Below are 54944 nucleotides of genomic sequence, written 5' to 3' on the forward strand. Positions count from 1 at the left end.
CCGCATCGTCGGCCACGCGAGAGCTAAACGCTCTTGGCAGGCAGCCAACACGAAAAACCCCGCTCATCGAGCGGGGTTTTTTATTGCCTGACACTCAGCTGACCGATTGCAATGGCCTGGCGATGCCTTGCTCCTGAACGCCTGGTCCATTCATTGCTCCTTCTCGGCTTTCCTCGCGGCACTGGATTGCCACACGATCCTGTGCGATATGTGTTCGTTCTTTCCGTTTGCTGTAGCCAACGCCGGAGCAGGGTTCTGCTGCGCCCCCGCACCGCCCCCTTCGGCACTTCTCCCTATTTATCATCTCCGTTCGTTGCGGTTATTCCCTTTGTTGATAATCACTATCGCCGGAAACGGGAGTGACAAGCCCCGCAGGATCCATAGACTGTTTCTTTCATGCACAAGGAGTTGTCTATGTTGGGGATCCACGATCTGGCGTTGTTTGTTGTATCTGGCTTGTTGTTGAACATGATGCCGGGACCGGACTCCCTGCTCATCATGCTGCGCAGTGGCTCGCAAGGCTGGCGGGCGGGCTCGGTGGCGGCGCTGGGCATAGGAGCGGGCACCATGGTGCATGTGCTGGCGGCGGCCCTGGGGCTGTCTGCACTGCTGAGCGCCTCGGCCGAGCTGTTCGTCATCATCAAGCTGATGGGGGCACTCTATCTGGTCTATCTGGGGATTTCCCTGCTCAGGCAAGGCGCAAGCTCACCTGTTGCGAGCGAGCCTGCGGTGCCGCTACCAGTGCTCTCCTATGGACGGATCTTTCGGCAAGGGTTGCTTACCAATGTGCTGAACCCAAAGGTTGCTCTGTTCTTTCTCGCCTTTGTTCCCCAATTCATCGCCCCCGATGCGCCGCAGAAGGCGCTGGCCTTCATCCTGCTGGGCTGTATCTTCAACTTCAATGGCATGATCTGGTGCCATCTGTTGGCGTTCTCGACCGCCTATGCGAGTCGCAAGGCGCGTCTGCCGGCCAGATTCGGGCGCTGGCTCAATCGGCTGATGGGAGGCTTGTTCGTGGGTCTGGGCATCAAGCTGGCCGTGGAGTGACTCTCATCCATAGTGAAAACCGGCCATAGAAAAAGGCGTATCCCATCGCTGGGATACGCCTTCGTCTGCACTGCAGCAGGATGACCGGGATCAGTTCATGCCGTAGCGTTTGAGTTTCTTGCGCAGGGTGCCACGGTTGATGCCCATCATCACGGCGGCGCGAGTCTGGTTACCACGGGTGTACTGCATGATCACGTCCAGCATGGGAGCTTCGACTTCGGAGAGGACCATATCATACAGATCAATCACTTCCTGACCGTTCAACTGGGCCAGGTAGTTACGCAGGGCCTGTTGCACAGAGTCACGCAGGGGGCGCTGGGTGGGCTCGGCGGCGTGATTGTGAGTAGTTGTTACCAATGCATCAGAAGTCAGGGTTTGTTCGAACATATTCGGTCGGCTCTTTAGTTATGCGTTAACCTAATCCATCGAAATACGCTTCGAGTGCCTCGAGCTGTGCGTCTGCACAATCCAGGGCATTGAAGTGCTTACGGAATTCTCGGCCCGTCTCTTCTTCATCCAGATACCAGCCCACGTGTTTACGGGCAATGCGCGCTCCCAGAAAGGCACCGTAAAACTGATGCAGATTGGTTACATGCTCGTTCATCAGGGTGCGAACCTCATCCCTGTCGGGAGGTGGCAGCTTGGTTCCTGTCTCAAGAAAATGACGGATTTCCCGGAAAATCCAGGGTCGTCCTTGCGCTGCACGGCCGATCATCACGGCGTCGACACCGGTATAGTCGAGGACATACCGGGCCTTCTCCGGGCTGTCTATGTCGCCATTGGCGACAACAGGAATCGATACGGCCTGCTTAATCGCCCTGATAGTGTCGTACTCGGCTTCCCCCTTGTAGAGGCAGGCGCGGGTACGACCATGCACGGCAAGGGCCGCGATACCGCAATCTTCGGCGATTCGGGCGATCTCCTCGCCATTGCGGTTATCCGGATCCCATCCTGTGCGGATCTTCAAGGTGACAGGCACTTCCACTGCATCGACCACGGCCCGGCAGATGGTTCTGACCAGGTCGGGCTGGCGCAGCAGGGCGGAACCTGCCAGCTTCTTATTCACTTTTTTTGCCGGACATCCCATGTTGATGTCGACGATCTGAGCGCCCTGCTCCACGTTGTAGCGGGCAGCAAACGCCATCATCTCGGGGTCGGATCCGGCAATCTGGACCGATCGCAGTCCGGTTTCGGCAGAGTGGCCCATTCTCATCCTGGTTTTCTGGGTGTCCCAGACATCCGGGTTGGCCAGCAGCATCTCGGAAACGGCCATTCCGGCTCCCAATCGCAAGCAAAGCTCACGAAATGGTCGGTCTGTCACACCGGCCATGGGGGCCACGATCAAGGGAGTTTCAAGCGTGTGGGGACCTATCTGCATTCCACGGTTACCATCGGCTTAGGGCGGCGTATATTACGCATTTTTTAGTCAGGATAAAAGGTTAGTATTTGAGCGTCAGGCATTTTTTTCTGAAAAAAACGGCCTGCGAACCCTTGCAAATTCAGGAGTGCTTGAAAACCGGGCAAATTGTGATGGGGGCTGCCGTCCGGCCCGAGCTAGGGATACAATCGGATTACCCCTGCCAATCATCACGGGCTTTGCGTTATGATAGGCGCCCTGAATTGAGTAAAAGCTCAAAACCTTTTTGTGACAAACCGCATCACCAACAGATTGGGGAAGTATGAGAGCAAGGTTAATCTGTCCGTTGGCGCCATGCCTGCTATGGCTCATGTTGGCACCGGCCCAGGCACAGCCACTGAGCTTTAGTCAGGCCTGGAGCCGGGTGTTACAACAAGACGAGGGGCTGGCGGCAGAGCAGGCCGGCGTCGATCGCGCCAAGCAGTTGCGCGAGGCGGCCAAGGCCATGTACCTGCCCAAGGTCGATCTCGGTGCCAGCTACACCCATCTGGACAAGCCGGTCGAGCTGGACATGCTGGATCTCAACCCCATCGCCAACCACCCTGAATTTGGCAAGATCCTGGGCCCCGTCATGCAGGCGCTGCAGCTCGGCGCCAATGATTTCGTCACCCCCCTCACCAAGCAGAACGTGGTCACCAGCTCGGTCAAGATGCTGTGGCCGCTCTTCGTGGGGGGGCGCATCGATGCGGCCCAGGATATTCGGCAGGCCCAGGTGAGCGAGGCGCAAGAGCAGCTGGTGCTCAAACAGCAGGCCAGCTTCGAGAGCCTCTCCCAGACCTATTTCGGCGTGGTGCTGGCGGCTCAGGTAGTGCAGACCAAGCAGGAGATAGAGCAGGGACTGGCCCATCACCTGGATCACGCCAAAAAACTGGAGGGGCAGGGTCAGATAGCCCGGGTAGAGCGGCTCTCGGCCCAGTCAGCCTATGACAGGGCGCGCATCGATACCCAGAAGTATCGCCGCAGCCTGGAGATCGCCGAGCTGGCGCTCTCCCGCATGCTCAAGCTCAAGGGGGCAGAGCCCGACAACCGGCTGTTTATCAATGAACAGATACCGGCCCTCGATGGGTTCGTGCAGGAGACTCTGGCGGTGCACCCCGGTCTCAAGCTGCTGGCCGCCAAGAAGGAGCAGGCCCAGGGCCTGATCAAGCTGGAGAAGGGGAAGTATGCTCCCGAACTGTTCCTGTTTGGCAATTACAACCTCTACGAAGATGATTCGCTGGCCTCGAAAACCACACCGGACTGGCTGGTTGGTGTCGGTGTCAGCCTGCCCCTGGTGAGCCGGGATGGCCGCTCCGAGACGGTGCAGGCCGCCAAGAGCGCCGAGTTGCAGGTCAATCTGCTGCAAGCCAAGACCCGGGAAGACCTGGAGCTGCTGGTCGAGAAGACCTGGCGCGAGGCGGCGCAAGGGCTGGAGGAGTATCAAGCCCTGGACTCGACCCAGCAGCTGGCCGAAGAGAATGTCTTGCTGCGGGACAAGGCGTTTGCTCAGGGGCTCTCCACTTCCCTGGACGTGGTGGATGCGCGCAACCAGCTGGCCGGGGTCAAGACCCAGCGCGCCGCGGCCGCCTATCAATATGTGGTCTCCCTGGCGCGCCTGTTGGCACTCTCCGGCCAGATGAACAGCTTCAATCAGTATCAGTTTGGCCGGGTGACCGAGGTGCGCTCATGACCCACTCCTCCCGTGGGTTGGCCACTCATTCCCGTTTTGGCCGCACAGGCCCAGCATTCGAGGTATCAGCATGAGTCACTCCCCCATACGCCAGAAGATGCGCCAAGGCCGGCCGCTGCTGCTTCCCCTGCTCCTGGTGTTGTTGGTCGCCTGGCTGGGTTGGCGTTTCTGGCTCGCCTATCAGCCCGAACCGGTGCGACTGCAGGGACAGATAGAGGCGCAGCAGTACTCGGTCTCCTCCAAGGTGCCTGGCCGCATCGACGAGGTGCTGGTGAAAAAGGGCGATGTGCTGGCCAGGGATCAGCTGGTATTTACCCTGGCCAGCCCAGAGATTGAAGCCAAGCTGAGCCAGGCCAAGGCCGGTGAGGCGGCCGCCGGTGCCCTGGCCGAGGAGGCCGAGAACGGCGCCCGTGCCCAGCAGATCGCCGCCGCCAAGGATCAGTGGCAACAAGCCAAGGTCGCCGCCGCGCTGCGGGGTACCACCTATCAGCGGGTCGCCAACCTGCACAGGGACGGTGTCATGGCGCTGCAAAAGCGTGATGAGGCCTGGACCGCCTGGCAGGCGGCCAAGTACAGCGAAGGCATGGCCTGGCAGCAATATCAGCTGGCGCTGGAAGGGGCGCGGGAGGAGACCAAGGTTGCCGCCCGGGAGAAGGCCAAGATGGCGGCAGGCTCGGTGGCCGAGGTGGAGGCCTATCTGGCCGATACCCGCATCACCAGCCCCCATGATGGCGAGGTGGCCCAGGTGCTGCTGCGCAGCGGCGAGCTGGCGCCCCAGGGCTTCCCCGTGGTGACCCTGCTCGACATGGAGGATGCCTGGGCCCAGTTCCATGTGCGCGAAGATCTGCTGCCCCGTTTTGCGCTGGGTACCGAATTCGATGCCAGCATCCCGGGACTGGGGGCGCAGACGGTCCGCTTCAAGGTGACCCACGTGGCCGTGATGGGGGATTTCGCCACCTGGCGCGCCACCGATACCCGCCAGGGGTTCGACATGAAGAGCTTCCAGGTGGAGGCGCGCCCCTTGCAACCGGTTGAAGGATTGCGGGTCGGCATGAGTGTCCTGGTCGAACTCTGATGAGAGAGGAGCTCAGCCAGCTGTGGCGTGATCCCTTCGGCCGGGCCCTGGTCAGCTGGCTGCCCCTGCTGCTGATGGGCATCCTCTGCTGGATCTTTTCGGCCGGCCTGGCCCGGGATCTCAACATTGGCCTGGTGGATCTGGACAAGAGCCAGCTATCGCGCCGGCTCGCCTATTCGCTGGATGCCTCGGCCGGGCTCCGGCTTGGCTCCGAATTTGATTCGGTCAACGAGGGGAGTCGCGCCCTGCGCGGCGGTGACATCTATGCCCTGGTGGTGATCCCCCATCATCTGGAGCGGGATGCCCGCGAGGGCACCCAGCCCCAGGTCACCGTGTTCAACAACGGCCAGTTCATCCTGATCGCCAAGCTGGTCAACTCGGCCCTGGCCCAGGTGGTCGGCACCCTCAATGGCCAGGTCGGCGTGCTGCAGGCCCTGGCCGAGGGACAGGCACTGCCGGGGGCCCTCGGTCAGGCGCTGCCCATCAACAACCAGATCACGGCGCTCTACAACATCAACTCCAGCTATGCCCAGTTTCTGCTCAGCGCCCTGCTGCCCGGGGTGTGGCAGATCCTGGTGGTGCTCTATGGCCTGGGCGCCCTGGCGCGGGCAGACCGTCTGGGTCAAGCCTGGGCCGCACAGGGAGTCTGGCGCGGGCTGTGGCGCAAGCTGGTGCCCCACCTCTTCATCGGCTGGGGCTGGGGGCTGGGCTGGAGCCTGATGCTGTTCGTGGTGCTGGGTTACCCCATGCAGGGCAGCTGGCTGGTCCTCATCCTGGGGCTGGGGCTGACCACGCTCGCCTGCCTGGCCATCGGGGCCGGACTCTATGCCCTGTTGCGGGATGGGGCGCGCGCCATCTCCATAGCGGGGGCCCTGACCGCCCCCGGCTTTGCCTTCATGGGGGTCACCTTCCCGGCCAGCGCCATGGGCAGTTTTGCCCAGGGGTGGCGCAGCCTGCTGCCGGTCTCCCACTACATAGAGGTGCAGATAGGGCAGGCCAACTACGGCCAGCCCCTGGCCATGGCATGGGGGCAGCTCGCCCCCCTGTTGCTGTTCCTGCCGCTGTTTTGGTGGGTGGCCCATCGCTATCGGCACGAGGCGACGGTCGGGGCCGGACGCGAACAGGAGCCGGGGCCATGCTGACCATGTCGATCGATGTCAACGCCGGAGCCGCGCCCTTTCGTGGGGAAGAGGCTGCGGCTGCCCGGGAGGCGACCTCATGATGGGATTTTGGGATCTGGTGCGCCTCGAGCTGCGCTCCTTGCTGACGGACAGGGCCATCATGCTGACCCTGTTTGGCGGCGTGCTTTTCTACTCCTTCCTCTACCCGCAGCCCTATTTGCAGCAGTTGCCGCGGGAAGAGCCCGTGGTGGTGGTCAACGATGACGGCAGCCAGCTCTCCCGCCAGCTGGAGTTCATGGCCGATGCCACCCCCCAGGTGCGTCTGGTGGCCAGGGTGAGCAGCCTGGATGAGGCGCGCCAGTGGCTCATCGATGGCCGGGCCAGCGGCCTTTTGCATATTCCTCGCCACTTCTACCGGGATCTGCGCCAGGGGCGGAGCGTGACCCTGAGCTATGGCGGCGATGCCTCCTACTTCCTGGTCTACGGCACCATCGCCGAGGGCCTGGCCCAGGCGAGCGGCACCCTGGCTGCCCAGGTGAAGGTGGCGCGGCTGCTGGTCGAGGGGGAGGCCCTGCCCCAGGCCGCCAGCGGCTGGAGCGTGGTGGGGCTCAGTGTGGTGCCGGTATTCAACCCGACCACGGGCTATGTGCACTATGTGGTGCCCGCCGTGTTCGTGCTGATCCTCCATCAGGTGTTGCTGATGGGGGCCGGCATGCAGGGGGCGACCCAGAACCAGCTCGGCGAACGGGGGGAGCGGGGCTACTGGCAGACGGCGCCCGTGCCGGCGCTGCTGCTGGCACGCACCCTGGTGCTGGGGGGCCTGTTCCTGCTGCCGGTCAGCTATTTCTTCGGTTTCTGTTTCGATCACTACCAGATAGCTCGCACCGCCTCGCCGGGAGCGCTCTGGCTGTTCATCCTGCCCTTCGTGCTCGCCACTACCCAGCTGGGCATACTGCTGGGGGCCCTGCTGCGCAGGCGGGATCTGCCGAGCCAGATAGTGTTGCTCTCCTCCCTGCCGCTGGTGTTTCTGGCGGGGTTCATCTGGCCCGTCGAGCTGATCCCGGCCCCCCTCAACTGGCTGGCGCAGTGGCTGCCAAGCACCCCGGCCATCGGCGGTTTCCTGCGGCTCAACCAGATGGGGGCCGACTTTGCCCAGGTGGCGCCACTCTGGTGGCAGCTATGGGGGCTGGCGGCCCTTTACGGTACCCTGGCCTGGTTCTGGCTGGGATGGCGGCAGCGCCAGCTCAGGACGCCGCCTGCGGGGCCCTGAGCCACGCAGATGCAACAAGGCGCCCTCGGGCGCCTTGTTGCATCTGGTCCGGGCCGCCCCGTCAGCCGTTGTAGTGGCCTATGTTGGGGCGACGGCTCGGGCCGCTCAGCTGGATATCCACCGGGTTGAACGCCTTGATCGCCTCGAAGCTGAAGTCGCCGATGGCCTGATGCAGGCTCTGGGGGCTGTGATTGGTGATGATGATGACGCTTTTCGACAGGTTGCGACGCCGGCGCAGCAGGTGGCCGAGGAAGCTGGACTGGCTCTCCGCCATCTTGGCGCGGTTGGCGGCGACCTCGTCGAGGATCAGCAGATCCACCTCTTCCAGGGCGCGGCGATACTGGTTGCGCTCCTCCTGATCCTGGATGACGTTGAAGAACAGCCTGTCCACCACCGAGGCCCACTGCTGGAAGATCACCGACTTCTGGTGCTGTTCGATCAGCTCATGGGCCACGGCGCCGGCCAGTGTCGACTTGCCGGTGCCATAGTCCCCATAGATCAGCATGCAGCCACCACCGCTCTTCTCCCAGTGCTCGAAGCCGCTGATGAAGTAGCGGGCCGTCTCCATCGGGTATTGCAGGCTGGGATCGCTGGCATCCATGCGTTCGAATACCCAGTCCGGGTTGAGGTCGGCCTGGGCGATCAGCTTCTGGATCCGCTCCTGACGTGCCGCCTTCTGCAGCTGGCGCACCTCGGCATTGGCCTTGGCGTCGTACTCCTTGCGCAGGGTTTCGTAGTCGTACTGACCGCCGCCGGTTTCGGCCTGCAGTTTGCGGATCCGCTCGAGCAGGCCACCCACGTGACGGCTCAGCTCGGGATCATGGATGCGGTGATCCTGTTTCGATTTGGCGATGCGCTGGCGTTTGGCCTCGATCTCGGCCAGCTCCTGGCGCAGGGGATCCTGTTTGTCTGTCATCTCGCTATGCTCCTGGTGCGGCCGGGGTTATCAGGGGTCGGGTATGGGCTGGCTCAATCATCTTCGTTCTCCTGCCGTCCGGCCAGTCGTTTCGCCTGCTCTATCATCTCCTGGGCGCGCTTGCTCGGGCCCGTGCTGACGGGCTCGGGGCTGATCTGCTGGTAACCCGCCACCATGGTGGGCTGGCGCCTGGCGTAGCGGCGGGTCTTGAGGGCCCGGATGAACTTGAGCATCCATTGATGCTGGGAATCAAACACCTCGGGGCGCCCCAGCCAGTAGGCGATGAATTCGCCGAGATCCTCTTCGCTGTAGCTGGCATCGATGACGCCGCACAGCCGGGCCAGGGCGGGCAGCTCCTCATCCGGTCGCCAGTGCAGGTGCATCTGGAATGGTCGCTCCGGCAGCGGGCTGCGGCTGCGCTGACTCAGCAAGGGCAGGCTGAAGCTGCACTGATGGTAGTGCTCACTCTCGGCCGGACTCTCAATCTGCAGCAGGCCTGCCTCGATCAACTCGTCAAACAGGGCCGTCAGCTGGCGGGCATTGACCTGGTAGCTGAAGCCGCTGGCATCCATGGGGTCGACCACGGCCAGGGCGCGCCCCAGTTCGGGGTAACTGAGCCGAGGGGGCTGATGCTCCATGACGAGGCGTCGCAGCTGCAGGCTGTAGAGGCTGCGAGCCGGATGGGACAACCTGGGATGGGCAAGGGCGCTGTATTCGGCTGGGGTCATGGTCTGCTTCGCTGGCGTGAGTGGGGGCATTATCCCCCATGGTGGGCCTCGGCACAATTGAGGGCTGGTCTTGACTCCCCCAAGCCGGTTCTGAAAGACTCGTACGAAAGTTGATTAATTATCATGGGCAGGTTTATTGGCACCTCACCCCCCTGAGCCGGACCCTGGTCTAGGATTAGGCTCTAATCGGCATGAACCACAAGAGCAGTCGCGAGATGTTAAGAGCCGGACTCAGGATCCTGGTGGTGGAAGATGAAACCGTCTTTCGCCACATGTTGGTGAATTATCTAGAAAATGAAGGGGCTTGTGTGTTCCAGGCCGAGGACGGGATAGAAGGGCTCTCGGGGGCGGCTCTCTATCAGCCGGATCTGGTGCTGTGCGATCTCAACATGCCCAACCTGGACGGTCACGAGGTGATCGCCTGCCTGGCGGCGCGCTATCCCCAGATCCCCATCATCGTCATCTCAGGCCAGGATCGGATGGAGGTGGTCGGCCGCGCCCTGCGCGCCGGTGCCCGGGACTTTCTGCTCAAACCCATTCGGGACTGGTCGCAGCTGGCCAGGAGCATAGATCAGTGCCTGGCGGCCCAGGAGGCCGCCAATTCGCAGCTGGAGCTGGTGGAGCACCTGCACTATTTTCGCCGCCATGACTGGGCGGCGACCCGGCTGCTCGACAGCCTGTCGACCCCGGTATTGCAGGAGTGGGGCCCCTGGCAGGTGACCTTCGAGGGGATGGGCAATCTCTTCATCCCGGATACCTTCAGGGTGGACAACCGCCTGCTGGTGCTGGTGATGGAGCTGCCGGTGCTGGCCGAGGACGCAGCCTTCTGCGGCGCCCTGGTGCGCTCCTTGCTCAATGTTCCCTATCGTCAGTATCAGCAGCGGGAGAGCCAGCTGCTGGCCCAGCCCCATCGCCTGCTGGCCTACCTCAACTGGCAGCTGATGGAGTCGGGTCTGCGCCACTCCTTCGCCATGGCGGCGCTGCTGTTTGACGAGACTGACGGCCTGAGCTTCGCCAACGCCGGCATCACCTCCCCTCACTGGCTGATGCGCTGCGGCGGGCTGCCCCTTGGCCTGATGCGCGATGGTCATTACCGGCTGCACCAGCGCAGCTGGCACGATCCCTTCGAGTTGCAGATCCGCAGCGACAGCGGCAGCGCCCTCCATATGCAGGTGCGTCATCACTGAAGGCGGACTCGGTCATATAAAAAGAGGGCGCCCCAGGGGTAATGCCAGTCAGTTAAGGCTGACTGGCATTGTTTTTATTGGCTTTTTTCACACTGTACTTCTGTGGTCTTGGCTTCACGCAGCGAGGGTAACTTCGCTCTCTTCGTGCCGGCAGCACAAACTGCCCCGCCTGCTTCTCCAGCTCCGCCACCCGCCCCGGGATATTCCCCGGTGACACATACGGCATGCAACTCAGTTCATGGATGAGGTACACCGACGCCATGTGAAAACTCAGCTGGCTCGCCGTGTATCCCTTCAGGCTCGCCGCCATCTTCACCATCTGGCTACGCAGCAGGTTATAGGCCAGCAGCACGCCCCACAGCTCTTGCCGTATCCCCGCCGCCTTCTTGCTGCGCAGGGTCAGCCTGTGCTGCTGCAGGCTGTGTTTCATCTCCCGATACCCCAGCTCGATTTCCCAGCGATGACCATACAGCTCCACGATGTCAGCCCCCGGGAAGCGCATCGGGTCGACCATCGAGGTCAGCACTTGGCGCTCCTTGCCGTTGATAGTGCGCGTCAGCAAGCGGGCTTCTATTGCCTCTGGCAACTGCGGCCACTTCTTCCTCGCCTGCGGACTGGTCTTGAGCTGCACCAGCGCATCCTGGCGCCCCAGCTTGCGTACCACCTCGTATTGGGTGCCCTTCTTGAGCGGCAGCAGCCAGTGCCGCTCACTGCCAGCACGCTGCCAGGCGTGGAGCAGGCCAAGGGAGTAAAAGCCTTTGTCGAACAGGGTCAGCGAGTGGTCCGGTGTGCGCTCGATGAGCTGCTCGGCCAGCACCATCTCGTTGACGGCGCAACTCTCCATCACGGCCTGAACCAGCAGATGGCTGGTCAGCTCCATCTGACAGAGCATGCGCACCTGGGGATAGGCGGTCTCGCCATGCTGGGTGCCGGGCTTGGCAAAGGCGGCGGCATTGTCCGGAGTATCGGGTGTGCGCCACATCACGCCATCGACGGCGAGCAGTTGCAGCCCGGCCCAACCGGGGTGATTGGCCTGCTGGTGCCAACCTGTGGCAGTCTCGTGAAACAGCCGCGCAATGCTCTTGTGGCCAAGCTTTTGGCGAGCTTGCAGGAAGGCGCTGGGGGCGACGAAGGGGCGGTCGCCGGGCAGCAGGATATCGAGCTGATTGACCAGTTGGGTCATGGGGACGTTGCGGAAGATGGCCATGCCGATGATGGCCCAGACCAGGCGCTCCATGGGCATGCGGCGACGGCGCAGAGTGGCGACGCCCTCTTCGCCGAGCAGGGAGGTGATGAGCGCGGGGGGAATGAGGTCAGAGAGTGACTCAAACTGGGCCATATTGCTGGCGTGGAGGAAGTCGAGAGCCTGTTCGATACGCATAAAAAATCCGAAACCAAATCAACAGGTTTCGGATTTTTACATATCAGCAGGATCGGTCAATGGATCCTTAACTGATCGGCATTACGAGTGTAGCGGTCACTTGGGGCTGGGAAAGTCATGACTTACTGGTTGATTTGGGCAACAACGCCCGTTTTACCCACCACTGTTTTTCATTTTTCGCGGCGGGCTACAGGTTGATAGCGGGAATGTAGAACTTGAATGTGGCCATGATGGACTCCGGTTGATTAGCCATTAAGTGGTATGCTGGCGCCAACATAACAGCGTCGGAGGGGATGAGAAGGGGTCGATGGTATCTTGTTAGTAGCTTTGTGGACTCGATTGCGCGCCGGTTATGCGGGGTGGGGAGGGGCTTGACAAGGGGAGGGGGTGACCGGATGGCAGAAAAACGTTTTTCAGAAAATTCATCAGGTTAGCAAACGTTTTGCGATTTTTTCGCCGCGATTGATGCGTGGAAGTGTGAGGCGCGTCAAGGAATTGGAAAGCGCTTTCGACCATAGTTGGCGCCTCCCCGAATGAGGGGAACCATGCTTGAAAGTACCCTGAAGAATCACCTTTACTGCACTCGGCCGCCCGGCGGCGGGGCGCAACCAGGAGTCCACTATGTCTGATGTTTTCCACTTGGGTTTGAAGAAAGCGGATCTGCAAGGCGCCACCCTGGCGATCGTTCCCGGTGACCCCGAGCGCGTGAAGCGCATCGCAGAGCTGCTGGACAACCCGGTGCACCTGGCCAGCCATCGTGAATTCACTACCTGGCGCGGCGAGATGGACGGCAAGGCCGTGATCATCTGCTCCACCGGTATCGGTGGCCCGTCCACCTCCATCGCGGTGGAAGAGCTGGCCCAGCTGGGTATCAATACCTTCCTGCGCATCGGTACCACAGGCGCCATCCAGCCGCACCTGAACGTGGGCGACGTGATCGTGACCACAGGTTCCGTGCGTCTCGACGGTGCCAGCCTGCACTTCGCCCCCATGGAGTTCCCGGCCGTGGCTGATTTTGATTGCACCACGGCGCTGGTCAACACCGCCAAGGAGCTGGGCTCCACCCTGCACGTGGGGGTGACTGCCTCTTCTGACACCTTCTACCCGGGTCAGGAGCGTTACGACACCGTCTCCGGTCGCGTGGTGAGCCGTTTCCAGGGTTCCATGAAAGAGTGGCAAGCCATGGGCGTGCTGAACTACGAGATGGAGTCCGCTACCCTGCTGACCATGTGCTCCAGCCAGGGCCTGCGTGCCGGCATGGTGGCCGGTGTCATCGTCAACCGCACCCAGCAGGAAATCCCGAACGCCGAAACCATGGCGAGAACCGAATCTGATGCCATCAAGATCGTGCTGGGCGCCGCCCGCAAGCTGATCTGATCGCACCACAAAGAGTGGGGGGTGGGGGCCGTTGCGAAAGCGCGGCCCCTATCTTTTTGTCTGCGCCCTAGAAGGGGCAGTCGCACACCGCCGCCATGGGCTTGCCGCTCAGGGGATGATGGAAGTCGAGGCGATGGGCGTGGAGCATCAGGCGCCCGGCCAGGGCATGGGCCTGCCCGCCATAGAGATCACACCCCAGCATGGGGTAACCCAGCTGCTGGCTGTGGATGCGCAGCTGATGGGTACGCCCCGATTCCGGCCGCAGCGCCACCCGGCTGACGGCCAGGCTCCCTGCGCCATGGGGCCACTGCTCCCGCGCCAGGACCCGGTAGCGGGAGCGGGCGGGCTTGCCCTCCCGGGTACAGATCTTCATCAGGGGGAAGTGGGGGGGATCCTTGGCGATGGGAAAGTCCATCACCCCCTCATCCTCGGCCAGGTGACCCAGCAGCAGCGCCAGATACTCCTTGCCGACGGTGCGTTCGCTGAACTGGCGGCAGAGGGCGGCGTTGACCGCCTTGTTGCGGGCGACCAGCATCAGCCCCGAGGTGCCAAAGTCGAGGCGATGGACCAGGGTGCAGCCGGGGAAGTCCTGCACCAGTCGATGATGGACCGAATCCAGGTTCTGCGGATGTTTGCCGGAGAGGCTGAGCAGGCCGGAGGGCTTGTCGATCAGCAACAGGGCCTCATCCTCATGGAGGATGCGGATCGATGCCTGGCAGGGGGGAGCGATGAACTCATCTGGACTGGACTGCATGGGGCGGGCGAGGGCTCGGGTCGAATGGGGTGGGCATGATACACCCGGGCGCCTTCTCTGACATCTGCCTTGCGTCGGATCCTGACCCTGGCAGGGGAGGCGGGGCGGGTTCAGGTTCATCCTGTGATCGGAATGGGGGATAGCCTCCTCATCCCTTGCTAAGGTATGGGATGACACCTGCCCGGATGAGCCTGGCGGTTTGACCCGTAAGGAGGGCAGTGATGCGCCGGATGCCAATGCTGTTGCTGCTCAGTCTGCCCCTTGCCGGGTGCAGCACCCCGTTCGAGCGATTGTGGGAAGGGGTGGCCGAGTGCGAATTCGATGGCCTCTCCCTGGATGCTGACACCCTCAAGCCGGGCCATCCCGATCTGGCCGGCTTCACCCCCTACAAGGTGAACAATGGCTTTGCCTGGTATCGTACCCGCACCCAGCTGGGGGAGCTGCCCATCAGCGGCTTCCTGATCCCGACCTCGACCTTCGAGGTCCATGCCCTCTTCATCGATGCCCCCATCGCCAACACCCGCCAGCTGCTGCTGGAACGCTATGGCGATGACTTCTCCGATGAGGCGCGCCACCAGGCGGGCGAGGCGCCGCTGCTGCTGCGCGACCCCAACAACCCCAAGCGCTCCATCCTCGACTGCACCCGGGACGACGGGGGCGAGGGATACAGGCCAGAGGCATACGAGGGGGAGGAGTGAGCAACAGGAGCCGGCGAGGATGTCCTGCGCCGGGGAGGGACTGACTAGGGGTAACCTAGGGTCTCTCGTATCTCGTCGATATGCCGGGCGACCCAGGCCGGGTCTATGGGGCCCCAGTCGCTGATGCGGTAGCCGCCCTGCTGATGGCGCGCCCCCGGGGTCTGCTCAAACTCACACACCAGATCCAGTTCGGCCAGGGCCGCCAGGGTGTCCTGGGCGGTGCGCCTCGGCATGCCGGTGGCGGCCATGATGGCCGCCACCGTGTTGGTGCCGCTGTCGATCAGGTGAGCGAGATAGAGGCGGCGGTAGAAGCTGGTGCGGGTCTTGCTGATCCCTGGCGCCTGCGCTTTGCTCATATCTCGTCCTCGATACGCTCGAAGTAGCGCCACAGGGCGATGGCCGACTTGCCCATCACCAGGGCCCAGATACCGAACCAGAACCAGCGGAAGAAGCTCCAACTGGAGGCATCCGCCTCCGTGGTCTTGATCTTGGTGACGTTCGGGAACATGGAGAACATGTTCACCCGCCAGCCGTAGGAGGTGATGATGGCCAGCTTCTTCTCGAACTCCATGGACTTGGCCTTGGCCTGGACATCGGCGGCATCAAACTTGAAGTAGAAGGGGAAACCCCAGCCGGTGTCTTCGTTGCGAAACACCCGTATCTTCTCGCCGGGGCGCTCGGTATAGATGTAATAGACATCCGTGGTGGGGCCATCGGCGGGGTTGTTCTTGCTGATGGGGCCGTCCTTGTCGGTACGCTTCACCTCCACCCCGGTGATGGTGGCGATGGTGTGTTCGGGCAGGTAGTAATCGAGCCAGATGGCGGACAGCAGGGCGATCAACCCCAGGGTGATGAAGGCGGGTTTCCTGAGCTTCAGATTCATGGTGCTCTCATAAGGGGGGAGTTGGCGTGCCTCTACCATACCCATATTTGCCGGTCAGGCACAGCCCCCAATGAAGCCAACTTGTAAAAAGGCCGTTTAAAACAATGACCAATGGCACCCTGTTTCGGGCGAGAGGCCCGCAGGCGGAACCTCTCGCCCGGCTGGCAGAGCGGGTATCACAACTGGAACTGGGCCAGTTGCTTGCGCTGCTGTTCGGCGAGCTGTGACAGCTCGTGGCTGGCGGCGGCGCTCTGGCTGATGCCGGCGGCGTTCTGGTGCACTATCTCGTAGATGTTGGTGAGGTTGCGGTTGATGTCGGCGGTGACGCAGGACTGCTCCTCGGCGGCGGTGGCCACCTGGGCATTGGCGCCATTGATCTGGGTGACCGCCGCCGTGATGCCCCCCAGCAGATCCTGTACCTCGGCGGAGAGGCGCTGGTTGCGACCCAGGATCTCCAGGGTCTCCTGCACGCCGTCGTTGGCGGACTGGCTCTGGCTCTGCAGCTGCTCGATGATGACCTGGATCTCCTTGGTGGAGTCCTGGGTGCGGGCCGCCAGCAGACGCACCTCGTCGGCCACCACCGCAAAGCCGCGGCCGGTTTCCCCGGCGCGGGCGGCCTCGATGGCGGCGTTGAGGGCCAGCAGGTTGGTCTGCTCCGAGATGCTCTGGATCACCTCGATCACCTTGCCAATCTGCTCGGACTGGGACTTGAGCCGCGCCACCACGCTGGCGGCGCTCTCCAGGCTGCCCGCCATGCGGCCGTTGGCCTGGATGCTCTCGGCAAACAGGGCCAGCCCCTGCTCGACCCGGCTGTGGGCGTCCCGCGCCAGCTCGTCGGCCAGGGCGGCGTTGTGGTTGACGTTGTCGGCGGTGCTGGCCAGCTCGGTGACGGCGGAGGCGACCTGCTCGGTCTCGCTGCGCTGCTGCTGGGCATTGGCCTCGGACTGGGTCATGACGGCGGCCAGCTCGGTGGCGGCGGAGGCCACGTTGCCGCTGATGCCGGTCAGGGCATGCAGGGTGCTGCCCAGCTGGGTCAGGGTCAGGTTGATGTCCTTGGCGAGCTGGCCCAGCTCGTTGCTGCCTTCGGCCTTGGCGCGCACGTTGAAGCGGCCCTGGGCGACGGCGTGCATCACCTCCTGCAACTGGCCGATGGGTTGGACGACGCGACCGGAGAGCCACCAGCCGCCGCAGAGGGCCGCCACCAGGGTGGCACTCATCATCAGCAGGGTCTGCAGCAGGGTGGCGCGATAGTGGGCCTGCTCCTGGGCTATCTCCTGCTGGCTCAGCAGGTTGATGTGGGCAGACAGGGTGTCTATCCGCTTGATCAGCCGCTCTCCCAGATCGCGAAAGTGCAGCCTGGCCTGCTCGTAGGCGGCGGGATCGCCGCTGCCGGCAAAGCGCTGGGACAACAGCGGCAGCATGGTGGTGCGGGTGTGGGCGAAGTAGGCCTGCAGGGCCGCCGCCACCTGACCGTTGTCCTGCTCGGCGCCGGGGATGGCCAGCCGGGACAAGATGGTCCCCAGCTCCTGCTCGGCCCCATTGAGGACGGCGGGCAGCTCGGCGAAGCGGGCCTGATCGTAGAGGCCGTAGATGGCGTTGGTGCGCAGCCGGTAGCTGGCGTGGATCAGGGCGGCGATGTCATCCTTGTGGCGGGTGACGCTGGCGGTGGTTTCGTTCATGTCCGAAATGGCGCCGTCTATCTCCTGCTTGCTGACAACGGCCATCAGCAGCATCAGCAGGCTGGCCAGCAGGAGGGGGATGAGCACTTGCAGACGAATGGAGAGGTTATTCAACGACATGAAAGATCTTGGCCCGAAGAGAAGTGAGGCGGCATCTTACACAGGCGCGACAACTCTTGTCACAGGGTTTTTAATGCTGAAATCTTGCTGAAGGAAATGGTTTTTCTTGTGTTAAAAGAGTGTGATAGGCAAGATCGTCTGCTTGTTACCCTGGAGGTGTAGTGTGTCCGACTGGATTGATCCCGCCATCTTGGCGCTGTTTATTCCCACGTTTTTCTTTGTCTCGGTGACCCCCGGCATGTGCATGACCCTGGCGATGACCCTGGGCATGAGCCTGGGGGTGCGCCGCACCCTCTCCATGATGTGGGGAGAGCTGATTGGCGTGGGGCTGGTCTCCGTGCTGTCGGTGGTGGGGGTGGCGGCCGTCATGCTCAACTACCCGGCCCTGTTCTCGGCCTTCAAATACGTGGGGGGCGCCTACCTCATCTGGCTCGGCATCCAGATGTGGCAGGCCAAGGGCAAGATGGCCATCCCGGCGGATCTCTCGGCCGGCCAGCAGACCAGCGCCATGGGGCTGGCCGTGCAGGGGTTTGTCACCGCCATCGCCAACCCCAAGGGGTGGGCCTTCATGGTCTCCCTGCTGCCCCCCTTCATCAATGCCGCCAAGCCGATGACGCCGCAGATAGGGGCCCTGGTGACCCTGATCCTGGTGATCGAGTTCGCCTGCATGTTGCTCTATGCGAGCGGTGGCCGTACCCTGCGCCACTTCCTCGCCAAGAGCGGCAACGTGGCCCTGATGAACCGCATCGCCGGCTCGCTCATGCTGTTTGTCGGGGTCTGGCTGGCCCTGGGCTGAGCGCCCTGGCCTCGCAACAGTGCCACCCCCTGCACGGGGGGTGGCATTTTTCATGGGCGCACGCCGGGGCTAGCCGGGTTTGAAACGCCTGACCCAGGGGTTGGCGCTGATGCCGTGCAGGATCACGCTGAGCAGTATGGTGCAGAGCACCGTCTTGATGATGGGGCCCTGGCCGAGCAGGGCCGGCTGGTGTTGCAGCACCATGACGGCGAAGACGATGCTGGCCAGGCCGCGGGGGCCGAACCAGCCGACGAACAGCCTGAGCTCGGGCCTGAGCCCGGAACCGAGCAGGCAGAGCCAGACCGGCACCATGCGCAGCAGGGTGAGGCTGGCAAGGGCATAGAGCCAGTACTGCCAGTGCAGCAGATCCGGCAGCACAGGAAGCAGGGTGGCGCCAAACACCATCCAGATCACCACGGAGAGCAGGTCGCCATAGCCTTCGCAGCTGTCGAGGTACTCATGCTTGTGCTCGCCGAAGCGGTGACCTATCAAGAGCCCGCCGACGAAGGCGGCGATGAAACCGCTGCCCCCCAGGGTCTGGGCCAGGGCGAAGCAGAGCAGGGCGAGCCCGGGCAGGGTGAGCTGACGCCAGAGCGGCAGCTGCCAGCCATTGAGATAAGAGCGTCTGAGCAGCCAGAGGGTGACATGGCTCAGGGCCAGGGCCACCACTATGCCTATGCCTATCTCTTCGAGCATCAAGGTCAGGGCCAGGGCGCCCGTGCCCTGATGCTGCTCGGTCGGGGCGATGAGGGCCAGCAGCAGCAAGAGCACGGGCACACAGATGCCGTCGTTGAGCCCGCTCTCCTGGTTGAGCCCCTCGCGAATGGGGGCGGGCACCGCAGGGTTGCTGACCACGGCCTTGCCCAGTGCCGCGTCCGTCGGGGCGAGAATAGTGGCGAGGATGGCGAGTTCGAGCAGGGGCAGGTCCGGAAATAGCCAGCGACCGAACAGGGTCCCCAGCACCAGGGTGAGTGGCAGGCCGATCAGCAGCAGGCGGACAGGCAGACTGCGGTTGGCCAGCAGCACCCGCCAGTCGGTGTTGGCGGCATCGGTGAACAGCACTATCACCAGGGTGAGCTCGGCCAGCAGCCGGATCCCCTCGTGATCTATCTCCAGGCTGAGCAGGCCGACCCCGCCCGGGCCGAGCAGGGCCCCCGCCAGCAGAAACAGCAGGGGGCCATTGACGAGTTTGGATTCAAATCGACCCGCTATCAGGCTGTAGATCAGCAGGAAGGCGGCGAGGATGGCGAGGTTCTGGTAGAGCTGTGTCGTCTCCATGGTGCTCCCCTCAGTCGGTGAGGCAATCGGGGTCGAATGCGTATTCGCCATCGAGCCAGCGCACTATCTCGTCGACGCAGGATTGATCTCGAAACGGCAGGTAGCGGCTGCGCAAGGTGGCGATCTGCTCCGGGGTGAGCTGGGCCAGGCCAATGTCCTGAAACAGCGGCAGATCGGCCCCTATCATGGCGGCGATCTGGGGGCCGCAGGTGGCGTGGAGGGCGTCGTGCAGCGCCTTGTCCGGATCGTAACGCCTGCCGAGCCGGTAACTCATGGGCAGGGAGGCCAGCGGCAGGGCCGAGAGCGCCGCCTGCTTCATGGGATTGACGCCGTGGCCCGAGGTGAGCTCGGCCAGCTCGGCGGGACGGTGCTCGAAGGCGCGCAGGTGCAGGAAGCTGCTCGCCTTGCTGCCGTCATTGACCGGGTAGTTGTCCCAGAGGAAGGGCTTGCGTTGCAGCCAGTCGGCGGTCTGCTTGAGGTGCGCGGCAGGGTATTCGGTGGAGCAGACCCTGGGGCCGGTCCAGAAGATGTCGAAGCGCGCATCCAGTCCCTGGCCCAGATCCTGGAGGTAGTTGGCCGGCATGGCGCCGAACACCTTCTCCAGCACGGGATCCGTGCTGTAGTAGCTGGGGCAGAACAGCAGGCGGCGGGCGCGGCTGTGGGCCGCGATGTCGTGGGCTATCCGGATCTGCAGGGGGGCGAGCTCGGGGCTGTCGCCCACCATGTCATCGAACAGGACGGCCAGCATGTCCGGGGCCAGCTCGGCATCGATGACCCTCAGCTTCTCGAGCAGGGCGGGGCGCTGGCGTTCGTAGTCATGATGGGCGCCCATGGGGCTCAGACCGATGCCAAAATCCAGGCCATTGGCGCGGCACTGCCCGGCAAACTGGCGCAGGGCGTTCAGCTGATCCTCGGGCCAGGGCAGGGCCCAGTGCTTGCGCAGATAGCCGTCCTCTTTCGGGGCGTAGAGGTAGAAGCCATAGCCGTGGCGGGGCAGCCACTGGGCGTAGTGGGCGCGGGCGTCCCAGCTCCAGCCCTTGCCAAAGAAGCCCTCGATGAGACCGAGGTGGGGGTTGGGGGCGCCGATGCCCGCCATCAGGCTGTGCTCAGACATAATGTATTGCTCCGTCAAGGGGCGATCAGACCGGGTCTTCGTCGAGGAAGCGCACGCCTATCTTGCTCGCCTCGTCTTCATCCATCTCGGCCACGGTCCAGATCATGCCCTGCCATGGGTATTGGTCACCCACCACCAGATTATCGCCCAAGCGGCCGGCGAGGAAGTCGCCCAGGCTCTGCTGGGGCTCGTCCAGCTCGCCAAGATCCAGGCCATAGAGGGGGGCGAGGTCGATCAGGCGGGCCGAGGCATCGAGCAGGAAGTCCCCGAAGAAGCGGGGGCCCAGATCCTGCTCCGGGGCCTGGCTGAACAGCTGGCCGAGGGCGGTCAGGTCGTGTTCGTGGCCGATGACGCAGAGGATGTCATCGGCCTGCAGGCAGGTACTGCCGGAAGGGTGGAGCAGATCCTGGCCGCGAAACAGGGCGCAGACCCGGGTGCCCGCCGGCATCTTGAGATCCCGCAGCGGGGAGCCGATGCACCACTTCTCCGAGCCGAGCCGGTAGACGAAGGTCTCCCACTGGCTGTCGAGATCGATCTCCAGCCCGGCGCGGTTGATGGGGGAGGGCGGCGCCGGCACCTCCACCCGCGCCAGGCGCGAGGCCAGCGGCAGCGAGCTGCCCTGCAGGATCAGGGAGACCAGCACCACGAAGAAGGCGACATTGAAATAGAGCTGGGCATTGGGCAGCCCGGCCATCATGGGGAAGACCGCCAGTATGATGGGCACGGCGCCGCGCAAGCCCACCCAGGAGATGAACCAGCGCTCGCGGGGGGCGAAGTTCTTGAAGGGCAGCAGGCCTATCCAGACCGAGAGCGGGCGGGCGATCAGTATCATCCACATGGCCAGGGCCAGGCCCGGCAAGGCGATGGGCATCAGGTTGCTCGGGGTGGCGAGCAGGCCCAGCACCAGGAACATGCCTATCTGGCTCAGCCAGGTGAGGCCGTCCAGCACGGAGAGGGTGGTGCTGCGGCTGCGGATCACCCGGTTGCCCAGCAAGAGGCCGGTCAGGTAGATGGCGAGGATGCCGCTGCCCCCCAGCGCCGTGGTGAGGGCGAAGATGAGCAGGCCGCCGCTGACGGTGAGCAGGGGGTAAAGCCCGGGCGCCAGGCGGGCCGTGTTGATGAGCTTCCACAGCAACCAGCCGCCCCCCAGCCCCAGCCCTGCCCCCAGGCCGAACTGTTGCAGCAGCTGGAGCAGGAAGGACCAGTCCAGCCCCTGCTGGCCGGTGGCCAGCACCTCGATCAGGGTGATGGTGAGGAAGACCGCCATGGGGTCATTGCTGCCGGACTCTATCTCCAGGGTGGCGCCGACCCGCTCGTTGAGGCTGCGCCCGCCGAGCAGGGAGAAGACGGCCGCGGCATCGGTGGAGCCGACGATGGCGCCGATCAGCATCCCCTGCATCAGGTTGAGGTCAAACAGCCAGGCCGCCATCAGCCCGGTCAGGCCCGTGGTGATGGCCACCCCCAGGGTGGCGAGGGAGAGGGCGGGCCAGAGCGCGACCCGAAACGAGGAGACCCGGGTGCGCATGCCGCCATCGAGCAAGATGATGGCGAGCGCCAGGTTGCCTACCAGGTAGGCGACCGAGTAATCGGCGAAGTGGATGCCGCCTGGGCCATCCTCTCCCGCCAGCATGCCGACCGCGAGGAAGATCACCAGAATGGGGATCCCGAGCCGGGACGAGAGTGCGCTTAACAGGACACTGGCTCCCACCAACAGGGCACCGATAAGAAAGAAACTGTTGATGGTCACTGCATCCAATGGCGAACCCCTTCTGTCAAAATGCAAATCAGGCACATTATATGCATTTGCCCCCTCTTGTGTGGGCTATTTGTGCATTATTTTGCAATTTACGCCATCTTGCATCATGGTTGCCAACCTCGCCGTAGCGAGAGGGGAGACAGGGCGATCCGGATGAAAAAAAGCCCCTTTCGGGGCTTTTTTGTCAGTAGTCGTCCTCGTCATCCTTGACTTCGCGGATCTTGTCCTTGTACTTGGGCAGCTCTTTCTCTATCCGTTTCATGTCCTTGATGGCATTGAGAAATACGCCAAGCAGAAACAAGAGTGGCAAGCCGATTAACAACCAGAGACTCATGGGGTGCTCCTATTGATGTCATGGACGCTGTCATGGTCTGTGCGCTGGGGTAAGACGTAGCGGGCCAGTATCTCGTCGAGGTGGGTCAGGATCGTCTGCTTACCCTCAATATCGGCCTGTTGCAGGCAAAGCGCCAGCGCCCTGGCATCGAGCCGCTGATGTTGCGCCTCGGGCGCAAAGCTCAGGTGCCAGGGTTCGAAGGCGACCTCCCTGCCCAGCGCCTGGCGATCCTGCCTGTCATAGGGCAGGAAGAAGCCAAAGTCGTTCATATGGGCGTCGAGCCAGCGCGCCAGTTCGGCAAACCAGCCCCCCGTCTCATACTCCCAGGGCTCCAGGGCCAGCCGGGTGCCATCGGGCAGGCGGTCCGGATCATAGATGTCCAGATCCGTGCCCCAGTGGTGGCGGCTGGTGCCCGGCAGGGCGCTCCAGCGCAGGATGGCATGGAGCCGCTCGACCTCGCCCAGTTGCAGGGCATCCAGAGGCTGACCGTCGCCGTCTTGCAGCGGCCGCTCGCCGCGCCACTTGCCATTCCAGATGGCCAGCTGGCGCGCGAAACTGCGCCAGCTGGAGGCGGGTTGCAGATTGTGGCCTACGGCAGCGGCGGCCAGCTGCATGGCGTGAAAGGCGTCGGCGGCGGCCGGGGTGAGGCGGTGAGGTCCGGCCCCGAGCACCCTGAGGTGCCCCTCATCCTGGCCAAGCAGTTGTTCCTGGGTCAGCACGGTTTCTCCTCCCGCGGCAGGCTTCATGGCAGCAAACGTGTCAGCACACCCTGATACATGTCCGCCAGCAGATCCAGATCGCCGGCCTTCACGCACTCGTTCACCTTGTGGATGGTGGCGTTGACCGGACCGAGCTCGATCACCTCGGCCCCGGTGGGGGCGATGAAACGCCCGTCCGAGGTGCCCCCGGTGGTGAGCAGGGCAGGACGCTGGCCGTTGACCTCGGCCACGGCGGCGACGGTGGCCTCCAGCAGGGCGCCGGTATCGGTCAGGAAGGGCTGACCGGAGAGGGTCCACTTGAGCTCGTAGTCCAGGCCGTGCCTGTCCAGCAGCGCCTCGACCCGCTCGCGGATGGCCAGATCGGTGAGCTCTGTGCTGAAGCGGAAGTTGAACTGGACGTGCAATTCGCCGGGGATGACGTTGGAGGCGCCCGTGCCCCCCTGGATATTGGCTATCTGGAAGCTGGTGGGGGGGAAGAAGGCGTTGCCCTCATCCCACACGGTGGCGGCCAGCTCGCTCAGGGCCGGCGCCGCCTTGTGAATGGGGTTGTCCGCCAGATGGGGGTAGGCCACGTGGCCCTGCACCCCGCGCACCAGCAGATCCCCGGTGATGGAGCCGCGGCGGCCGTTCTTCACCACGTCTCCCACCTCGGTAGTGGAGGAGGGTTCGCCGACGATGCACCAGCGGATCTTCTCGTTGCGCGCCTCCAGGGTGTCGATCACCCGGGTGGTGCCATTGATGAAGGGGCCCTCTTCGTCCGAGGTGATGAGGAAGGCGATGGAGCCGGAGTGATCCGGGTGGGCGGTCACGAAGCGTTCGGTGGCCACCACCATGGCGGCGAGGGACCCCTTCATGTCGGCGGCGCCGCGGCCATAGAGCACGCCATCCTGGATGGTTGGCTCGAATGGCGGGGTGTGCCACTTGTCCAGCGGCCCGGCGGGCACCACGTCGGTGTGGCCGGCGAAGCAGAACAGGGGGCCCTCGCTGCCGCGGCGCGCCCAGAGGTTGGTGGTGTCTTCAAACACCATGGGCTCGATGACGAAGCCCAGGCGCGCGAGGCGCTCCGCCATCAGGGTCTGGCACCCTTCATCTTGCGGGGTAACGGAGGGGCGGCGGATCAGATCCTTGGCCAGTGCGATGACATCCGACATCGGCATTCCTTAAAAGAAGAGGTTAACGGGGGAAGAGGGATTGATACTGGTCTGCCTTGAAACCCAGGTGCAGCTCGCCGTCCAGATCCAGCAGGGGGCGCTTGATCATGGCGGGGTGCTCGAGCATCAGGGCGCGGGCTTTTGCGCTGTCGAGCCCTTGCCTGGCCTCCTCCGGCAGGGCGCGGAAGCTGGTGCCGCGGGTATTGAGCAGCGCCTCCCAGCCCAGCTGTGCCAACCAGCCATCCAGTTGGGCCGGGCTCAGGCCATCGGCCCTGTGGTCGTGGAAGCGGTGATCGACGCCGGCATCGGCGAGCCACTTGCGCGCCTTCTTGATGGTGTCGCAGTTTTTGATGCCATAGAGGGTGACGGCCATGGGGGTGTCCTTGTCTGCGGGCCTGGGCCCTGAATGCAACGAAGGCCAGATTCTGGCATTGTGGCCGTTGCAAGGCAACGGCCTGGGCCATCTCTTGCTGACGCCGGGCATGGCGGGCCCGTGGCGGCTGAGGGGGAGGGCCCCCAATGCAGGGCATGCATCATGCAATGGCAATAAAACATTTCCTTGGCAAGAGTCTTTGCTCTAGTCTGCTGGCCGTCTCGCGCCCATGTCGGCGCCGGTCATGGCCAGCGCCATCCGGCACGGCCCGCCGCCCTCTTCGCGTGGTGCCTGGGGCGGCGGCGACGCCTGAACGTTTTGACTCTGCAAACCCGAGTGTTGCTTGCTTGTCTGCCCGCCATCATGGCGGGCTTTTTTTGTGGCGTGCCCCGGGCCAGAGAGACGAAACGCGCCATCGAGGCGCGTTTTATCTTGCGGGAAGGGGGATCAGGGGGCGACAGGCCATTGATAATCGAAGACCCGGGCCCGCTCCCAGGGGGCTTCCGGCAGGCCGGAGCTGAGCCCGGCGTACTTGCCCACATCGTCCACCACTATGGTGGAGAGCACGGGCAGCTGGTGTTCGGTGCAGTACATGCGAATGCGTTGCAGCAGGGTGCGCAGCTCATCCTGGCAGGTCTCCAGCCCGGCCATCTTGGCCAGCTTGGAGTAACGAATGGTTGAGCGTTCCTTTGCCGACGCGACGAGAATATCCCACAGCTTGTAGTCGCAGGTTGTCATGCTTGCGGTGGCCTGGTTTGTCATAGCTCTCTCCGGTGCGAAGTGGTCGCTGGGTATCGGTGCCGATCTTGGCAGCTTGGTCGTGGCGAGTCTTGATCCAACGCAAAAAGCGGGTCATTAATCTCCCCCCGGTCATAGGCGGGAATTCTAGAACGTAGGCGGTAGTTTAAAAAACTTAATTTCAATTATTTTTTAGATGTTACGGTTGTATTTTGGTGATTTATTGATATTTGTAGATGATGATCCAGCGTTAGTGGCGTATGAGCCTCTAGCGTCATGGGCCGGATGGCCGCATGCCTCATGCCGTCGCGGGGCTGGCTCAACCCGGGAAGATGACACGGGAGGCCGATGGCCTCCCGTTTGTTGTTGTCCTGGCTTGCCCGCCTCAGAGCAGCAGGCTGGTCAGCAGGTAACCCAGGGTACAGGCGGTGCCCACCCCGATGAGGCCGGGCAGGATGAAGCTGTGGTTGATGATGAACTTGCCGATCCGGGTGGTGCCTGAGCGGTCGAAGCCGATGCAGGCCAGATCGCTTGGGTAGGTCGGCAGCACGAAGTAGCCGTAGCTCGCCGGCAGGAAGGCGATCAGCAGCTTGGGATCCACCCCCAGGGCCAGCCCCATGGGGGCGATGGCGGTGAGCGCCGCCGCCTGGCTGTTCACCAGCTTGGAGATGAGGAAGAGCACCAGGGCATAGGTCCAGGGCTGGGACTGCACCACATGGGAGAGACTCTCCTTGAGGGCGTCCATGTGGCTGATGAAGAAGGTGTCGCTCATCCAGGCCACCCCGAACACCGAGAAGATGGCGACCATGCCCGCCTTGAACACGGGACCGTTCGAGATCTCGCTCGGCTTGACCTTGCAGCGCATCAGTATGATGGCGCCGGCGATCAGCATCATCATCTGGATCACCAGGTTCATGGAGAGGGGGCCCGTCTTGCCCTTGATCTCGAACACGGGACGCAGTCCCTCGTTGGCCCCCAGCACCACCACGGCGGCGATGGCGGCGAAGAAGATCCAGGTCGACCAGTAGGCCTCTTTCGGGAAGGCGTGATCGAGCAGGGTCTGGTTGCCGCCATAGATGAAGGCGCGCTGCTCCGGATCCTGGATTCTGGCCTGGAACTCCTCGTCCTTGTCCAAGTCCTTGCCGCGGCGCAGGCTCCACAGGGCCGCCACCAGCACGCCGGTGAGGGAGGCCGGGATGGAGATCATCAGGATGTCGAGCAGGCCATAGGCCTCGCCTATGCCATGACCGGCCGCCAGGATGGAGACCAGGGAGACCACGGCCACCGAGACGGGGGAGGAGCAGATGGCCATCTGGGAGGCGACGGAGGCCACCGCCATGGGGCGCTCGGGACGGATGTTCTTCTGCAGCGCGATGTCACTGATGATGGGGAACATGGTGTAGACCACATGGCCGGTACCGCACAGGAAGGTGAGGGTCCAGGTGGTGAGCGGGGCCAGTATGGTGATGTACTGGGGGTGGCGGCGCAGCAGGCGCTCGGCTATCTGCATCATCAGGTTGAGGCCGCCGGCGGTCTGGAGCACGGAGGCGCACCCTATCACCGCCAGTATGGTCAGCATCACCTGCACCGGGGGCTCGCCCGGGGTCAGCCCGAACACGAAGGTCAGCAGGAACAGACCTATGCCGCTGATGAGGCCAAGCCCCATGCCTCCAAACCGGGTCCCCAGCAGCAAGCAGCCGAGTACCACCAAAAATTCCATCAAGATCATTCCATTACCTCGTGTGATTGAACCCATGTCCGCACCGGCCCTGGGGCCAGGGAGCCTCTGTCGTCATTGTCCCTAACGGGTCAGTGGGCATTCTGCCACCCCTAAAGGGGTAAAAAATTGAGGTGGTTCAATAACGGGCTCTTTTCCGAATTAAGTGCATAAAAACTACGGATAACCCCTGTACAGAGGTGGCTGGGGCCTGGCAGGCAGGGGAAGAGGGGTGGGGGATTGATGCGAGGAGCAGGATGAGAGGCGGAGATCGTCCCTGCCGGGAGACGGCAGGGGTCGATGAAGGGCATCGCAGGTCAGGGCTGACCTGCGATCCTGGCAATGGGCCCGATTGGTCGGCTCAAGTGTCCTGGTTTGACTCGGCGGTGGCCGCCTCTATTGGAGACGAGCGCTGAGACAAGAGGGCTGCGCGGCAGGCAGCCAGGATCTCATCGGCCAGTGGCGACTCATCCGGACAGGCCCGCGACAGCATGATGGCGCCGACCATCTGCGCCATCAGCGCGATCCCCTTGGCGCGATCCTGTGCATCCGACGTGCCGCGCGGGCCACCGATGCGGGCCAGCATGGCCTCAATGCCGGCCTCGAAGGCGGCCTTGACCTGGGCCGGTTGGCGCGCCGCATCGGCGCACAGTGCGGCCATGATGCAGCCATCCCCAGGGACATCGCGGTGCTCTCTGGAGAGGTAGTGCCTGACAAACTCGGGGCCATCGAGCGCGCCGGTTTTCTCCAGGCTCTGTTCAAACCCGCAGGTGGCGGCCTCTGCCATCAGATCCGCCTTGGTGGGAAAGTGCTTGTAGAAACCGCCGTGAGTGAAGCCGGCCGCCCCCATCAGATCTGCCACCCCCACGCCATCGTAACCCCGTTCGCGAAACAGCCTGGCTGCGGTGGCGACTATGTGTGCCCGGTTGGCCTGAGCCTGTGCCTTGGTGACCCTCATACCCGGTCGTCCTCTGGATCATGGAAGTGGTGAACACTATACATTGATGTTGGTCATCATCAAAACGCTTGACGAAAAAGATGATGATCGTCATCTTTAATGCGCAGACCCCGGGAAGGGGTTGAACGCCCTGACCCCGGATTGACGCTTGCAAGCTCAGAGCAGGGCGGCGCGATGCAGAGAGAGACCACCCTCCTTCCCAGATCCAGGTTCCACCCGACAGAGGCACGCCATGACAGACAAGAGACTCTTCGAGGCCTATTCCCTTGGCCCCATCACCCTCGCCAACCGCATCGTGATGGCGCCGCTCACCCGCAACCGTGCCGGCCCCGGCCTGGTACCGAGCGAGCATGCCGCCACCTATTACAGCCAGCGGGCCACGGCGGGGCTGCTGATCGCCGAGGCGACGCAGGTCTCCGCCCAGGCTCAGGGCTACCAGGACACCCCGGGCCTCTACACGGCGGCGCAGATTGCGGGCTGGCGCAAGGTGACCGATGCGGTGCATGCCAGGGGCGGTCGCATCTTCGTGCAGCTCTGGCACGTCGGTCGCGTCTCCCACGTCGCGCTGCAACCCGATGGCGCGGCGCCGGTGGCGCCCTCGGCCCTGCGGGCCCAGACCAAGACCTTCGTCAACAATGACTTCGTCGAGGTGTCCATGCCCCGGGCATTGGCGCTGGAGGAGCTCCCCGGCATCGTCGATGATTTTCGTCAGGCGGCTGCCAACGCCATGGCGGCGGGCTTCGACGGGGTCGAGATCCACGGTGCCAACGGCTATCTGCTGGAGCAGTTCCTCAAGGATGGCGCCAACCTGCGCACCGACGGCTATGGCGGCTCCATCGAGAACCGCGCGCGGCTGCTGCTCGAGGTCACCGCCGCCGTGGCCGAGGAGATCGGGGCCGATCGCACCGGGGTCCGCATCTCCCCCGTCTCACCGGCCAATGGCATCTCCTGCAGCGATCCCCAGCCACAGTACGACTATCTGGTCGAGCGGCTCAGCGCGCTGGGGGTCGTCTACCTGCACGTGATCGAGGGCGCCACCGGCGGCTCCCGGGATGTCGCCCCTTTCGACTTCGCCTCCCTGCGTCGGCGCTTCAAGCAGACCTATCTGGCCAATAACGGCTATGACCTGACGCTGGCCAGCAGTGCCCTGGCCCAGGGCAAGGCGGACCTGTTTGCCTTCGGTCGCCCCTTTATCAGCAATCCGGATCTGGTCGAGCGCCTGCAGCAGGGGGCCCCGCTCGCCGCACTCAGACCCGAGACCCTCTATGGAGGCGGCGCCGAGGGCTACATCGACTACCCGGCCCTGGCGGGGGCCGACGAGTAACCGCGCATCGACGGGAAGCGTTATCCCATGACGCCCCGTCGACATTGCGCCATGGCCCTCCAGTGCCTGGCGCGGCATCCAAGACAGTGCAACACCTTCACCCGAGAGAATGACATCATGACCATTAAACCCACAGTGCTTATCACCGGCGCCTCCAGCGGCATTGGCGCCACCTATGCCGACCGCTTCGCCCGGCGCGGCCACGATCTGGTGCTCGTCGCCCGCGATGAGGCACGGCTGACGGCGCTGGCAGGCCGCCTGCGCCAGGCGTATGGCGTCGCCGTCGACATCCTGCCCGCCGACCTCACCCAATCGCAAGACTTGGAGAAGGTCGAGGCCCGGCTACGGGATGATGCCCGCATCGGCATCCTGATCAACAACGCAGGGATGGGCCAGACGGGTCACTTCCTCGCCCAGACCGCCGACAGCGTCGAGCAACTGGTGACCCTGAACAGCACGGCGCTGGCACGCTTGGCGGCCGCCATCGCCCCACGACTGGTGCAGGCCGGGGAGGGGGCCATCGTCAACATCGGCTCCGTGGTCGGGCTCGCGCCCGAGTTCGGCATGACGCTCTATGGTGCGACCAAGGCCTTCGTGCTGTTCCTCTCCCAGGGGATGAGCCTGGAGCTTGCTCCCGCCGGGGTCTATGTGCAGGCGGTGCTGCCTGCCGGCACGCGCACCGAGATCTGGGCGCGCTCCGGCATCGATCCCGACAGCTTGCCGGAGTTGATGGCGGTGGAGGAGCTGGTGGATGCGGCCCTGATCGGTTTCGATCGCCGGGAAGGGGTCACCATACCACCGCTGCATGAGGCCAGTCGCTGGGATGAGCTCGATGGCGCGCGCAAGGCGCTGCTCTCCGACCTTCGGCAGGCCCATGCCGCCGAACGTTATCAGGCTGCGCCTCAGGGCCGCTGATCCCGGCAACAAGACCGGCGGTCTGTTGGAGACGGCGCCATGCCCAACCCATAGCTCTCCCTCCAGAGCGCCTCTTTTATCCCCGTGATGAGGTGCGCCCGGCCTGTGCCGCTGCCCTGTGTTGGACAAGGGCGGTTTGCCCGGTTTCGGCCACCTCATGTTTCCTGGTAGCAAGATGATGAAAGCCTTTGTGTTCAAACGTTATGGCCGGTCGGCACGGCCCGAGTTCGCCGACCTGCCGCAGCCGACCATGGAGCCGGACGAGATCCTGGTCAAAGTGCATGCCGTCGGCCTCAATCCCATCGACAACATGATCCCGAAAGGCACCTTCAAGCCCCTGCTCAGGTTTGAGCTGCCCGCGGTGCTCGGCAGCGATCTGGCCGGTGTGGTGGTGGCGGTCGGCAGCCGGGTCACGCGGTTTCGGCCGGGGGATGCCATCTATGCCAGCCTGTTCGATCTGGGGCGCGGCGCCCTGGCGCAATGGGTGGTGGTGCCCGAACACGCGGCGGCCCTCAAACCGGCCAGCCTCGACTTCGTTCAGGCGGCGTCCATTCCCATGGTGGCGCTGACGGCCTGGCAGGCCTTCACCGAGCAGGCCCCACTCGCGCCGGGCCAGAGGGTGTTCATTCCCGCGGGGTCTGGCGGCATAGGCTCCTTTGCCATTCAGCTGGCCAGGCACCTGGGGGCCTTGGTCGCGACCTCCACCAGCACGGCGAACGTCGAGTGGGTAGGGCGCTTGGGAGCCGAGGTGGTGATCGACTACAAACGGCAGGAATTTGATGCGCTATTGCAGGGATACGATCTGGTGCTGGGTACCTTGCGGGGCGACACGCTCGAGCGGGCGCTGTCGATCCTGGCGCCGGGGGGACGGCTCCTGTCGCTGGTCGGCCCGCCGGATGCGGCCTTTGCGCGGGGGAGAAACATGAATGTCGTTATGAGGGCTCTGTTTGGCCTGATGAGCGGGAGGATCCACTGTCTTGCCCGGCGACGGGGCGTCACCTACGCCATGATGTTCGTGCGCCCGGATGGCGCCCAGCTGACCCGGATTGCCGCGCTGCTGGACGGGGGCAAGCTCAGACCCGTCATCGACAAGGTCTTTCCGTTTGAACAGGCCGGCGAGGCACTCGCCTATCTGGCGACCGGTCGCGCAAAGGGCAAGGTGGTCGTCAGCCTGGTGTGACAACGCAGGAGGATGGCAGAAAACAAAAAAGCCGACCCAAGGGTCGGCTTTTGCACGGTGCGAGTCTGGCTCGGCGCGTCTTAGAACTCGGCGGTGCGCGGGGTACGCGGGAAGGGGATGACGTCGCGCACGTTGCCCATGCCGGTCACATAGACCACCAGACGCTCGAAACCGAGGCCGAAACCGGCGTGCGGGACTGTGCCGAAGCGGCGCAGATCGCGGTACCACCAGTAATCTTCCTTGTTCAGGCCCATCTCGGCCATGCGCTGATCCAGCACCTCGAGGCGCTCCTCACGCTGGGCACCGCCGATGATCTCGCCGATCCCCGGGGCCAGCACGTCCATGGCGGCGACGGTCTTGCCGTCGTCGTTGAGGCGCATGTAGAAGGCCTTGATGTCTTTGGGGTAGTTCTTCACCACCACGGGGGACTTGAAGTGCTCCTCGGCCAGATAACGCTCGTGCTCGGAGGAGAGGTCGATGCCCCAGGAGACAGGGAACTCGAAGGTCTTGCCGCAGTTTTTCAGCACTTCGATGGCGTCGGTGTAGTCAATCTGGGCGAAGTCGGAGGCGACGAAGCGCTCCAGACGGCCGATGGCATCCTTGTCCACGTGCTGGGCGAAGAACTCCAGATCGTCGCGGCGCTCCGCCAGCACGGCGTTGAAGACGTACTTGAGCATGGCTTCGGCCAGGGCGGCGTTGTCTTCCAGGTTGGCGAAGGCAATTTCCGGCTCCACCATCCAGAACTCGGCCAGATGGCGGCTGGTGTTGGAGTTTTCGGCGCGGAAGGTGGGCCCGAAGGTGTAGACCTTGGACAGGGCGCAGGCATAGGTCTCGACGTTGAGCTGACCGGAGACGGTCAGGAAGGTCTCCTTGCCGAAGAAGTCCTTGTCGTAATCCACCTTGCCTTCGGGGGTGCGCGGCAGGTTTTCCAGATCCAGGGTGGAGACGCGGAACATCTCGCCGGCCCCTTCGGTGTCGGAGGCGGTGATGAGGGGGGCGGCAATCCACAGATAGCCTTCTTCGTGGAAGAAGCGGTGAATGGCCTGGGCCAGGCAGTTGCGTACCCGGGTCACGGCGCCGACGATGTTGGTGCGCGGGCGCAGGTGGGCCTGTTCACGCAGGTATTCGATGCTGTGGCGCTTGGCGGCCATGGGGTAGGTGTCCGGATCTTCGACCCAGCCCACTACCTTGACCTCGGAGGCTTGCAGCTCGAACGCCTGGCCGCTGCCCTGGGAGGCGGCGACCACGCCGGTCACTTCCACGGAGCAGGCGGTGGTCAGACGCAGCACTTCATTCTCGTAATTGGCCAGGGTATTGGGAACGACGGCCTGCACCGGATGGAAACAGGAGCCATCGGATATGGCCAAAAATGAGATCCCCGCCTTGGAATCGCGGCGGGTCCGGATCCACCCTTTCACTGTCTGGGTGGTGCCAACCGCATACTTACCGGTCAGCACATCTACTACGGATGCGTGCGTCATCGAAATATTGTCTCCAGCTTGTTCTTGCAGCGCTATTTGCAACACTAGGGGTCTGACCCGGGCACAGATGGCCCACCATGGCAGACTAAGCCGTCAATCTTACCCGCGCAGGTTTGATAAACAAGCAAAAATGTCAGACGCTGGGGGAGCCAATCGACGGGAGGGGAGAAGCGGGATGGAGCGACGACGCGGACCGGATGGATGGATAGTGCTGCTGCACTGGCTGGCTCTGCTCTGCTGGGCCTGCGTCCTGGTGCTGCTCACCCTCTATCACTATGCCAGGCCCGAGATAGCCTACGGTTTCCTGCGTTACGGCGGCATCGAGGTGCGCGAGCACTGGGATCCGGCGCTCACTCCCTGGCTGGAGCAGAGCCTGTGGGGCTGCGCCGCCTTTACTCTGCTGGTGCTGGTGCTGGCGCTGCAATACCGGCGCAGTCGCCGGGAAGACGATGGCTATGGCGCCTCCCTGATCCTGCTGCTGCTGATCCTGATCGCCAGCCTGCTGTTGTTCTACTTCGGCTGACTTGGCTCCTGAAGTGTGCCGCCGCGCTGCGTCTACCGCGCCGCGTCTGCCACAGCGAATCTACCTTGAGCTGGGTTATTTCGGCTGACCCGGCTCCTGAGGTTTGCCGCCGCGCAGCGTCTGCCACAGCGAACCTGCCATGGGCTGGGTTATTTCGGCTGGTTCGACTCCGGTGCCTTGTTCCGCCGCTTGCCGAGTTGGCGCTCCACACTGTCGAGCATCTGATTGTAGGCGAGCGCGACCCGGCCAATCTCGTCCCCCTCATCCCCCTCCAGCCGGTGGCCGAAGTCGTGTCTGTCGGTGGCTTCTTCCATGGCGCGGATCAGCCGGTTGAGGGGGCTGACAATCCAGGTGCGAATGACCCAGAGGGTGAGCAGCAGCCCCAAGCCGAAGATGAGGGTGAGGCTCAGGGCCGAGGTGAGGATGTTCTGCTCGACCCGGGTAAAGAGGGCATCGAGGGAGTAGTCAAAGCGCACCGCCCCCAGCACGCTGTTCTCCGGTACCTGGTGACAGCTGGTGCAGTCGGTGCCGCGCAAGTTGCGCTGGGCCAGCAGAGGGCGGGTCACCACCAGCCGGCTGTGCTGACCGTCGTGGACCACCTCCATGCTGCCCTTGCCCGCCAGCGCCAGCGTGTCGAACTCGTCTTTGGGCTGCTCGTTGTCATAGCCCGGGCCGAACTGGCGGTTCACCGCCTCGCCGCGCACGATACGGGCATCCTCCACGTGGGCGTGGTCGAGAAACTTGTTTCTCAGGGTGTCGCGGGCCGCCATCTTGTTGGTCAGCATCAGCATGTTGAGGCCGTCGAAATAGGCTTCGGTCTGCTCGCGGCTCTGCTCCTTGATGAGGCTCAGGATGAGGTCGCGCTCGCGCACCGCCTGATAGGACGCCGAGAACACCAACACCATGGAGAAGATGAACAGCAGGAAGAAGTTGAATTTGGCGGCAATGGAGAGGCGCATGGGAACTTGTCGGTTGGTCAAACCCGCGCAGTCTACTCTCCTCGGCCGCCATGGTCTGATGGTTCGCTCACATTCTGGGGAAAAAGCCCCAAAAGGCCCCACAATTCCATGTGAGGCCTATTGGTCGAGGCTCAGCATTCGCCGCAGGCGATGGCCTCATGGATGGCATGGGTCAGCACCCTCAGTTCCTCGGGGCTGATGACGAAAGGGGGCATCAGGTAGATGAGCTTGCCAAAGGGGCGGATCCAGGCCCCCAGTTCGACGAACTTGCGCTGGATGCGCGCCACGTCCACCCGCTCCTTCATCTCCACCACACCGATGGCGCCGAGCACCCGCACATCGGCCACCGCCGGGTTGAGGGTCAGCGCCACCAGTTCGGTGCGCAGCTGATGCTCGATGGCGCGCACCCGCTCCTGCCAAGGCGAGGCCAGCAGCAGATCGATGGAGGCGTTGGCCACCGCGCAGGCGAGCGGATTGCCCATGAAGGTGGGGCCGTGCATAAAGACCCCGGCCTTGCCGTCACAGATGGTGCGGGCGACCTGCTCGGTGGTGAGGGTGGCCGACAGCGTCAGGTAGCCGCCGGTGAGCGCCTTGCCAAGGCACAGGATGTCGGGGCTGATCCCCGCCCAGTCGCAGGCAAACAGCTGGCCGGTGCGGCCAAAGCCGGTGGCGATTTCATCTGCTATCAAGAGCAGGCCGAACTCGTCGCACAGGGCGCGCACCCACTGCAGGTAGCGGGGGTGATAGAAGCGCATGCCACCCGCCCCCTGGACGATGGGTTCGAGTACGATGGCGGCGATCTCTTCGTGGCGATCGGCAACCAGCTCCGCCAGCTCCACCACACAGCTCTCGTCCCACTGGGCGTGGAAGCGGCAGCTCGGGGCGGCCACGAAATGGTGTTCGGGCAGGAAGCCCTGGTAGAGCTCGTGCATGCCGCCATCCGGGTCGCACACGCTCATGGCGCCGAAGGTGTCGCCGTGATAGCCGCCCCGCAGGGCGACGAATTTGGCGCGAGGCGTGCCCTTGGCGTGCCAGTACTGCTGGGCCATCTTGAGCGCCACCTCCACCGCCACCGAGCCGGAATCCGCCAGAAACACCCGATCCAGCCCCTTGGGGGTGATCTCCACCAGCTTGCGGCACAGCTCGACCGCCGGAGCATGGGTCAGGCCGCCAAACATCACGTGAGACATCTTGCCGAGCTGGGCAGTGGCGGCGGCGTCCAGTTCCGGCACCCGATAGCCGTGGACGCAGGCCCACCAGGAGCTCATGCCATCCACCAGTTCACGGCCGTCGCTGAGGGTGAGGGTCACCCCCTTGGCGCTGGCCACTTCATAGCAGGGCAGGGGATGGGTGAGGGAGGTATAGGGGTGCCAGACGTGGTGCAGGTCGAATTCTTGATTGGTCATTTTGTGTTCTGTTGTCAATTTGTTTGATCTGGTCGGTGTTGACAGTCTACGCGCGCTCTCTACACTAGCCAACAATTTCAGCCACTTGGCGCCAGGCCTCACCACGAGGCGGCAGGCCTGTGGCGGCTTTTGCGGTCCTTCATCCCGGGATGGCGGCGCAGGATCCCACTTATAACAACTGGAAGCCATGTATGAATGCTCTCACCCTGGGCGGCCACGCCCTTCGTCACGACTGGACCCTCGCCGAGGTTCAGGCTCTCTTTGCCCTGCCATTCAACGATCTGCTGTTCCAGGCCCAGACGGTACACCGCGCCCATTTCGACCCCAACGAGGTGCAGGTGAGCACCCTGCTCTCCATCAAGACCGGCGCCTGCCCGGAGGATTGCAAATATTGCCCCCAGAGCGCTCGCTACCACACCGGGCTCGAAGCCGAGCGGCTGATGGAGGTGGAAAAGGTGCTGGAGCGGGCCCGGGAGGCCAAGGCCAACGGCTCGTCGCGCTTCTGCATGGGGGCCGCCTGGCGCAACCCCAAGGAGAGGGACATGCCCTATATCCTGCGCATGGTCGAGGAGGTGCGCGGGCTGGGGATGGAGACCTGCATGACGCTGGGGATGCTGACCGCGGATCAGGCCGCGCGCCTCGGGGCCGCCGGCCTTGATTACTACAACCACAACCTCGACACCTCGCCGGAGTTCTATGGCGACATCATCACCACCCGCACCTATCAGGACCGGCTGGATACCCTGGCCCACGTGCGCGGCGCCGGCATGAAGGTCTGCTCCGGCGGCATCGTCGGCATGGGGGAGCAGGGCAAAGACAGGGCGGGCCTCTTGATGGCGCTGGCCAACCTGCCGCGCCACCCGGAGAGCGTACCCATCAACATGCTGGTCAAGGTGAAGGGCACTCCCATGGAAAACCAGGAGAACCTGGACCCGTTCGAGTTTATCCGCACCATAGCGGTGGCGCGCATCATGATGCCGGCCTCCCATGTGCGCCTCTCTGCCGGGCGGGAGAAGATGAACGAGCAGATGCAGGCCATGTGCTTTATGGCGGGGGCCAACTCGATTTTTTATGGCTGCAAGCTGCTGACTACCCCCAACCCCGACGAGAACAGCGACATGCAGCTGTTCAAGCGCCTGGGCATCCGTCCCGCCCAGCGGGCCCAGAAGCCGGATCAGGTCCAGGAAGAGGAGCTGCTGGCCGAGGTGAGCCGCCAGAGCGAGCCGACCGAGATCTTCTACGATGCCACCCGTCCCCGCGCAGGTGCCTTCCGTCCATGACTTCCCCTGTTGTCACAGGCCCCTTTGCGCTGGGGGAGGCGCTGGCCGGGCGCGAGCAGGCGGCCCTGCTGCGCCGCCGCACCGCCACCGATGGCCCCACTGGCGCCAGGCTGGTGGTCGATGGCCGCGACTACCTCAACTTCTCCGGCAATGACTACCTGGGGCTGGCCCATCATCCCGCCATCAAGGCGGCCTTCAAAGAGGGGATCGACCGCCATGGTGCGGGCGCCGGCGCCTCGCCCCTGGTGACCGGCTACAGCCGCGCTCACCAGCAGTTGGAAGAGACCCTGGCCGACTGGCTCGGCGTGGAGGCTGTGCTGCTGTTCAACTGCGGTTTCTCGGCCAATCAGGCTGTGCTCAAGGCCCTGCTTGGCAAGGAGCACCTGCTGTGGCAGGACAGGCTCAACCACGCCTCCCTGCAGGAGATGGGCAGCCAATTGCCCTGCAAGATGAAGCGCTTCGGTCATAACGACATGGCCCAGCTCGCCGCCCAGCTCGAACCCGGCCGGGGCCTCATCGTCTCGGAGGGGGTGTTCAGCATGGACGGGGATCAGGGCCCCTGGCGCGAGCTGAGCCAGCTGGCTGCCCAGAGCAGCAACTGGCTGATGATCGACGATGCCCACGGCCTCGGTGTGCTGGGCCCTGAGGGGCGCGGCACCCTGGCGGCGCAAGGGGTTGCTCCTGCCAGCGTACACATCCAGATGGGCACCTTTGGCAAGGCGCTCGGGGTGGCTGGCGCGTTTGTGGGGGGCAGCCGCGAGCTGGTGGAGTATCTGGTCAACTTCGCCCGCCCCTATGTCTACAGCACCCATATGCCGGCGGCGCAGGCGTGCGCCGTGAGCCAGAGCATCGAACTGGTGCGCGCCGCCGATGATGCCCGCGCTCATCTTGGCCAGCTCGTCGCCCGTTTTCGCCAGGGGGCCCGCCAACTCGGCTGGCGCCTCGGGGAGAGCGACACCTCGATCCAGCCGCTGCTGGTGGGGGAGAGCAGTGCCGCCTTGCAACTGGCCGAGCGGTTGCGCGATCGCGGTGTCTGGGTGAGCGCCATCCGCCCGCCCACTGTGCCGGTCGGCACGGCGCGCCTTCGCATCACCCTGTGCGCCGCCCACGGCGAAGCTGACGTGGATCGCCTGCTCGAGGCCCTGGGGCCTCGCCCATCCATTGACGAGAGAGGAGGCGCCCATGCTCCATGAGCGTTTCCAGGCGGTGGACAAGGCGCAGCTCGCCCGACGCTTCGGCGCCGCCGCCGCCGGCTATGATGCCCACGCCCGCTTCCAGCAGGAGGTGGGCCAGGCGCTGCTGACCCAGCTGCCCCAAGGGCAGTGGGGGGACGCCCTGGATCTGGGTTGCGGCACCGGCTTCTTCCTGCCCGCGCTGGCCAAGCGCTGCCAGCGCCTGCACGGGCTGGATCTCGCCCCCGGCATGCTGGCCCAGGCGGCGAGGCGGGGCAGCGGTGCCCGCCTGCTGTGTGGCGATGCCGAGGCCCTGCCCCTGGCCGATGCCAGCCTGGATCTGGTCTTCTCCAGCCTGGCCCTGCAGTGGTGTGAATGCCCGCAGCAGGCCTTTGCCGAATTGCACCGGGTGCTGAGGCCAGGGGGGCGGGTCCTCTTCTCCACCCTCTTGGACGGCTCGCTCTGGCAACTGGCCCAGGCCTGGCAGGCGGTGGATGGCAAACCCCACGTCAATCGCTTCCTCGGGGAAGCCCGGCTCAGGGAGGCCCTTGAAAAGTCAGGCTTTGAGACCCCAATTATCGAGGTGCGCCCCTGGCACCTGGGCTATGGCCAGCTGGCCGAACTGATGCGCGACCTCAAGGGGATAGGGGCGAGCCAGGTCAATGAAGGGGGACAGGGGGGCCTGGGGGGGCGGGCCAGGCTGGTGCGCCTCACCCAGGCCTATGAGGGCTTTCGCCGTGGCGATGGCCTGCTCGAGGCGAGCTACCACGTGGCCCTGGTGCAGCTGCAGCGGGTCTGAGCCCGGCGCTGACAGGGCGAACAATCATCCGACGAGGAGCTGAGATGGCGACTTTCTTTATTACGGGCACGGACACGGATGTGGGCAAGACGCTGGTCACCCGCGCCCTGTTGCAGGGGTTGAGTGCCGAGGGGCTGGCGTGCGCCGGCTACAAACCGGTGTCGGCGGGCTGTGAGCCGACCCCCGAGGGGCTGCGCAACCGCGATGCCCTGTTGTTGCAGCAAGCCGCCAGCGTCGCGCTGCCCTATGAGTGGGTCAACCCCTTCGCCTATGCCCCCCCCATCGCCCCCCACATAGCGGCGGCCCAGGCGGGGCAACCCATCGAGGAGGAGGGGATCACGGCCGGTCTGCGCCGCCTCGAGGGCAGTGGCGCCGACTGGGTGCTGGTGGAGGGGGCGGGGGGCTGGCACCTGCCCCTCAACGAGCACAGGCTGCTCTCGGACTGGGTGGCGCAGCAGCGCCTGCCGGTGGTGCTGGTGGTGGGGGCCAAGCTGGGTTGTCTCAACCATGCCCTGCTCACCCTGGCCGCCATCGAGCAGGCGGGCTTGTCCCTGGCGGGCTGGGTGATGAACCGGCTGCCCTGCGGCATGAGTTGCTACGAGGAGAACCTGGCGACCCTGCGCCAGCGTCTGCCCGCTCCCCTGCTGGGGGAAATCCCGACCCTGAGTGACCCAGACAGCGCTAACTTACGGGAATATATCGATATTTCACCGTTGCGCAGGGGCGGGCATTCAGGGAGCATTCATAGATAACCGCTACTATGTGTGGCAGGTGGGCGTGGGTCGGTTGACCGGCGCGCGCCCCTTTCATTCTCACAAGGAGTCTATATGAAGCGAATCATGCTATTCCTGGTGACCAACCTGGCCGTCATGCTGGTGCTGGGGGTGGTACTCAATATCCTGTTCTCGGTGCTTGGCATCAACAAGTCCAGTATCTCTGGCTTGCTGATCTTCTGTGCCGTGTTCGGTTTTGGGGGCTCCTTTATCTCCTTGCTGATGTCCAAATGGATGGCCAAACGCAGCTATGGTGTCCAGGTCATCGAGCAGCCCCGCAACGAGACCGAGCACTGGCTGGTCAGTACCGTTGCCCGTCAGGCTCGCGAGGCCGGGATCAAGATGCCGGAAGTGGGCATCTATGAGTCCTCCGATATGAATGCCTTCGCCACCGGTGCCCGCCGCGACGACTCCCTCGTCGCCGTGTCGTCCGGCCTGCTCTACAGCATGAGCCGGGACGAGGCCGAGGCCGTGCTGGCCCACGAGGTGAGCCACGTGGCCAACGGCGACATGGTGACCCTGACCCTGATCCAGGGGGTGGTGAACACCTTCGTGATGTTCTTCGCCCGCATCGTGGCCGGGCTCATCAGCAATGTCTTCAGCTCAAGCAGCGACGAGGAGAGCAGCAGCTCGGGTGGTTTTGCCTACATGATCACCGTGTTCGTGCTGGAGATGATCTTCGGGGTGCTTGCCTCCATCATCGTCATGTGGTTCAGCCGTCAGCGCGAGTTTCGCGCCGATGCGGGTGCCGCCAAGCTGGCGGGCCGCGACAAGATGATAGCGGCGCTGCAGCGCCTCTCCCGCGGTGCCGAGCCGCAGATGGAAGGGGCCATGATGGCCTTTGGCATCAACGGCAAGCGCTCGGTGAGCGAGTTGTTCATGAGCCACCCGCCCATCGAACAGCGCATCCAGGCCCTGCGTCAGGGCTGATGGGAAACCATGGAAAACGGCTGCCTCGGCAGCCGTTTTTTTTGTCTCTGTGCCGAGGTAAACCCGGGTTGTCCCTGCTCAGGCTATCTCTATGTCGGTCAGGGGCACGGCGCAGCAGGTGAGGATCTTGCCCTGGGCCCGCTCGGCCTCGCTGAGGGCGGGGGCATCGGGCTGGCTCACTTCCCCCGCGCGCAGGGTCTGCTTGCAGCTGCCGCAGATCCCGGCGCGGCAGCTCCAGGGCAGCTCCACCCCCTGCTTGCTGGCCTGATCGAGGATGGTGCCCTGGTTGTTGCCGGCGAAGCGCTTGCCCGCGATGCTCAGGGTCAGGGCTTGGTGGGGCCGGTCGGTGATGAGGGGGGCACCGCCAAAACTCTCCTGGCGGATCCGGCTCACCCCGGCCGCGCCGAGCAGGGCGATGGCCGAGGCCATGAACCCCTGGGGACCGCAGAGGAAGACCTCCCGCTCGCCAAGGCCGCCGACACGCTCGAGGTGATCCCTGCCGAGCCGGCCGCGCAGCCCCTGCCAGCTCTCGTCGGCCTGGCTCAGGATAAGGGTCAGCTGCATGCCTTGCCGGGTCAGGGCGTGGAGTTCCTCGGGGGCGGGGATGTCGACCTGGCTGCGGCACTGGTGCATGAAGTGAACCTCGCCAAGCTCGCCGCGCAGGGCCAGGGTGCGGGCGATGGCGAGCATGGGGGTGATGCCGGAGCCTGCCGAGAGCAGCAGCAGGCGGCGCTCGCGGCCAAGCTGGAACTCGCCGGCGGGGTCGGCCGCCAGCACCCTGTCCCCCACCTTGAGGTGGCGGTGCAGCCAGGAGGAGAGACGGCCATCGGCCTGACGCTTGACCGCGATGGCGTAGCGGCCTGGCTCATCCGGGCTGGAGCAGAGGGTATAACGGCGCTGCACTCGCTCGCCCTTGCTGTCCACGAAGAGGGGCAGGTGCTGGCCCGGCTGATAGTCGGGCAGGGGCTCGCCATCCTCGGCCTCGAACCAGAAGGTCTCCAGATCCCGGGCCAGGGGCTGGCGGGCGACGCACACCAGCGCCCGCTTCTTCGGGGCGCCGTTGCCATAGACGAGGGGGCGCACCCGCTCCAGCACCTCTATCTCGCTGCCCGCCTCGATCCACCCCTCGTTCAGGGCCACCAGATTCTGGCCGAAGTAGACATCGCCGTCCTCGCCGCGCCGGTAGTGAGCCAGGGTGGCGAGCGGCTCCTTGAGGGCATTGAAGCGGCTGGTGCCGGGCTCCACCGTGGTCATGATGCAGCGACTGCACGGCTTGGCCACCAGGAACTCCACCTCGCCGATGCGGATCCGCTTCCAGCCGTCCTCCTCGAAGGGGCGGGCGCCGCTTGCCACCAGGTTGGTGCGAAACTGGCTCATCTGGTGCAGGGCGTCGGATCTCAGGTTGAGATCCTCCAGCGAACCCTGGCCGATGAGCAGCAGAGGGTAGCCGTCGGCAAAGCTGACCCGGGTGCCTGTCTTCTCCCGAAAGCGATCAGAGGTTTCGCCGAGCCAGAGCAGGTGAACCGGCTCACCTGCCACCCGGCTCAGCCACAGATCGGCCTGCTCATGGGTGCGCAGGGCGGTAAAGCTGTCACGCCAGACGCCCGTGCTCTGGGGGGCCAGGCTGAAATCCTGCGGCTGCAGGGTGAGCATCTCCTGGCCCGGGTAACGCAGTTGCAGGCCACCCTCCACCGGGGTGGCCACCAGCTGCTGCAACTGGGGATGGGTGCGTGCTGTGATGAAGGTGCCGTCCGGCTTGACCACCATGTAGCGTCTGTCGCCGTCCAATCCCTCCTCGCCGACCCGGGCCCGGGGCAGCACCATGCCTGCGGTGGATTTGATGGGATAGAGGTGAATGCTGTCCAGACGGGGCATGGGGCTCTCCTTGAGCGTGGCGATGGCGAGGGCACACGATAGCGGTTTGGCCTGCAAAGCTCAATCGAGTCGAGGTCAACCTGACCGGCTGGGGGAGAGACGAAAGACCCGGCCTATGGGCCGGGTCGAGCGGATAAATTGCTTATCCGTGCGTTAACGCAATCAATGTTCTGGGCAATCAATGAGACTGATGTTGTTTGAGGATGTCGTATATCTCCTCTTTGAGTTTAAGTTTCTGTTTTTTCAGATCTCTCAACTCAGGACTGAAGTCGCTGGCATGATGCTTTTCCAGTTTTCTGATGGTCCCGTCCAGCTCGTTGTGTAAGGCAAACTTCTCATGGAAATGGTCATCACTGCTCTTCAGTTGCGAGATGAGGTCTCTGTACTCTGGGAACATGTAATGTCGCCTCCTTGTTGCGCTTGGGTGTGCCGACACCTCTCAAGCTACACCCTGGGGCGCGGGATAGATGTGATCGGGATCCCACTTATCGCCCCAAATCGCCGCGTTGTCATGATGCTGTCATAAGTGGCTGAATTGACGTGGTCTTTATGCCGTGGCGCGGGGCGTCTGGCGTGAAATGCGACGAGCGTCACAACAGGAGGGGCGGGTGCGAAAAGCAGAAGGGGCCCGAAGGCCCCTTCCCATGGCTGGCGCGAGGCCCGGCTCACTTCTTCTTCGTGACCTTCTCGGGCAGGGGCTTGCCGCCTCTGGCAATCACCTTGCCCGCCTCGAAACCGATCTGGGCCGCCAGCTCCTCCAGATCCCCCGCCTTGGCCTCGTTGCCGATGGCATAGCGGTAGTTGGTGATGGAGAGCTTCTCGGCCACCGGGGTGCCGGGGACGATGGGCTCGCGCCAGCCTTGGCCGATATGAGCGACGAGGGTGCCATCCATGATGAGCTCGCCGACGATCTCCTGGGTGGGGATGCCCTTGCCGTAGGTCAGCCCCTGGGGGTGCTTCTTGCCGACCAGGGGTTCGCTGCTGGCGGGCATCAGCCTGGTGCGGATCAGCCACTTGGGATCCTGGGTCTTGCCCAGGGCCTTGCCGGTCTGGTACTCGTTGACCTTGATGGTCTTGATCATCTGGGCCATGAATTGCTTGGTCAGGGCCTTCTGCGCCTCGCTGGTTTCGTCGATGACGATGGGGGCCACGTACCAGGTCTGGGGAGCCTGCGCCTTGGGGGCTGCCGGGGCGGTTTGTGCCAGTGCCAGGGGGCTGAGCAGGAGGGCCGCCAGCAAGAGTCCGATTTTCTTCATTGTGATTCCGCTTATGTTTCGACAAGAATTTTGTGTTGCCAGCGACGACTGCGCCAGCGCCAGAACATGGCCAGGCCGCGGACCCACTCGTCGCAGGCCAGCGCCAGCCAGATGCCGACCAGTCCATAGCCTTGCATGATACCAAGGTAATAGGAAAGGGGAACGGCGATGCCCCACATGGACAGGAGCGCCATGTAGAGCGGGAAACGGGCATCCCCGGTGGCGCGCAGGGCGTTGATCACCACCAGGTTGAAGGTGCGGCCGGGCTCGAGAATGAGGCTGATCAGAAACAGCTGGGCCACCATGTCGATGATGTCGCCATCCGTGGTGAACAGGCTGATGATCTGCCGGCCGTTGATGGCCACGGCCACCGCGATCAGGGCGGTGACGATGAGGCCGAGTTTCAGGCTGCGCAGCAGCTGGGCATAGGCCTGATCGAAACGGCGCGCCCCCGCCAGGTGGCCGATGATGATCTCGTTGCCAAGGCCGATGGAGAGGCCGAACAGCAGGATGAACAGGCAGATCTGGAAGAAGTAGCTCTGGGTCGCCAGCGCCTTGTCGCCCAGCAGGCCGACAAAGGCGGTCACCACCATGAATTGCAGCATCCAGGAGAGGTTCTCCCCCGCCGCCGGCAATCCGATGTGCAGCACCTTGCCCAGCATCGGCTTGCTGGGACGGACAATCTCCGGCAGGCGCAGCCGTATGCCGGTCTTGCGGGCCACCAGCCACACCAGCAGCACCACGCCGACGACCCGGCCCGCCACCGTGCTGATGGCGACCCCGGCCACCCCGAGCTGGGGCAGGCCGAACCAGCCGTAGAGCAGCAGCAGGTTGCCGGCGAAGGTGATGAGGTTGACGATGAGGGTCACGTACATGGCCTGACGGGTGTGGCCATGGGCCCGCAGGGTGGCGGCCAGGCAGAGGGCCGCCGCCTCCGGCAGCAGGCACAGGCCGATGATCTGCAGGTAGAGCCTGGCGTCCCCCATCAGGTGATCGGGCAGGTTCATCAGCCCCAGCATGGTGCCGGCCCCGGCCATGACGCCGACCGCAGCCACCAGCCCCACCAGCAGGTTGAAGCCGATGGCGGTGTGGATGACCACGCGGGCCTTCTCCCTATCGCCGGCCCCCAGGTACTGGGTGATCACCACGCTGGTGCCGATGCTGACGAAGCTGAACAGGGTGATGGCGAGATCGAACACCTGGTTGCCCACCGCGAGCGCCGCCACTCCCTGATAGGAGACGTGGCCCACCATGAAGGTGTTGAGGGCCCCGGTCAGAAAGTGCAGGGCCAGATCGATAAACAGCGGCCAGGTCAGGGAGAAGAGCGAACCTGGCCCCGCTTGGGCTTGAGTGTGCATGAGTGACATGTCCAGCAACGGCAGAGGGAGGCGGCCCTGGGGGCGCCGCAGGAGTGGCATTTAACACCAAGCGTCCCCTTCACGCAATCGCGCCGCTGGCCTCCTGCTCGCTCTCGCTGGGCGCCATGGCTTGCGGCTCGGGCGCCTCGTCCTTGAACAGGGGCTCCCGGTAGCAGCGGGTCATGCGCAGGGCCTGGTACATGTCGGGGCAGAGGATGATGCCCTCATCGCCCACCCGGATCCCGGCCTGGCGGAACCAGTGGCTGAGCTGGCCATGGCGCCCCGCCATCACCATGTGGATGCCCCGTCGGCGCAGCTCCCGGTGCAGCTCGCCCACCATGCTCATCACGCTGATGTCCTGATGGGTGAAGCAGGCGACCGCGTCCACCACCAGGCACTTGGGACTGTGGGGATCTTGCACCAGCAGCGCCAATACCCGCCGCTTGAAATAGGGGGCGTTGAAGTAGGTGAGCGGCGAGTTGAAGCGATAGACCAGGATCCCCGGGATCGCCTTGGCCTGCTCGTTGTCCCCCAGGGTGCGCACCACCCCGTCCCCGTCCATGCCGAGCAGCTGATCGGTGGGGCGCATCACGTTGCGCAGGAACTGGAACAGGCCCAGCAAGACGGCGAGGGTGATGCCGGGGATCACCCCCATGGCCAGCACGCTGACGAAGGTGACGAGGGCGAGCCAGAAGGCGGCGCGATCGGAGTCTTTCAGCCCCCATAGCCCCTTGAGGTCGAGCAGGGAGAAGGAGGCCATCACCAGCACCACCCCGAGGGCGGCGGTGGGGATGAACTGCAGCGGCGCCGTCAGATAGAAGGCGATGAAGCCGATGATGACGGCGGCGATGATGGAGACCAGCTGGCTCTTGCCGCCGTTGGCATCGTTGACCGCGGTGCGCGAATCGGCGCCGCTGATGGCGAACCCCTGGGAGACAGCCGAGGCCAGGTTGGCCATGCCGAGGGCCCGGAACTCGTTGTCGGCATCGATCTCGTAGCCATTCTTGGCGGCGAAGCTGCGGGCGGTGAGCATCATGGAGACGAAGCTCACCATGGCCAGGTTCAAGGCGGGCAATACCAGCTCGCGCAGCAGGCCGGGGGGAAATTCCGGTACCTGGAAGGCGGGCAGGCCGGAGCCGATGGCCCCCAGGGTCGCTATCTCGAACCGGCCCAGGCCAAAGATCCAGACCAGGGCGGCAGTGAGCACCATGGCCACCATGGAGGAGGGCCAGCCCGGCCGGTAGCGCCGGCTCAGCAGCAGGACCAGCAGGGTGAACAGGCTCATGGCCAGGGTGGGCAGATGGGTCTGGGCCAGGTAGTTGCTGCCGCTGAGCACCCGCTCGATGAGGTAACGCTCGTCGAAGGTGAAGCCAAGGATCTTGGAGAGCTGGCCCACCATGATGGTGATGGCCACCCCGTTGAGCAGCCCCATCAGGATGGGGCGGGAGAGGAAGTCGGCAAACACCCCCAGCTTGAAGCGGCTGGCGATGAGGCACCAGAAGCCGGTCATGGCGGTCATGGTCATTACCAGCTGCCAGTGGCGAGTGGCATCCCCCGCGGCGAGCGGCGTCACCACGGCGGCGATGACGGCGCAGGTGGCGGCGTCGGGGCCGACGATGAGCTGGCGCGAGGTGCCAAACAGGGCATAGACCATCATGGGCAGTATGCAGGAGTAGAGGCCGACGATGGCGCCGACCCCGGTCAGCTCGGCGTAGGCGATGGCGACCGGCAGGGCGACCGCCGCCACCGACAGCCCGGCCCGCACATCGGGCATCAGCCAGGCCCGCTGATAGTGCAACAGGGCCGCCAAACCGGGCAGCCAGCGCTCGAGGGAGAAGAAATCGCGCATCATGAAACTCGTATTATGAAAGCCACTTTATATCAGTCACTTTAGTTAAGTTGTTGTGCCATAGCGGCTTTTTATCGTTCTGCCGAGGCGCTGCCAGGGCTAGATGGCAGGATCCGGGATGAGCAATAGCGGCCAGATCTGGCGCCACCCCTTGCTCGCCACCCGCTGATGGAACACCGCCCTGGGTTGGCGGCAGCGGTCATTGGGCTGAACCTCGAGGGACCAGCCGGGAGCGAAGCCAAACGGCGCCAGCCACTGCAGGCTGTCATCGGGCAGCAGGCGCACCCCGATGCAGGTGGGCAGTTCGACCCAGTGGCTCAGGGCCTGCTCGCTGCTGGTGAAGGGGGCCACCCCCTGGCGCAGGTGCATCCTGGCCTGGTTGCGCACCTGCCAGGAACCGCTCAGGCGAGCCGCCAGCCAGGCCTCGTGCCGCGCCTCCCCGGCGCCGGTCTCGTCGGCGGGATCCAGATAGATGAGGTCCAGATCGTTGAGGGGGGTCGGTTCGGTGCAGCCGTGCAGGTGATCCCAGATGAGGTTGCGCACGAAACCGGCACCCAGGGCCCAGTCCGGCAGCGCCAGCGTCCGGGCCAGCCTCAGGCAGGCCATGCGATAGGGATCCTCCCGCAGCAGCGCCTGGGTCTGGCGCGCCAAGCTGGCTTCGAGGACGGGATCAACCGTCATGGCGGCGCAACCAGGTCTCGATATAACTGCAACTGGGGATGATCGTCAGGCCCCGGGCCTGGGTCCAGTCGAAGAAGGCCCGGGCCAGCTTGTCCGCCAAGCCCTGGCCGCGCAGCTCTCCGGGGACGAAGGTGCTGTAGGCATCGACCTGATGCTGGTCGAGTATCCGGTAGCGCAGGTGTGCCTGGTGGCCGTCGACCACACAGAGGAAGGCCTGCTGCTGGGGATCATGAATGATGTCTGTCATGGCAACTCCTGTTCGCTCAATGGGCCGTGGGGCCCCGTGCCCCTTTGCCGGTGGTCATGGCTCGCTTACACTGGCCATCCCGTGACGGGGAGGGCCGAGGGCCGTCTCTTTGATGTCCGTCATGATGCCACGTTAGCCGCGCCAACTCATCCGCGCATTTGCACAGGAAGCCAAGATGGCCTTTGCCACCCTAGACGATCTGATAGGCAACACCCCGCTGGTACGCCTCAAGCGCCTCAATCCCAACCCCGCCGTGACCCTGCTGGTCAAGCTGGAGGGCAACAACCCGGCAGGTTCGGTCAAGGACAGGCCGGCCCTGAACCTCATTCGCACCGCCGAGGCGAGCGGTCAGCTCGCCCCCGGGGCCCGCCTCATCGAGGCGACCTCGGGCAATACCGGCATCGCGCTGGCCATGGTGGCGGCCAGCCGGGGATACCGGATGCGGCTCATCATGCCGAGCAACATGAGCCAGGAGCGGCGTGCCGCCATGCAGGCCTATGGGGCCGAGCTGGTACTGGTCGACGATGGCATGGAGGGGGCGCGGGATCTGGCCCAGGCCATGGCCGCCAATGGCGAGGGGCTGGTGCTGGATCAGTTCAACAACCCGGCCAACCCGGATGCCCACTACCAGAGCACGGGCCCCGAGATCTGGCGCCAGAGCGAGGGGGCGGTTACTCACTTCGTTTCGGCCATGGGCACCACGGGCACCATCATGGGGGTCTCCCGCTACCTCAAGGAGCAGAATCCGGCGGTGCAGGTGATCGGCCTGCAACCGGCCGAGGGGAGCCAGATCCCCGGCATTCGCCGCTGGCCCGCCGCCTATCTGCCCGCCATCTTCGAGCCTGCGCGGGTCGATCGGGTGCTGGACATCGATCAGGAGGCGGCGCTTGCCACCATGCGCCGCCTGGCCAGGGAGGAGGGGATCTGCTGCGGGGTCAGCTCGGGGGGCGCGGTCGCCGGCGCCCTGCGGGTGGCGGCCGAGCTGGAGCGGGGTGTGGTGGTGGCCATCATCTGCGATCGCGGGGATCGCTACCTCTCCACCGGGGTGTTCGATGCACCTATCTGAACGTCGCCTGGCATAAACCAATGAACAGCAGGGGCCATGGGCCCCTGCTGTTCATTGGGCGTTTAGCGGACCAACCAGGCCAGCAGCAGCTTCTTGTACCAGCGATCATAGGGCGGCTGGAGCAGGGCGGCCGGGCTCCACTTGCCCCGGCGCAGCACCGTCTTGGCCTTGGAGAAGGTGAGAAAGCCCTCCCGGCCGTGGTAGTGACCCATGCCGGAGGGGCCTATGCCGCCGAAGGGGGCGTCGTCGGCCGCCGCCTGGAGCAGGGTCTCGTTGATGGCGACGCCCCCCGAGTGGGTCTCCCTGATCACCCTGGCCTGCAGGGCGGGATCCTGGCTCATCAGGTAGAGGGCCAGGGGTCTCGGCCGCTGCTGCAGGTAGGCGATGGCCTCATCCAGGCTGTCGTAGGGTACCAGGGGCAGCAAGGGGCCGAAGATCTCCTCCTGCATCAGCTGGCAGTGGGCAGGCAGCTCGGTCAGCAGATGGGGCAGCAGGCGATGGCCCTCATCGTCCCGGGCCGGGCTGGCGCAGGGGTGGGCCTGGGCACCGGCCGCCACCGCCTCCTCCAGCCAGTCGATGAGACGCCGATATTGGCGCGCATTGATGATGGCGGCGTAGTCATCGCTCGCCAACCCCCCGGGATAGAGGCGCTGGAAGCGGGCGTGATAGTGTTCGATAAAGGCGCTCTCCTGGCCCCTGGGCAGCAGCACATAGTCGGGGGCGACGCAGATCTGGCCCGCGTTCAGGCTCTTGCCAAACAAGATGCGCTCGACCGCCAGCGCCATCGGCATGTCGGGGCCGATGAGGCAGGGGGACTTGCCCCCCAGCTCCAGGGTGAGGGGGGTGAGCTGGCGGGCGGCATTGGCCATCACCTGTTTGCCGATGGCGGTGGAGCCGGTGAACAGCAGATGATCGAAGGGCAGGGCGCAGAAGGCGGCCGCCTCCTTGGCCTCCCCCTCGCAGACTTGCACCTCGTCATCGGCAAAGGCCTCGGCCAGCAGCCGGGTGAGCACCCGATTGGTGGCGGGGGTGAACTCGGAGAGCTTGATCATGGCCCGGTTGCCGGCGGCGATAACCCCGATGAGGGGGCCAAGACTCAGCATCACCGGGAAGTTCCAGGGCACCACTATGCCCACCACCCCCAGGGGTTGATAGACCACCTCGAGCCGGGCCGGTTGCAGCAGCAGACCCGGCTTGCGCCGACTGGGCGTGAGCCAGCCCTTGAGGTGCCTGCGGGTGTGCTTGAGCTGCTGGAGGCAGGGCAGTATGTCGGCGATCAGGCTGTCGGCCCGGCTGCGCTGGCCATAGTCGCGGGCGAGGGCCTCGCAGAGCGGCTCCCTGTGGACGAGCAGGGCCCGCTGCAGGCGCGCGAGCCGCGCCTGTCGCTCAGCCAGGGAGGGGGCGGGGGCGGCCAGATAGGCGGCCTTGAGGCGATCCAACTGGGTGGCGAGGTGCATGACCTGTTCCATGGGGGCTCCTGGGAGAGGGAAGAGCTAAGACGTTAGCCTGCCGGCGCGCCCCCTGTAAAGCCGTGGCGCCCTGATGGCGCCTGAGGGATCCGCGCCGCCGACTCTTCCCCGGCAACAGCGGCATGGGCCCTGGCCTCTGCCCGGGACGGCGTGGCTGACGGCGATCCGGGGAGGCAATAGTGCTGGCCTTTGCTAGCCATTAAGAGGTAGTTTGTGGTTATCACATCAATGGGAGAGAGTGTCATGACAGCGGAATTGGATAGCCTGCTGGCCAGGGTCGATGACGTGGTGGATCGCATGCCGGCGAGTTTCAACACCTACGAGTTTGTCCAGAAGCTGGCACTGCATCATCAGGGAGACTATTTTGCGGCGGGGCACTCCCTGGGGAGTCAGTCCCAGCCGGTGCTCAAGTTGCTCCATGGCCGGGTAGGGGCGGCCCTGGCGGGCAGCGATCGCCTGATCGAGGGGGCCCATCTGCCCTGCCTCACCCCCTGGGGGGAGGCGGCGAGCTCGCCGCGCTGGCACCGCAAGGTGTGATCCCGTTTGACCACAAGGCCCCATCGGGGCCTTGTTTGCCTCAGCCGGCGGGGGACGCCAGCGGCACCAGGCGGCGCGCCTGCCAGTAATGCTTGCGCCAATAGACGTTGTCGAGGCGGGAGCGGATCACCCCCTTGCTGGTGGAGGCGTGGATAAACTCCCCGGCTCCGGTATAGACGCCGACATGGTACTGGTTCCACCCCGTCTTGAAGAACACCAGGTCCCCGTGGCGCAGCTCGCTGCGCGGCACCGAGCTGCCCAGATTGGCCTGGGACTCCGTGGTGCGGGGCAGGGGGAAGCCCAGCACCTGGCTGTAGGCGAGCTGGGTGAAGGCGGAGCAGTCGAGGCCGGCCCGGCTGCTGCCGCCCATGCGGTAAGGCACGCCGCGCCACTGCTGGAAGAAGCCGTCGAACGCCTTGCTCGGCGGCGAGGGGGGCGGCGGCGGGGTGCTGGAGCAGGCGGCCAGCAGCAGGGCCAAAGGGGGCAGCAGGGCTTTCAATGACATCGGACTCCCTCGTGACGGACCCATATAGACTAACGCCTCGAACCGACCCCTGCCAGGGTCGTGCCCTCTTGGATGGGGACGGGCGGGCACAGGCCGCATCCGCGTCAGGGTTTGCGCTCGATCAGCGGCGTGACCAGCTCCGCCAGCTTGTAGAAGGTCTGCACCCGGGTGGTGCTGGGGCGCCACACCAGGCCTATCTCCCGGTAGGCCTGCTCCCCGGGCAGCGGGATGGCCACCAGATCCGTGTTGTCCAGGATCCCGGCATCTATGGCCATCTGGGGCAGGAAGGTGGTGCCGAGCCCGGCGCCCACCATCTGCACCAGGGTATGCAGGCTGGTGGCGGCGAAGGGGTTGATCTTGCTCTTGTCCCGCAACCGGCAGGCGCTCACCGCATGGTCGGTCAGGCAGTGCTCCCGCTCCAGCAGGAAGATGCTCTGGCTGGGCAGCTCCTTGTAGTCGAACGGCATGTGCAGGCCGGCCGCCATGGCGCTGGGCATCACCATGTGGAAGGGATCCTGGCCCACCGCCTTGCAGTGGAAGCCGCCGATCTCGATGGGCAGCGCCAGGATCAGCAGATCGAGCTGCCCCTGCTCCAGCTGCTTGAGCAGGTTGCTGGTGGTGTCTTCCCGCAGCAGCAGCTCCAGCTCCGGGTAGGTCTGGGCGCAGCGTTGCATCAGCCGGCTCAGCAGGAAGGGGGCTATGGTGGGGATGCAGCCCAGGCGCACCGTGCCCTGCATGGCGCCCCCCTGCTGCTGGCCCAGCTCCATCAGATCCCGGGCATCGGAGAGCAGGTTGCGGGCCCGCTCGACCACTTCCAGGCCGATGGGGGTCATGATGAAGCTCTTGTGATCCCGCTCCACCAGTTGCAGGTTCATCATGTCTTCCAGGGTCTGGATCCCGGTGCTCAGGGTGGACTGGCTGACATGGCAGGCCTTGGCGGCGCGATTGAAGTTCTTGTGCTCGTCGAGCGCTATCAGATATTGGAGCTGTTTCAGGCTGGGCCAGCGTTGCATAGGAAGACCTGATCCCTTCTATCTACTTAATTTGATTTGAGTAATCTAACATCGCCCCCCAGGCTTGTCGCTCTAATAAAACGGCGCAAGGGACTCAGGGCGAGGGCAAGGGCGTGGCATCGGCATAAAAAAACGCGCCAGAAGGCGCGCTTTTGAGTCGCTGTTTGACGGGGCGTCACTCTGCGAAGATGCCGAAGTGCTCCTTGGAGAAGGCGACCCGCTGGGCCACCGTCATCTTGACCTGACCCAGCTTCTCTATGGTCTTGAGGTTGGGCACCAGGCCGCGACCGTTGGCGATCTGGATGGCGAGGCCCGGGCGGGCGTTGAGCTCCAGCAGCATGGGGCCGCGGAACTTGTCCAGCACCATGTCGGTGCCGATGTAGCCCAGACCCGACATCTCGTAGCAGGAGGCCGCCAGGGTCAGCAGGGTATCCCAGTGGGGCACCTTGAGATCGTACAGATCCAGGCCGGTATCCGGGTGGTGACGGATGGGGGCGCCAAACTGTACCGCCCGCAGGGCGCGGCCGGTGCGCAGGCACAGCCCCACCCCCACGGCGCCCTGGTGCAGGTTCGCCTTGCCGTCCGAGGCCGCGGTGGAGAGGCGCATCATGGCCATCACCGGGAAGCCCTTGAAGATGATCACCCGGGAATCGGGCACCCCTTCAAACGAGTAGCCGTCGAACACGTCGTCGAAGTTGATGAGCCCTTCCACCAGGGCGACGTCGGGCTTGCCGCCAAGGGAGTAGAGCCCGGCCAGGATGTTGGAGACGTGGCGCTCCAGATCCTGCACGGTCGAGGCGCTGCCGTTGGGCTTGTAGAAGAGGCCGTCCTCCTGGCGCAGGATCACCAGGATCCCCTTGCCCCCAGAGCCCCGGGCCGGCTTGATGCAAAAGCCCGGCCACTCCCTGACCATCTCGGCGATGCGGGTGACGTCGTGCTGCTCGCGGATGGTGCCGATGAGGTCGGGCACTGTGACGCCGGCATCGAGCGCTATCTTCTTGGTCTGCAACTTGTCATCCACCAGGGGATAGAGGTTGCGCGGATTGTAGCGGCTGATGTAGGAGTGGTTGCGCTTGTTCATGCCGAGGATACCTGACTGGGCCAGGCTCCACGGGCTGGTGTATTTTTCCCAGAACCACATCTGTTACTTGTCCTTACCCATGGTGACACCGGACTTCATCTCGTCCACCAGCGGCTTGAAGCGCTTGAGCTCGCTCAGCTTGTAACCCGTGTAGTTGCCCATCACCAGCACGGTGGCCATCAGCACCAGCTGCAGACCGAGGAAGTTGAAGGTGAGGTGACGAATGAGCTCGTTGTCCATGGCCAGGTAGGCGATGACCGCCACCAGCAGGGAGCCGCCCCCCTGACGGAACACCTCCTTGGACCCCTCTTCCTCCCACAGGATCGACATCCGCTCTATGGTCCAGGAGAGGATGATCATCGGGAAGAAGGTGATCTTCATGCCGCTGGTCAGCCCCAGCTTGAACGCCAGCGCGGAGAAGAGGCCGATCATCGAGATCACCATGATGATGATCGCCGAGATGCGGGCCACCAGCAGCAGGTTCAACCTCGAGAGGTAAGAGCGGATGATGAGGCCGGTGCCGACGATGAGCAGGAAGCCGACCAGGCCGGTGATGAGCTGGGTCTGGATGAAGGCGACCGCGATCAGCACCGGCATGAAGGTACCCGAGGTCTTGATGCCCACCATGACCCGCAGGAACACCACCATCAGCACGCCGATGGGGATCAGCAGCAGCCCCTTGAACAGGGCCTGCTCTTCCAGGGGCAGGCCGTGGATGGAGAAGTTCATCATGTCGGACTGCTCGAACTTCTGGGCCAGGGCCACGCTCACAGGTTGCTCCTGGGCGATCATCGAGAAGGTGACCTTGGAGTTGTGACCGCCGGTCACGTCCAGCAGGGCGCCGGAGTTGTATTCCCACAGCAGCAGGTTGGCCGGACGGCCCTGTTCCCCTGTCTGGGGATTGAACAGCTGATAGTCGGTGGGGCTGTTGAACACCTGCAGATAGTCGATCAGCTCCTGGCGACGGCGGCCATCTTCCAGGCTCAGGGCATGGACCACCCGGGTCGGC

54 protein-coding genes (1 of these 54 running past the window's edge) are annotated in these 54944 nt (G+C 64.4%); 20 read left to right on the top strand and 34 right to left on the bottom strand.

All coding sequences use genetic code 11. The annotated features are described in order from the left end of the window. Positions 1 to 414 precede the first annotated feature (414 nt). Entirely contained in the window at positions 415 to 1047 is a 633-nt protein-coding gene (locus ACW5W4_RS12145; protein WP_456689545.1) for a LysE family translocator, read from the top strand. A gap of 90 nt (positions 1048 to 1137) precedes the next feature. Here ACW5W4_RS12145 and fis read toward each other — a convergent pair whose 3' ends face one another. Then, complete coding sequence (gene fis, locus ACW5W4_RS12150; RefSeq protein ID WP_005309538.1) at positions 1138 to 1434, bottom strand: DNA-binding transcriptional regulator Fis; 297 nt, start codon at positions 1432 to 1434, stop codon at positions 1138 to 1140. 25 nt (positions 1435 to 1459) lie between these two features. Further along, positions 1460 to 2425 (bottom strand): tRNA dihydrouridine synthase DusB, encoded by a 966-nt coding sequence (gene dusB / locus ACW5W4_RS12155; protein ID WP_456689546.1) that lies wholly within the window; start codon positions 2423 to 2425, stop codon positions 1460 to 1462. 349 nt (positions 2426 to 2774) lie between these two features. Here dusB and ACW5W4_RS12160 point away from each other — a divergent pair, with 349 nt between their 5' ends. The 4 genes from ACW5W4_RS12160 to ACW5W4_RS12175 all read left to right on the top strand — a co-directional run bounded on the left by ACW5W4_RS12160 (position 2775) and on the right by ACW5W4_RS12175 (position 7599). Further along, positions 2775 to 4133, top strand: coding sequence for a TolC family protein (locus tag ACW5W4_RS12160; RefSeq protein WP_427261543.1), 1359 nt, complete (start codon positions 2775 to 2777; stop codon positions 4131 to 4133). Between the two features lie 70 nt (positions 4134 to 4203). After that, positions 4204 to 5208 carry an HlyD family secretion protein gene (locus tag ACW5W4_RS12165; RefSeq protein WP_456689547.1) on the top strand — a complete coding sequence of 335 codons (1005 nt, stop codon included), beginning with the start codon at positions 4204 to 4206 and terminating at the stop codon, positions 5206 to 5208. After that, the gene (locus ACW5W4_RS12170) at positions 5208 to 6350 is read left to right on the top strand and encodes an ABC transporter permease (RefSeq protein ID WP_427261541.1); all 1143 of its coding nucleotides are present in this window, start codon (positions 5208 to 5210) and stop codon (positions 6348 to 6350) included. Before ACW5W4_RS12165 ends, ACW5W4_RS12170 begins: the two co-directional genes overlap by 1 nt. A 76-nt stretch (positions 6351 to 6426) precedes the next feature. Then, entirely contained in the window at positions 6427 to 7599 is a 1173-nt protein-coding gene (locus ACW5W4_RS12175; RefSeq protein ID WP_456689548.1) for an ABC transporter permease, read from the top strand. 61 nt (positions 7600 to 7660) lie between these two features. On the opposite strand, the gene ACW5W4_RS12180 is transcribed toward ACW5W4_RS12175, so the two are convergent. Continuing rightward, positions 7661 to 8515, bottom strand: coding sequence for a DnaA ATPase domain-containing protein (locus tag ACW5W4_RS12180; RefSeq protein ID WP_427261539.1), 855 nt, complete (start codon positions 8513 to 8515; stop codon positions 7661 to 7663). 53 nt (positions 8516 to 8568) lie between these two features. Further along, positions 8569 to 9243 carry a DnaT-like ssDNA-binding domain-containing protein gene (locus ACW5W4_RS12185; RefSeq protein WP_456689549.1) on the bottom strand — a complete coding sequence of 225 codons (675 nt, stop codon included), beginning with the start codon at positions 9241 to 9243 and terminating at the stop codon, positions 8569 to 8571. Positions 9244 to 9458: 215 nt separating this feature from the next. On the opposite strand from ACW5W4_RS12185, the gene ACW5W4_RS12190 reads away from it, so the two are divergent. Then, positions 9459 to 10430, top strand: coding sequence for a response regulator (locus tag ACW5W4_RS12190; protein WP_456689550.1), 972 nt, complete (start codon positions 9459 to 9461; stop codon positions 10428 to 10430). A gap of 52 nt (positions 10431 to 10482) precedes the next feature. Here the strand turns inward: ACW5W4_RS12190 and ACW5W4_RS12195 are convergent, their stop codons facing one another. Continuing rightward, positions 10483 to 11811, bottom strand: coding sequence for an IS4-like element ISAeme12 family transposase (locus ACW5W4_RS12195; RefSeq protein ID WP_456689551.1), 1329 nt, complete (start codon positions 11809 to 11811; stop codon positions 10483 to 10485). A 621-nt stretch (positions 11812 to 12432) separates the two neighbouring features. Between ACW5W4_RS12195 and udp the strand changes: the two genes are divergently transcribed. Further along, positions 12433 to 13188, top strand: coding sequence for a uridine phosphorylase (udp, locus tag ACW5W4_RS12200; RefSeq protein ID WP_408773226.1), 756 nt, complete (start codon positions 12433 to 12435; stop codon positions 13186 to 13188). Positions 13189 to 13255: 67 nt separating this feature from the next. On the opposite strand, the gene ACW5W4_RS12205 is transcribed toward udp, so the two are convergent. After that, the gene (locus ACW5W4_RS12205) at positions 13256 to 13942 is read right to left on the bottom strand and encodes an RluA family pseudouridine synthase (RefSeq protein WP_456689552.1); all 687 of its coding nucleotides are present in this window, start codon (positions 13940 to 13942) and stop codon (positions 13256 to 13258) included. Positions 13943 to 14163: 221 nt separating this feature from the next. Between ACW5W4_RS12205 and ACW5W4_RS12210 the strand changes: the two genes are divergently transcribed. Beyond that, positions 14164 to 14640, top strand: coding sequence for a hypothetical protein (locus ACW5W4_RS12210; protein WP_456689553.1), 477 nt, complete (start codon positions 14164 to 14166; stop codon positions 14638 to 14640). A 44-nt stretch (positions 14641 to 14684) separates the two neighbouring features. Here the strand turns inward: ACW5W4_RS12210 and ACW5W4_RS12215 are convergent, their stop codons facing one another. From ACW5W4_RS12215 to ACW5W4_RS12225, 3 genes are all read right to left on the bottom strand, one after another. Then, positions 14685 to 14996 (bottom strand): winged helix-turn-helix domain-containing protein, encoded by a 312-nt coding sequence (locus ACW5W4_RS12215; protein WP_408794435.1) that lies wholly within the window; start codon positions 14994 to 14996, stop codon positions 14685 to 14687. Continuing rightward, positions 14993 to 15523, bottom strand: coding sequence for a DUF1523 family protein (locus ACW5W4_RS12220; protein WP_408794437.1), 531 nt, complete (start codon positions 15521 to 15523; stop codon positions 14993 to 14995). The genes ACW5W4_RS12215 and ACW5W4_RS12220 overlap by 4 nt, the downstream gene beginning before the upstream one ends. A gap of 176 nt (positions 15524 to 15699) precedes the next feature. Beyond that, positions 15700 to 17322, bottom strand: coding sequence for a methyl-accepting chemotaxis protein (locus tag ACW5W4_RS12225; protein WP_456689554.1), 1623 nt, complete (start codon positions 17320 to 17322; stop codon positions 15700 to 15702). 163 nt (positions 17323 to 17485) lie between these two features. Between ACW5W4_RS12225 and ACW5W4_RS12230 the strand changes: the two genes are divergently transcribed. Next, on the top strand, positions 17486 to 18118 hold the full coding sequence (locus ACW5W4_RS12230) for a LysE family translocator (RefSeq protein ID WP_456689555.1): 633 nt from the start codon (positions 17486 to 17488) through the stop codon (positions 18116 to 18118). Between the two features lie 69 nt (positions 18119 to 18187). Here the strand turns inward: ACW5W4_RS12230 and ACW5W4_RS12235 are convergent, their stop codons facing one another. The 10 genes from ACW5W4_RS12235 to ACW5W4_RS12280 all read right to left on the bottom strand — a co-directional run bounded on the left by ACW5W4_RS12235 (position 18188) and on the right by ACW5W4_RS12280 (position 28256). Then, a complete protein-coding gene (locus ACW5W4_RS12235) occupies positions 18188 to 19396 on the bottom strand; it encodes a cation:proton antiporter (protein WP_456689556.1) in 1209 nt (402 codons plus the stop codon). A gap of 10 nt (positions 19397 to 19406) precedes the next feature. Then, positions 19407 to 20510 (bottom strand): beta-N-acetylglucosaminidase domain-containing protein, encoded by a 1104-nt coding sequence (locus ACW5W4_RS12240; protein WP_456689557.1) that lies wholly within the window; start codon positions 20508 to 20510, stop codon positions 19407 to 19409. Positions 20511 to 20535: 25 nt separating this feature from the next. After that, positions 20536 to 22266, bottom strand: a complete 1731-nt coding sequence (locus ACW5W4_RS12245) for a potassium/proton antiporter (protein WP_456689558.1) — start codon at positions 22264 to 22266, stop codon at positions 20536 to 20538. A 184-nt stretch (positions 22267 to 22450) separates the two neighbouring features. Then, a complete protein-coding gene (locus ACW5W4_RS12250; RefSeq protein ID WP_084205416.1) occupies positions 22451 to 22600 on the bottom strand; it encodes a hypothetical protein in 150 nt (49 codons plus the stop codon). Then, the gene (locus ACW5W4_RS12255; RefSeq protein WP_456689610.1) at positions 22597 to 23316 is read right to left on the bottom strand and encodes a M15 family metallopeptidase; all 720 of its coding nucleotides are present in this window, start codon (positions 23314 to 23316) and stop codon (positions 22597 to 22599) included. Before ACW5W4_RS12255 ends, ACW5W4_RS12250 begins: the two co-directional genes overlap by 4 nt. Before the next feature lie 26 nt (positions 23317 to 23342). Next, entirely contained in the window at positions 23343 to 24470 is a 1128-nt protein-coding gene (dapE, locus tag ACW5W4_RS12260; protein WP_456689559.1) for a succinyl-diaminopimelate desuccinylase, read from the bottom strand. 22 nt (positions 24471 to 24492) lie between these two features. Beyond that, the gene (locus tag ACW5W4_RS12265) at positions 24493 to 24843 is read right to left on the bottom strand and encodes an ArsC family reductase (protein WP_456689560.1); all 351 of its coding nucleotides are present in this window, start codon (positions 24841 to 24843) and stop codon (positions 24493 to 24495) included. Between the two features lie 447 nt (positions 24844 to 25290). Further along, positions 25291 to 25605 (bottom strand): hypothetical protein, encoded by a 315-nt coding sequence (locus ACW5W4_RS12270; RefSeq protein ID WP_041997705.1) that lies wholly within the window; start codon positions 25603 to 25605, stop codon positions 25291 to 25293. 361 nt (positions 25606 to 25966) lie between these two features. Continuing rightward, complete coding sequence (locus tag ACW5W4_RS12275; protein ID WP_408773205.1) at positions 25967 to 27310, bottom strand: anaerobic C4-dicarboxylate transporter; 1344 nt, start codon at positions 27308 to 27310, stop codon at positions 25967 to 25969. A 349-nt stretch (positions 27311 to 27659) separates the two neighbouring features. Next, positions 27660 to 28256, bottom strand: coding sequence for a TetR/AcrR family transcriptional regulator (locus ACW5W4_RS12280; protein WP_456689561.1), 597 nt, complete (start codon positions 28254 to 28256; stop codon positions 27660 to 27662). Positions 28257 to 28488: 232 nt separating this feature from the next. Here ACW5W4_RS12280 and ACW5W4_RS12285 point away from each other — a divergent pair, with 232 nt between their 5' ends. The 3 genes from ACW5W4_RS12285 (at position 28489) to ACW5W4_RS12295 (ending at position 31675) form a co-directional block, all read left to right on the top strand. Next, the gene (locus ACW5W4_RS12285) at positions 28489 to 29580 is read left to right on the top strand and encodes an alkene reductase (RefSeq protein ID WP_456689562.1); all 1092 of its coding nucleotides are present in this window, start codon (positions 28489 to 28491) and stop codon (positions 29578 to 29580) included. Positions 29581 to 29697: 117 nt separating this feature from the next. Then, positions 29698 to 30495, top strand: a complete 798-nt coding sequence (locus ACW5W4_RS12290) for an SDR family NAD(P)-dependent oxidoreductase (protein WP_456689563.1) — start codon at positions 29698 to 29700, stop codon at positions 30493 to 30495. A gap of 175 nt (positions 30496 to 30670) precedes the next feature. Further along, positions 30671 to 31675, top strand: coding sequence for an NADP-dependent oxidoreductase (locus tag ACW5W4_RS12295; RefSeq protein ID WP_456689564.1), 1005 nt, complete (start codon positions 30671 to 30673; stop codon positions 31673 to 31675). Between the two features lie 80 nt (positions 31676 to 31755). Here the strand turns inward: ACW5W4_RS12295 and asnS are convergent, their stop codons facing one another. Then, positions 31756 to 33156 (bottom strand): asparagine--tRNA ligase, encoded by a 1401-nt coding sequence (asnS, locus tag ACW5W4_RS12300; protein ID WP_456689565.1) that lies wholly within the window; start codon positions 33154 to 33156, stop codon positions 31756 to 31758. Positions 33157 to 33331: 175 nt separating this feature from the next. Here asnS and ACW5W4_RS12305 point away from each other — a divergent pair, with 175 nt between their 5' ends. Next, on the top strand, positions 33332 to 33679 hold the full coding sequence (locus tag ACW5W4_RS12305) for a hypothetical protein (RefSeq protein ID WP_456689566.1): 348 nt from the start codon (positions 33332 to 33334) through the stop codon (positions 33677 to 33679). A gap of 149 nt (positions 33680 to 33828) precedes the next feature. Here ACW5W4_RS12305 and ACW5W4_RS12310 read toward each other — a convergent pair whose 3' ends face one another. Together ACW5W4_RS12310 and bioA are read right to left on the bottom strand one after the other, a co-directional pair. Next, positions 33829 to 34638, bottom strand: a complete 810-nt coding sequence (locus tag ACW5W4_RS12310; protein ID WP_456689567.1) for a HAMP domain-containing protein — start codon at positions 34636 to 34638, stop codon at positions 33829 to 33831. Positions 34639 to 34769: 131 nt separating this feature from the next. Further along, positions 34770 to 36044, bottom strand: a complete 1275-nt coding sequence (gene bioA, locus ACW5W4_RS12315) for an adenosylmethionine--8-amino-7-oxononanoate transaminase (RefSeq protein ID WP_456689568.1) — start codon at positions 36042 to 36044, stop codon at positions 34770 to 34772. Positions 36045 to 36235: 191 nt separating this feature from the next. On the opposite strand from bioA, the gene bioB reads away from it, so the two are divergent. From bioB to htpX, 5 genes are all read left to right on the top strand, one after another. Beyond that, positions 36236 to 37324: a biotin synthase BioB gene (gene bioB, locus ACW5W4_RS12320; RefSeq protein ID WP_456689569.1), complete on the top strand. Its 1089-nt coding sequence runs from the start codon at positions 36236 to 36238 to the stop codon at positions 37322 to 37324. Next, a complete protein-coding gene (gene bioF, locus ACW5W4_RS12325) occupies positions 37321 to 38517 on the top strand; it encodes an 8-amino-7-oxononanoate synthase (protein WP_456689570.1) in 1197 nt (398 codons plus the stop codon). Before bioB ends, bioF begins: the two co-directional genes overlap by 4 nt. Further along, positions 38507 to 39295 carry a malonyl-ACP O-methyltransferase BioC gene (bioC, locus tag ACW5W4_RS12330; protein WP_456689571.1) on the top strand — a complete coding sequence of 263 codons (789 nt, stop codon included), beginning with the start codon at positions 38507 to 38509 and terminating at the stop codon, positions 39293 to 39295. The genes bioF and bioC overlap by 11 nt, the downstream gene beginning before the upstream one ends. Before the next feature lie 44 nt (positions 39296 to 39339). Next, positions 39340 to 40047: a dethiobiotin synthase gene (bioD, locus tag ACW5W4_RS12335; protein ID WP_427261594.1), complete on the top strand. Its 708-nt coding sequence runs from the start codon at positions 39340 to 39342 to the stop codon at positions 40045 to 40047. Between the two features lie 75 nt (positions 40048 to 40122). Then, positions 40123 to 40998: a protease HtpX gene (htpX, locus tag ACW5W4_RS12340; protein WP_456689572.1), complete on the top strand. Its 876-nt coding sequence runs from the start codon at positions 40123 to 40125 to the stop codon at positions 40996 to 40998. A 78-nt stretch (positions 40999 to 41076) separates the two neighbouring features. Here the strand turns inward: htpX and ACW5W4_RS12345 are convergent, their stop codons facing one another. From ACW5W4_RS12345 to ACW5W4_RS12375, 7 genes are all read right to left on the bottom strand, one after another. Next, on the bottom strand, positions 41077 to 42873 hold the full coding sequence (locus ACW5W4_RS12345; protein ID WP_456689573.1) for an MOSC N-terminal beta barrel domain-containing protein: 1797 nt from the start codon (positions 42871 to 42873) through the stop codon (positions 41077 to 41079). A gap of 178 nt (positions 42874 to 43051) precedes the next feature. Continuing rightward, complete coding sequence (locus ACW5W4_RS12350; protein ID WP_042042935.1) at positions 43052 to 43270, bottom strand: YdcH family protein; 219 nt, start codon at positions 43268 to 43270, stop codon at positions 43052 to 43054. Positions 43271 to 43538: 268 nt separating this feature from the next. Next, the gene (locus tag ACW5W4_RS12355) at positions 43539 to 44129 is read right to left on the bottom strand and encodes a hypothetical protein (RefSeq protein WP_427261591.1); all 591 of its coding nucleotides are present in this window, start codon (positions 44127 to 44129) and stop codon (positions 43539 to 43541) included. Between the two features lie 11 nt (positions 44130 to 44140). After that, positions 44141 to 45487 carry an MATE family efflux transporter gene (locus ACW5W4_RS12360; RefSeq protein WP_408794504.1) on the bottom strand — a complete coding sequence of 449 codons (1347 nt, stop codon included), beginning with the start codon at positions 45485 to 45487 and terminating at the stop codon, positions 44141 to 44143. A gap of 79 nt (positions 45488 to 45566) precedes the next feature. Continuing rightward, complete coding sequence (locus ACW5W4_RS12365; RefSeq protein WP_456689611.1) at positions 45567 to 47336, bottom strand: SulP family inorganic anion transporter; 1770 nt, start codon at positions 47334 to 47336, stop codon at positions 45567 to 45569. Positions 47337 to 47435: 99 nt separating this feature from the next. Next, entirely contained in the window at positions 47436 to 48017 is a 582-nt protein-coding gene (locus ACW5W4_RS12370) for a nucleotidyltransferase family protein (protein ID WP_456689574.1), read from the bottom strand. Continuing rightward, positions 48007 to 48264 (bottom strand): GNAT family N-acetyltransferase, encoded by a 258-nt coding sequence (locus tag ACW5W4_RS12375; RefSeq protein ID WP_427261589.1) that lies wholly within the window; start codon positions 48262 to 48264, stop codon positions 48007 to 48009. The genes ACW5W4_RS12370 and ACW5W4_RS12375 overlap by 11 nt, the downstream gene beginning before the upstream one ends. A 175-nt stretch (positions 48265 to 48439) precedes the next feature. Here ACW5W4_RS12375 and cysM point away from each other — a divergent pair, with 175 nt between their 5' ends. Further along, a complete protein-coding gene (cysM, locus tag ACW5W4_RS12380) occupies positions 48440 to 49330 on the top strand; it encodes a cysteine synthase CysM (protein WP_456689575.1) in 891 nt (296 codons plus the stop codon). A gap of 62 nt (positions 49331 to 49392) precedes the next feature. On the opposite strand, the gene ACW5W4_RS12385 is transcribed toward cysM, so the two are convergent. Beyond that, the gene (locus ACW5W4_RS12385) at positions 49393 to 50787 is read right to left on the bottom strand and encodes a coniferyl aldehyde dehydrogenase (RefSeq protein ID WP_456689612.1); all 1395 of its coding nucleotides are present in this window, start codon (positions 50785 to 50787) and stop codon (positions 49393 to 49395) included. 255 nt (positions 50788 to 51042) lie between these two features. Between ACW5W4_RS12385 and ACW5W4_RS12390 the strand changes: the two genes are divergently transcribed. Then, positions 51043 to 51336 (top strand): hypothetical protein, encoded by a 294-nt coding sequence (locus ACW5W4_RS12390; protein ID WP_427261586.1) that lies wholly within the window; start codon positions 51043 to 51045, stop codon positions 51334 to 51336. Positions 51337 to 51376: 40 nt separating this feature from the next. Here the strand turns inward: ACW5W4_RS12390 and ACW5W4_RS12395 are convergent, their stop codons facing one another. From ACW5W4_RS12395 to ACW5W4_RS12410, 4 genes are all read right to left on the bottom strand, one after another. Further along, positions 51377 to 51841 carry a C40 family peptidase gene (locus ACW5W4_RS12395; protein ID WP_456689576.1) on the bottom strand — a complete coding sequence of 155 codons (465 nt, stop codon included), beginning with the start codon at positions 51839 to 51841 and terminating at the stop codon, positions 51377 to 51379. A 104-nt stretch (positions 51842 to 51945) separates the two neighbouring features. Continuing rightward, on the bottom strand, positions 51946 to 52854 hold the full coding sequence (locus tag ACW5W4_RS12400) for a hydrogen peroxide-inducible genes activator (protein ID WP_427261584.1): 909 nt from the start codon (positions 52852 to 52854) through the stop codon (positions 51946 to 51948). Between the two features lie 175 nt (positions 52855 to 53029). Continuing rightward, entirely contained in the window at positions 53030 to 53995 is a 966-nt protein-coding gene (locus ACW5W4_RS12405) for an alpha-L-glutamate ligase-like protein (protein ID WP_408794521.1), read from the bottom strand. A 3-nt stretch (positions 53996 to 53998) separates the two neighbouring features. Then, positions 53999 to 54944: the 3' portion of an inactive transglutaminase family protein gene (locus ACW5W4_RS12410; RefSeq protein WP_408794524.1), read on the bottom strand. The gene runs 593 nt beyond the window's last position; 946 of the gene's 1539 nt are visible here — the last part of the coding sequence; the start codon falls outside the window, past its right edge; it ends in the stop codon at positions 53999 to 54001.

It is taken from the genome of Aeromonas crassostreae (assembly GCF_054052445.1).

Coding starts and splice junctions, on each gene's coding strand:
- ACW5W4_RS12285 (WP_456689562.1), top strand. CDS start 28,489: ATGACAGACAAGAGACTCTTCGAGGCCTATTCCCTTGGCCCCATCACC.
- ACW5W4_RS12280 (WP_456689561.1), bottom strand. CDS start 28,256: ATGAGGGTCACCAAGGCACAGGCTCAGGCCAACCGGGCACACATAGTC.
- ACW5W4_RS12355 (WP_427261591.1), bottom strand. CDS start 44,129: ATGAAGAAAATCGGACTCTTGCTGGCGGCCCTCCTGCTCAGCCCCCTG.
- ACW5W4_RS12370 (WP_456689574.1), bottom strand. CDS start 48,017: ATGACGGTTGATCCCGTCCTCGAAGCCAGCTTGGCGCGCCAGACCCAG.
- ACW5W4_RS12210 (WP_456689553.1), top strand. CDS start 14,164: ATGCGCCGGATGCCAATGCTGTTGCTGCTCAGTCTGCCCCTTGCCGGG.
- ACW5W4_RS12185 (WP_456689549.1), bottom strand. CDS start 9,243: ATGACCCCAGCCGAATACAGCGCCCTTGCCCATCCCAGGTTGTCCCAT.
- ACW5W4_RS12310 (WP_456689567.1), bottom strand. CDS start 34,638: ATGCGCCTCTCCATTGCCGCCAAATTCAACTTCTTCCTGCTGTTCATC.
- ACW5W4_RS12385 (WP_456689612.1), bottom strand. CDS start 50,787: ATGCACCTCGCCACCCAGTTGGATCGCCTCAAGGCCGCCTATCTGGCC.
- bioF (WP_456689570.1), top strand. CDS start 37,321: ATGACTTCCCCTGTTGTCACAGGCCCCTTTGCGCTGGGGGAGGCGCTG.
- bioB (WP_456689569.1), top strand. CDS start 36,236: ATGAATGCTCTCACCCTGGGCGGCCACGCCCTTCGTCACGACTGGACC.
- ACW5W4_RS12235 (WP_456689556.1), bottom strand. CDS start 19,396: ATGGAGACGACACAGCTCTACCAGAACCTCGCCATCCTCGCCGCCTTC.
- ACW5W4_RS12305 (WP_456689566.1), top strand. CDS start 33,332: ATGGAGCGACGACGCGGACCGGATGGATGGATAGTGCTGCTGCACTGG.
- ACW5W4_RS12290 (WP_456689563.1), top strand. CDS start 29,698: ATGACCATTAAACCCACAGTGCTTATCACCGGCGCCTCCAGCGGCATT.
- ACW5W4_RS12195 (WP_456689551.1), bottom strand. CDS start 11,811: ATGCGTATCGAACAGGCTCTCGACTTCCTCCACGCCAGCAATATGGCC.
- ACW5W4_RS12275 (WP_408773205.1), bottom strand. CDS start 27,310: ATGATCTTGATGGAATTTTTGGTGGTACTCGGCTGCTTGCTGCTGGGG.
- ACW5W4_RS12170 (WP_427261541.1), top strand. CDS start 5,208: ATGAGAGAGGAGCTCAGCCAGCTGTGGCGTGATCCCTTCGGCCGGGCC.
- udp (WP_408773226.1), top strand. CDS start 12,433: ATGTCTGATGTTTTCCACTTGGGTTTGAAGAAAGCGGATCTGCAAGGC.
- bioC (WP_456689571.1), top strand. CDS start 38,507: ATGCTCCATGAGCGTTTCCAGGCGGTGGACAAGGCGCAGCTCGCCCGA.
- ACW5W4_RS12265 (WP_456689560.1), bottom strand. CDS start 24,843: ATGGCCGTCACCCTCTATGGCATCAAAAACTGCGACACCATCAAGAAG.
- ACW5W4_RS12190 (WP_456689550.1), top strand. CDS start 9,459: ATGTTAAGAGCCGGACTCAGGATCCTGGTGGTGGAAGATGAAACCGTC.
- ACW5W4_RS12215 (WP_408794435.1), bottom strand. CDS start 14,996: ATGAGCAAAGCGCAGGCGCCAGGGATCAGCAAGACCCGCACCAGCTTC.
- ACW5W4_RS12145 (WP_456689545.1), top strand. CDS start 415: ATGTTGGGGATCCACGATCTGGCGTTGTTTGTTGTATCTGGCTTGTTG.
- ACW5W4_RS12270 (WP_041997705.1), bottom strand. CDS start 25,605: ATGACAAACCAGGCCACCGCAAGCATGACAACCTGCGACTACAAGCTG.
- dapE (WP_456689559.1), bottom strand. CDS start 24,470: ATGTCGGATGTCATCGCACTGGCCAAGGATCTGATCCGCCGCCCCTCC.
- ACW5W4_RS12220 (WP_408794437.1), bottom strand. CDS start 15,523: ATGAATCTGAAGCTCAGGAAACCCGCCTTCATCACCCTGGGGTTGATC.
- ACW5W4_RS12180 (WP_427261539.1), bottom strand. CDS start 8,515: ATGACAGACAAACAGGATCCCCTGCGCCAGGAGCTGGCCGAGATCGAG.
- bioD (WP_427261594.1), top strand. CDS start 39,340: ATGGCGACTTTCTTTATTACGGGCACGGACACGGATGTGGGCAAGACG.
- bioA (WP_456689568.1), bottom strand. CDS start 36,044: ATGACCAATCAAGAATTCGACCTGCACCACGTCTGGCACCCCTATACC.
- asnS (WP_456689565.1), bottom strand. CDS start 33,156: ATGACGCACGCATCCGTAGTAGATGTGCTGACCGGTAAGTATGCGGTT.
- htpX (WP_456689572.1), top strand. CDS start 40,123: ATGAAGCGAATCATGCTATTCCTGGTGACCAACCTGGCCGTCATGCTG.
- cysM (WP_456689575.1), top strand. CDS start 48,440: ATGGCCTTTGCCACCCTAGACGATCTGATAGGCAACACCCCGCTGGTA.
- ACW5W4_RS12375 (WP_427261589.1), bottom strand. CDS start 48,264: ATGACAGACATCATTCATGATCCCCAGCAGCAGGCCTTCCTCTGTGTG.
- fis (WP_005309538.1), bottom strand. CDS start 1,434: ATGTTCGAACAAACCCTGACTTCTGATGCATTGGTAACAACTACTCAC.
- ACW5W4_RS12360 (WP_408794504.1), bottom strand. CDS start 45,487: ATGCACACTCAAGCCCAAGCGGGGCCAGGTTCGCTCTTCTCCCTGACC.
- ACW5W4_RS12175 (WP_456689548.1), top strand. CDS start 6,427: ATGATGGGATTTTGGGATCTGGTGCGCCTCGAGCTGCGCTCCTTGCTG.
- ACW5W4_RS12390 (WP_427261586.1), top strand. CDS start 51,043: ATGACAGCGGAATTGGATAGCCTGCTGGCCAGGGTCGATGACGTGGTG.
- ACW5W4_RS12295 (WP_456689564.1), top strand. CDS start 30,671: ATGATGAAAGCCTTTGTGTTCAAACGTTATGGCCGGTCGGCACGGCCC.
- ACW5W4_RS12225 (WP_456689554.1), bottom strand. CDS start 17,322: ATGTCGTTGAATAACCTCTCCATTCGTCTGCAAGTGCTCATCCCCCTC.
- ACW5W4_RS12345 (WP_456689573.1), bottom strand. CDS start 42,873: ATGCCCCGTCTGGACAGCATTCACCTCTATCCCATCAAATCCACCGCA.
- ACW5W4_RS12240 (WP_456689557.1), bottom strand. CDS start 20,510: ATGTCTGAGCACAGCCTGATGGCGGGCATCGGCGCCCCCAACCCCCAC.
- ACW5W4_RS12205 (WP_456689552.1), bottom strand. CDS start 13,942: ATGCAGTCCAGTCCAGATGAGTTCATCGCTCCCCCCTGCCAGGCATCG.
- ACW5W4_RS12250 (WP_084205416.1), bottom strand. CDS start 22,600: ATGAGTCTCTGGTTGTTAATCGGCTTGCCACTCTTGTTTCTGCTTGGC.
- ACW5W4_RS12395 (WP_456689576.1), bottom strand. CDS start 51,841: ATGTCATTGAAAGCCCTGCTGCCCCCTTTGGCCCTGCTGCTGGCCGCC.
- ACW5W4_RS12365 (WP_456689611.1), bottom strand. CDS start 47,336: ATGCGCGATTTCTTCTCCCTCGAGCGCTGGCTGCCCGGTTTGGCGGCC.
- ACW5W4_RS12400 (WP_427261584.1), bottom strand. CDS start 52,854: ATGCAACGCTGGCCCAGCCTGAAACAGCTCCAATATCTGATAGCGCTC.
- ACW5W4_RS12405 (WP_408794521.1), bottom strand. CDS start 53,995: ATGTGGTTCTGGGAAAAATACACCAGCCCGTGGAGCCTGGCCCAGTCA.
- dusB (WP_456689546.1), bottom strand. CDS start 2,425: ATGCAGATAGGTCCCCACACGCTTGAAACTCCCTTGATCGTGGCCCCC.
- ACW5W4_RS12160 (WP_427261543.1), top strand. CDS start 2,775: ATGTTGGCACCGGCCCAGGCACAGCCACTGAGCTTTAGTCAGGCCTGG.
- ACW5W4_RS12165 (WP_456689547.1), top strand. CDS start 4,204: ATGAGTCACTCCCCCATACGCCAGAAGATGCGCCAAGGCCGGCCGCTG.
- ACW5W4_RS12350 (WP_042042935.1), bottom strand. CDS start 43,270: ATGTTCCCAGAGTACAGAGACCTCATCTCGCAACTGAAGAGCAGTGAT.